Raw genomic sequence first — 57671 nt, 5'->3', positions numbered from 1 at the left:
CCGAGATACGACGCTCGCCAAGTTCGTACGCGAATACCGCTTGCTGTGATATGCCTATAGCGCGTGCCAGCTCCGCTTGAGTCATGCCGCGCGCCTTTCGCATCTCCGTGACGTGGGCGCCGAGTGCTTTGAAGTAGGCGCGGCTTTCCTGCTTGATCATGGCCGCACCTCCGCCTCGACCTCAGACGCGATGAAACTCACCGCGTCCGCCACGTCCTCGACCATCTCCACGACGACGCTGACCGCGTCGGCCAAACTAAATTTGAAATCCTCCTCGTACTCTGCGACGTACTGAATACACGCCAGGACAGCGGCAGCCTTCTGCAGACGCCGAACCTGACCGTTGAGACGCTCTCTTACCGAATCCTCTTGATCGCTCATGCCGACCCACCCCGCCGCCCGTCAATGAGCGGCAGATAGGCATCGGCCGGCAAACGGATAGAATCATCCGTAACCATGACTGCACCTCTGGATGCTGTTGTGGCCAGGTCGTCGTCGGTGTTTGCGCACCGGCGGCGGCCGCTCACGGCAGCAGGCAGTCAAAAGCGGGGGTATTTCCGGGGGGAACTTTCTTTGGTCTCAACCGCGAATCTTGCGCAATTCAGCGCAGATCCGCGCATTTTGGAGGGTCGCCGCCTCCACCATCACCTGTTCCGAGGACAGCCAAGAAGAGCTAGAAGTCCTCGGAATTACTCGGAAAGCCCGAGAATTCCAGCTTCGGATGACTGCTGTCGGCCGGTGGCATCGCGGACCTGTCGGGGTCAATCGGCCACTCAATCCTTTCCTCAAAACAATCTTCGACCTCAGCTCGCGAAGCCGCCGATTTACATCAACTCACGCGCACTTCGAACTGAGCAGACATTCGCGTCACCATGCCTTGGGCATCGTGCGGCTGTTTTGGGTCGTCTTGCCGCTTCAGCAGACGATCGAACAGGTTCTTCAAACTGGCAGCCTGTTGCAATGGCGCGGTACCGGCCGGGTAGCGGCCGTTGAGTTTGATTTCCAGCACGCGGCCGGCCCAGCGGCCGCGCGGCGGCGACAAATTGTCTTTCAGCACGGTCGCTACAGAGCCATCCAGCCACAGCGCGTGAGACGGCAATAGAATTTCCAGCGCGCGCCCGCCATCTGCGACCAGAGGACCGATCAGCAACACATAGACATACTGCTGCACAACCTCGGCATGTGGATCGCGACCGGTGGCGGCGTCGAATGGGCGCAGGTGCATTGCCAGATTCAACTTTCGCAGCGCGAATTTGCCTGCGCCGTCGGGAGCCAGTTCGAGCGTGCCAGGCTCGCCGGACACGTCCGGCTTGAGCGTGTAAGCCAACGTCGAGGAATCGGGCAGCGTATAGAGTGGATGCGTATCGGACCAGGGCCCGGCGTGTTCATCGAACAAAGGTCCGCCGGCCACCGCGGGCGTGCGCAGCCCCCGCAACAGGCGACGGAACTGAACGAACACACTCCAATACGGCCCGACGTCCTTTGGAACATAGACCACGAACGCCGTCGCCGTCGCGAGCGCTTCGTTGCCGGAACGATCGAAGGAGAATCCGAAAGGTCCGTAGCAGTCGAGCAGATAGCTGGGCTTTTGCTTTTCGATCTCGTCGGTAGATTTCTTGCCGCCGTAATACGGCAGCTCGCCACTGTTGGCCGGCGACACCCAGTGATCTGGAATCGGCCCGGCGCGGAACGGACGATCCTTCTTGTCGCCGGCCTCGCCTTCGCCGATCTCCCGCGTCTCGAGCACGATGCGTGCCTGCAAACATTCGCCCTGGCCGTATTCGCGATACCAACTTTCATCGAGCACGACCAGGAAAGGCGTTGCCTTCGACGCGTCCGGTGCAGTCGGTTTACCGGTGCGCGGATCGAGTCGGGGCTGCTTGGTGAGCGGCAGCACCGACAGCACCTTGAGAGCCTTGATGTCATTTGGATCGCCCCGGAAGTCGGCAACGATGCGACGCCATCGCTTACCAGTCCGCGCTTCGTAATCGGGGTCTCCATCGGAGATGGCATCTCGCGAAGCTTCGCTCACGGGTAGCACACCCGCATATCGTGAGTGCACGGTCAATCCGAACCGCAAATAATCGGCGGCGGTTACGGCGTCGCGTGTGTCCGTATGAATCAACACGGCTCCGCCGGCGGCCAGCGTTTCCACTCGCGGCGCGGAGCCGCTCACCTGTCCACGATCCACGAAGCCACGATCGATGGATGCCAGCGCATCGAAACGGAGTACCCAGATATCCGAGTCGCGAATTGCGGGATCCGCCAGTGCCGCTGGCAACTGCGGAGCCAATGGCTCGCCCGCGCCGGGCAACGGCGCGTCAGGATCCCGCAGTGGCAGATTGCGCCATACCCAGCGATCGCGCATCAACGTATAGCGATCGACAAACTTCCAGTCGGCAAGCTTGCTCGCGTCCATTTTCACTTGCACGGCGCCCTGCGGATCCAGTGTCAGCCCGATCGCGTCGTACAAGGATTTCGCGTCGGGCAATCGGGCGGTAGCGTGTTCGAGAGCAATGCGTGTCGCACCGAACAGCACCAGCGACTTTCCCGCGATCACGGCGGGTTCATACAAACCTTTCAGGGCATCCGCATCCATGCGCTCGTCGAACGTACTCTTGTCGACAGCGGGCCGCAGCTCGATGCATGCGAACCAGCCTTCGGGGATCGCGACATCCAGATCCTTGGGCGGTAAAGGGCCGTGATCGCTCGCGTAGCACTGAATTTGCAACGGCTGGCATATGAAAGAGCCCGCGCTCTCGGGAGTCAGCCCCAGCAGGCGCCACGGGCTGCTGGTCTGTGCATCTTTATCATCGACGTAGATCACGCGCGCGGCAATGCCAGCGACCGCTGGATCATGAGGTAACAAACCGGCTGCAAGCTCGATGGCCTGCAATTGACCCGCGTCGCTGTCGAGATCCGCTTCCGCAGCCGACAGCAACGCATCGCGATCCTTGAAGATGCGCGCCAGCTCCTTCCTCAGTCGCTCAGCCTCGTTTTGTTCGTCCGCGCTGCCTCGCTTCGGCATAACCCAACGCAGCAGCGTATGCTCATCCAATCGTGGCGGCTCGACACTGAACGAATACGCACGCTGCACACCGTGCATCTTGGTCGTGCCAAACAGCACTGTCGCTGTGCCTTCCGCTCCATCGTTGCGTACCAGCCAGTCACGCACCCGCAACGAGACCGACGACGGCATCGCTGGCCAACTCGCCTTGCGTCCGTTGTCTACGCCGCGCTTGCCGGGCATCACATTGATCTCGCCAACTGGAACCCGGCGCTTGAATTCGATCTTCTGGGCTCCAGGGGCGGACAGTGTCGCTGCCAACTTGGCGCGATCGAATTGCCACGGCGCATTCGCAACCGACAACTCGGTCGGTAAACCGCCAACCCTGTCGATGACGAATGCGGCAAACTCGTAGAGATCGCCGTAGCGCAGCGGCGGCGCGAGTGTGTATGCGATATCCACCGGCGGTGAAGCGTCGCGTAAGACAATGGTTGATTGAAACGACAAAGGTGCGAGCCGCGAAGCATTCGCGTCCAGGAGTTGCTCCTCCGCCGCCGACTGACGATGCACGAAGTTGAGCGCACTACCCGCGATGAGGGCCGTGCCGCCGTACTCATAATCCTGCCGTAGCAAGCCTTCCACGAATGCGGCGGTCAACCCGCAGGGAATTGCCAGATCCGGATGAGGCAATGTCGGCTCGCCCTTCTCCGCGCCCCACGGCCGTCGCGAAAGCACTCCGAGTTTGTCGAGCACCGGCACGCCAGCCGTGAGCAGCTGCCATGGAATGTCCTTCAGCGCCTTATCGACACGCGAGCGACGCACGAGCACGCCGACCTCAGCCACCAAGGCAGCGTCGCCGGAAATCACATCGTCATGATCTTCATGAACCAGGCGCTGCGCTTTGTTTCCTACACTGAAGTCGATCTTCTCACCCGGCAGCAGTGGCTTGGGCGGCTGCTCCTCTGCGGGCAACATCTGCGCGATGAACTCATGTAACAGCGGCATGAGCACCGTGTCATCGAACTCCAGCGTCTCGTCATGCGCCAGATGCCCCGAAACCCGCAGAGCTACTGTGCCGATCCCGCACATCGCCACCATCCAGGCCCGCCCGCGCTCGAGCAATGACTCTCGCAACTTCTGCAGCGGATCGGCGCCAGCGGGTAGATCCATTAGAGCGTCGAGGATCAGCTTTACGCGCTCGCGACGCAGATATTCGTTCTGCGTTGGATCCGGGTCGAGGACGTTGTCGAGCTGCGCACGCTCGACCGCGAACGCACGCAGCTGTTGCGCCAGTACTGGCATGCGATGGACAACTTCAGTCGGCGGATGCGGACTGACCAGCTTCAGCGCGCTCTGCAATTCCGCAACATCGATCGACTCGATGCGCAACTCCGGATCGAGCGAACGGTCGACTTTTCGATCGACGTCGGCGATGGAGTTGCCGCGTACATCCGTCACCGCGAGCCAGTAATCGTCCAGGCCATAGGTGCTCGACACAGCGAGCCGTGCTAGTTCGACGCCAGGAGTGCGCAGAGTCGCTAACACCGCGCCGCCTGACTCATAGGACAGCTCCAGAGGAGCTCCGATTTCCCAATCATTCGGTACAACCGGGGACACGAGCGTCAGGTCCTGGCCAAGCTGCTGATCGTGAATCGTCTCCGGCACGATCAAGACCACCGCTTTGTGCAACTTCCCACTGGCATCGTAGAGATCGCTGCCCGCGATCTGCGCGTACCACCCCGCCCGGCATATGCCATTCAGCGGTGGAGACAATGCCGCCAGACTTTGCATGATCGGCGCCCACCGGGGTTCGTCGGTGGTCGACTCGCTGTCCCCACCCTGCCAAGAGAACAGGAGCTTCGGCAGCTTGAGGAGCTCGAGTGCGCCGTTGTGAATCGCGTCTAATAACTCCGTATCGAAGACGCCGGCGCTCGGCGCGGCCGGTGTCGTCTTGACCGCGACGGTCTGCGGGTTTGGTACCTTGGGAAAGATCAGAAAAGCGCGCAGCACCGGCGGATTGGAGCGGATAATGTTCCAAGGCAAGCAGGCCTTGGCCGCCGCTTCGACCGTGCCCGCCGCCGGCTCCTGGTCGAGTCCGGCGGCGATTTGCATGGCAAACCAAACATCAGCGTCCGGCTTGACCGCGGCCCGCGGACCCACGAGCTGATTGCTGATCGCAATAGACAGACTCATGACGCCATCTCCACATCCAAGGCTGCGAAGTACAAATCGACCGCCATCTCGATCGGCGGCGCTGCAAAGTCCGCATATTGTTTGAGCACCGCCGCCGGGGGAATCGCCAGCGCGCCCAGCGCCGCGATCGCCGGCGCGGGAGCTGGCCTCACGCTGCCGCTACCCGCTTTCTTGAAGTCCTTGGTGATTGCCTTGTTGACGCGCAACTTGAAGCACCAGCAGATCTTGATACAGAGCTGGATGCGACCGTAGCCCTTCATACCGCCGTTGACATATTCGATACGCAAGGTCAGGCGCAGATAGGCACTGGCAATTCCCATGATTCCGAACTGGCCCCATACCAGCAGGCCCAGCGACACCGCCGTCGTGCCGTTGCGGCGACTCCAGTCACGGTAGAAATCGACGCCTGCGGTGAACAGGATGCCGGCGCTGCCGCTCGCGACACCGAAGTTGAGCGCGACGAATGCGCCGGCCGACACGCCGATGCTGACACGCGTGACGAATTGTTTCGGCGGAGTGTAAGAAACATCCGCGCCGAACCAGCCGCCGCCGCCGAGGAACAGCACCGCCAATCCGAAGGGTCGATCCGGCCGACTCAGCCACAACCCCGTCCGCACCTGGAAGCCGCCCTGGATCAGCAGATCGAAGTGCGTATAGAGCGTCACACCGGTGAGCGTGAATGCACCGGTGCCGATATCCGGCAATGGCAGCGACAGCTCCGCGCTGATGCCCGCTGGCAGCAAAGGCGTGATGGTCAAACCTTCGTCCTGCGGCAGCAGGCTCTTCATCGCATTGGTAATGAAGTTGAGCTCTTCGGCGAGCACCAGGTTCTCGCTGTCGAAACGAAAATCGAAGCCGCCCTCGCTGTCGTAGTACAGCTCGCCCTCACGAATCGTGACGATGGGCTTGCCACTCAACGTCAAGGTCCAATCCGCTTTGAGCGACGCGCGTCCGGTCTGACGTTTGCCACCTTTGGCATCCAGTTCGAGGCGACTGCGCGCGCTGAAAACCGGCGTGCCGATCTTGAGCGCCAGCGGCGGCAGCACGAACAGATCGGGCGTCTCGTCGAATTCGCGATCGATTTGCACGTCGGCCCAGGCTGTCAAGCGATCCTTGTCGAAGCCGTGCTTGAGCTTGACCCAGTCATATTCATGATTCTGCTCCTCGAGAATGCGCAGCTCGGGCAGCAGATGCTCCAGCTTGAGCCCGCCGAAATCCGGCAGCAGGTCGCGCACATTCACACCCGCCAACTGCGGCAGCAGCCGATCGCGAATCCGATCGAACGGCAATTGCATACTCAGCGCATTCAGTACTGCCGTACCGAGATCGTTGAACAGTGCGCTGGAGCGAGTAACGTCGAGCAGTTCTTTGGCCGACTCGTAGTAGTAGCCCACCGCATCGCGCGAGCAGCGCAAGGCGTCGGTTACCGGCCCTTCGGCGAGGGCGCGCGTCAGTTCCAGCGCGGCTGCTTCGATCTCGTCCTGCGGTACCTTGAATGCATCCCGCAACTCTTCCGTCACTGCATGCTCGATGTGACGCGCGGCGGCCCCTAGCTGGTCGAGCAGCTCGGCGCCCTTGCCGGCCACCTCATTCGCAACGTCATGCAGCGCGTCCTCAACGCCGCTGAAAACATCCGCCAGTTCCTGCAATTGCCGTTCAGCATTGGCGACAAAGTTCTGTGCCTGAGCAAATTGGCCGGCAAGCTCCTTCCAGCCGACGTTGTTCTGCAAATTCTTCAGTGCCTGGTCGATCGCACCGGACAATGGTGCGAACTGGTTTTCTATCAGCTGCTTGAATCCGTCTACATGACCGGGCAACTGTGCGATGAGGTCATCGACAGTGCCGATGTCCTCGATCGCCTTGCGGACGGCATCGCAACTGTCGCGAATCTGCTGCTGCGCCTGCAGGATCGGATTGCGCCAATAGTCGGCCACCCCTTCCTTGAGCTGATCCGTATTCCAAAGACGCGGCAACTCGATTTCAAGCAGTTCCTTGGACCATTCAGTGGAACTGCTCAAGACCGTCAGAATGTTCTCCAGCTGGGACCAGTCCGGCTCGCCCAGTTCGAAGGGCGGAGTCTCCTCTACCGTCTGCTGTAACCAATCCGCTAGCGGCACCACATAGTCCTGCAGCGCTCCGCGGATCGCAGCAAACATTCGTTTGTCGCCACCGAGGCGCGTGAACAACGGCCCCAGCAACTCTTCGATCCACTGCTCGGCTTCCCGCGCCAGGCTTGCTAAACGCTCGGCCAGCCCGCGCAGCTGCGTTCGCCATTGCCGGTCGAGATCGCCCGCGGCCGACGCCGATTCGAAATAACGCTGCTTGGTCCAGCTCAGCGCAGCCAGACCTTCATCGATCATGTTCTTGAACAATTGATCCAGACGACGCTGGAGCGAGCGAATCGCGGCATCGGCCGCCTCGAGCGCCTGTTCGGGCACGAACGCGACTTCATCCATGCGTCGACAGGCTTGCTCGCAAACCGACTCGACGCTCGCCTGAGTCTGGCGCTTCAGTTCGGCCAGCGGGGCGCTCCTATCGATCTTGAAAGCGAGCTGCTGTCCCCAGTCCTGCCGAGCGCGCGACGCATTGGCATCGAAGTCTTTCAACAACCGCGCCTGGGCTGCCTGCCAGCCAGGAACGAGCTGGGGCAATTCCTTCCCGTCCTTGACGGCGGCCACCATCGGCTTGACGCAGTTCTCCTGCAACTCGCCGAGCAGTGCGCTTGCATCGCTGATCAGTTGCGCTTGGTCGGCCAGAGGGGTGCTTGGAGCAGTGGCAGCGACGGCTTTCACTGCAGCCAGCAGTTCCTTGATCCCATCGGCGAGCACCGTCGCGCCGCTACCAAACTCACGCCCGACCGTTTCATGTAACGAATCCGGCAGCGGCTTGATGCGCGGCCGTCCGCGAGCCAATGAAACGTTGAACATGCGTGCATCGACACCGCTCACCGAACGGCCGTGCATCAGATTCACGGCCTCTTCGGCAGGCAACAAATCAACCGTGAAGCGTTCGTGTCCGAAATCGGCACGCGCCGCATCTGGCTGTTTGGTCGTATGCGCGAAGCTCGAGCGGAACGGCATCCGAGGCGGGCTCGCCGGTCGGGCAATGGTTGGATAGTCGATATCCGGCCATGCGGGCCACGCGTCGGTATCGCCGCTGTCTTGCGGGCGCGTTGAGGTGAAGAACAACAGCTGCGCCGGACTCTTCACCTGCTGGGCGACGCGCCCCTCTCCTTTATCCGCCGCACGAGCGAACTCGAGGAAGATTCTCGGCAGCGGGAAGAACTTCGTTTCCTCAGGCGCCGTCGGGCCGTGCAAAGGCATGATCCAGCCGTCCGCGATGTCGCGGCCCCACGATGCCTTGACAGGAATGACGACGGACTCGAACGTCGATTGCACGAACGGCCCGCTGATGGGCCGATCCGTCGCCACGTCGGGATAGGTGCGCCGGGGCTGTGTGATTTCGACGTATTCGCGCACCTTGCGAAGCGCCATGTAACCGTCGAAAGCCCCGGTCTGACAATCCCAGTCGTCCTGGCCGTCCGGCAGGTCGGATTGTTTGGCGTAGCGTGGCGCGGTCCGGCTCGTTCTCTCGTAGACGATGACATGGCGCGCGTGATTCCACAGCATCGCGATACGCCCAACGCGAATCAGAGTCAGCGAGTTCAACCGCCCATGCGTCGTACTGCTGATGACGATCGTCTTGCCATTGCAAAATGCCGCGGTCTGCTCTCCGGTACCGCCGAGCGTGCCGAACACGAGGCCCTCAACGGAGCCCGGCACCCACACCGGAGCTGGCTTGAGCTGCTCGGTTCGCAGTTCGCGATAGATCTCCCGAGATTGAAACGGCCAGTCGACACCGCCACGCAGCGGCAATCGCTCGGTGTCGGCCTTGTCCAGCTCCGAGTAACCCCGCGCCTCCGAGTCCGATCTGAGCGGATGCTCGATGGCGAAGCGGTCGATGTCGAACGGGTCGGCGTTCTGTCGCGTGGGACGCAATGTGAATTGCACACCGTCGGAGAGCGCCAGTCGCTGTCGATGAGTGAAATCACGAAACACCGGCCACGCGCTGGGATAATAAAGAAGGTCGCGTATCCACTCGGCAGTGCGCCTGGCAAACCGCTGCTGTAACGCCGGGACCTTTTGCGAGCTTGCAATCGCAAGCTGCGCGGAGTGCTGCTCGGCGCGAAACAAATTCAACAGCTCGTCGGCAAACGGCACGCGGCCGATCAATGCTTCCAGCGTCGCGATCCGCAGCCCCTGAGATTCGACGCGGGTGCGCAGGCCGTACAGCAATTCGAACTCGGCTGAGTCGAGCTTGACGCCCACGACACCGCGTCGCTGGCTGAGCAAACGCCTTAGCGTCCAGGGCGCCAATGTTCGCGCCGTGTCGATATCGGTCCGATCCAGCTTCAAATGCGTCGGCGCAGCCAGTCTGAAATCGAACGGCTTGCCAACGCGGGGCACCGGCTCGGGCGCCTCGCCCTTGCGCGAATACAACCTGCCCTTGATCATTTCTTCGCCGATGGCTTGCGGCGGCGCTACGAGCTGCATCCATCCGCCATCCGAAGCGAACACCCACTCCGCAGGCTGTTCGTTGTCATCGGTGTATTCTGCGATAGTCGTGTCCGCTGGCGCCTTTATCTCGCTGACCACGCGCGCCACGGTCAACGGACTTGGATCGAGCACGACGACGTCGGTCTCTCGATTTTCGATCTGCACCGGTGAGCTCAAGCCCAATCGCATGAGCCGGCTCTGCCGGGCGTTCGCGAGCTCCTTGATATGCAAGCGCAGGCCCGTGAGCCCATCGCTGATGGAAAGCGCGATCGGACGCTCTCGCTCCAACCAGCCTGACAACACCTCGAACTCCGCCTCAGGATCCTGACTTGCCGGCGCGAGCGTGCAACCGGAGAAACGTAAGTCGATGTCAATGCCCACCGGCGCCTGACCGTATAGATCGGCGTCGGGCTCCAGGGTTACAGTGAGCTGACCGCCCTCGAACTGCTTGGCATCGAGCGCGACCGCACCGATAACCCAGTTTCCCGAGCCCTTGCCCGATGTGAGATCGGCGACGAGCAACCGTTCCGGGCGGGCCTGGTACACCGCAGCCACCAATGGGGCGAAGGCGCGCGCAGAGTCGGCCGACGGGGTCACAGAAACCGAGGAGAGCGCGAGGGGGCGCCGGCTTGAATCGATCGCGCCACCAAAACGTATCGACAGCTCATTCTTGCGCAGGTCGATCCGCCGCAATCGCAAGACGTGGCTTGTATCGGCGCGCCCGACGTGCTCCTCATAGTCGAAGCGCAGCGTAACGGCTTTCGCCGCACTAAATCCGGTGGGCGCGAACGTCAGGCGGTTGCGCGAGCGCGCCGCTGCCATTCCCAACGGATAGTGACGCGTCAATACTGGCCACAGCCCTTCAAATGTGAGCCGTTTCTGTTGCATTCCGCCTTGAAACTCACCTGGCACGTCGTGCCAATCGATCAGCCACGAGGGCTGAGGCATGCCGTCGGCGGCGTAACGACGTGCGCACTGCAACTGCAACTGACGTGTAACCAGAGTTCCCGCCTGCAAACGCGAAGGCTCGACATCAAGAACCGCGCTGCCCACAGCGATGGTCGTTTCCTTTTCCAATTGGAAACGCGCGACCAGAGGTATTTCCTCGCGCTCCACATCGAGCGGCGCGGGCGCAAAGCCGAAGTCCACGTCGCGGCGCTCGCCTCCGACATCTGCGAGCCAAGCGTCGTTGTCGCTCTGCCCCGCGCGATCTCTCAGCAAGCGACCGAAACATTCCTTCTCGAGTGTGTCCCTGGTGTAACGCACCGTGGCACGACCGAGCGAAGAGAAGTAGATGAGCGACAAATTCTCCTCTGGTTTCGGATTCAGCTCGATCGCTTTGAACGGGCGCTCGGTCCAATGCTGGATGAGCGGCGACTCCTTCAAAGCGTAGAACAGGCTGGAAGGCAGCGGTCTATCGCCGGTCGGCTTGACGTACAGACCGAGTCGGGGCTCGTTCTGGAAGGCGCCGATCGTCAGCACCAGCCACAATCCCTCGCCCGCCGGCGTCAGCGGATTGCGCCAATGAAACTTCAGCCAGAGGGCGCCGTCGGTCAGCCGGCACAGATCGTTCGACAGTCGTGTGAGATATCTTCTGTCGACTTCCAGCTTCGACTCGCGCGGCAACTGGTTGCCGTGCCACTTGGGCGGCGCCGTGCTGGACCGCGGCTCAGCGTCGATACGCAACCATTGTTTCTCGGAAATCTTCAGGCGGACCCAGGCATATCCCGTCAGCTCTCCGCTCGTCAGCACTCTGTCCCAAGTGATTCCGTCGCCGCCGATCTCGAGCTCGGCATCGGTCTGCGCTGTAAGCCGAAGCACGTTCAACGCAGTCATGGCAGATCTCCCACATGGATCAGCGGCTGCTCGGCGCCGCCCCCCCTATATTTGTGATTGGCGTGGTAGATGGAGCCATCGGGCAACACAGCGCCGCAACCGCTGCCGAACTGCCCTTTTTTCACCGGCGGCACGCCCTGCCACTTCAAGCCCCATAGCTTGGAACGTTTCTTACTGGCGTTGAACGCGTGATAGCAGGCATCTCCCCAGGCCTGCGCCACTCGCAGCGGGTATTGTTCGCAAAGTACTTTGAGCGCGTCCGCGCCGAGATTGAGCTCGCGTTTCAGATCGGCCATGCTGCTCCAGAACTTCGGCGCGGCGTGCAGGTTCTCCGTGTTGAGCGGCATCGACTGGGTGCTGAACCATCCGATGATCAACGGCTTGGCGCCGGTCGGCCGCAGCCATTCCCGCCAACGCTGCGCCATGGGCTTGTCCCAATGCTCGCCAAACCTCGCGACGGGCACCGCATTGCAGCCCAAGACGAGCATCAGACGGACCGATCGAAGCTTGGCACGCGCATCGCGCATCGGCAGGCGTTCGAGGCGATCCTCGCCTGCTTTCGCCGTGCGGCTGCCGAACCAGCACAACTCGTCCTGCTCGTTGATGTGAAAACCGACCAGATCGGCCACCTCATCGTCGCCCCAGCAGACCGGCCGGTCATAACGAATGTCGTGATGGCCGCCGATCACCCAGCAATCGACCGGCTCCTCGTACAACGATGCGAGCCACCGTTTCAGCACCGGCAGGTGTTTCGGCTCGATCAGGCGCTTCCAGCCCTTGCCCGCGTGCAAGGACAGTGACAGAAATGAAAACAATCTGGCGCCATGCCGTTCGATGGCGCGGATACCCGGCGCAGCAGCAGTGTGCCCAAGCTCTTGCGGAAACGAACTCCACAATTCGCTCATACGATCCGTGTCGAGCAACTTGGAATCGAGCGCCGCCTTCTTGAAATGAAAGGCCTCGTCCATGTTGTAGTCGGGCGAATTGAACGTAGTGACCAGTAAGCGCATGCGGCCCTCCCGGCATTCTTATTAGTGCGCTTTCGTCCGTCGACCTGGTTAGCTTCGCTGCGTTTTATTTCATTTCGTCGCGAGCCGGCCTTTTCTGCCGGATCGTTCTGCTAAGCTCGTCGCTGGCCTTTCAGAAAATCACCAAACCAACATCGGCCAGATTGCAAACACCCGGCACGTAACACCGGGCCATAAGAAAGGAGATCTCCATGAGTCCGCGGCAGCTGTTTGGCGGCATCCTGTCCATCATCCTTCTCGGCTTATTCGTATTCTTGCTGTGGAAGGGCTTCGCTGTTCTCGATGCTGTGGTCGCCTGTAACGACGACGATTGCATCCTCAAAGCGAGAGCGCAGTTCAATGAGAACATGAAAATGGCATTAAATACAATCGCCGGATTGATCGCGGCCATCGTCGTCGCGGAACTGGCGATCACCAGGCCCACCGAGGTGCCGTCGTTTCAAGTCTTCGCCGTGGACAATCCAACGCCGGCGCCGCCCTCGACCGTCGCAAAGATCGCCGCCCTGCTCTACCTTGCCGCCTGGGTCATCACCGGGCTGGCCGCATATATCAAAGGAAGCTTGCACCATCCGGACGCATTCGAGCCGATCACGTCCTACGGCAATGCCTGGTTCGGCCTCGCGGTCGGCGCCGTTTACGCCTATTTCGGCCTGAAACGACCTTAGCGTCGAACCGCTTTACAAACATCCTGGCGGCGCTGCCAGAAAAATAAAATATTTCCTGCACGTCGCCCGATCGTATGGACAGTCAACGGCGGCCTATCTCATTATCGACGCGGGGCGCATTTCTAATAAGGAAAACAGATGACCACCGCGGCGGGCGCAGTTAAGCAATACGACGTGGCATTGATCGTCGCGCTGCAGGAAGAAAGCAAGATTCTCAAGTCCGTTTTCCGTGCGGGCGTCAAGGACGGGCTGTTTTCCTTCGCCGACAAGAGTAATGCCGTCAGGCAGGGAATGATCTATTGCATCGGAGATCAGGGTCCGGTGGCCGCGGCGCTGGCCACGGATCGGCTGCTGCAAAATGTGACAGCGAAACTGATCATCAATATGGGCATCTCCGGCATGTTGCGCTCCGAGTGCCAGGTGCCGAGCGTCGTGGTGGCCCGCAGTTGCGACGAATATGACTATCGGTCGCGCGCGGTGCCGCGAGCCGGCGACCAGGTCGGCTACGATTTCCAGTGGGCCGGCGAGACGCAGGTAACTTCGCCTTGGATCATGGCGGAGCTGCAGAGCTATCTGAGCAGCAGTTCGCGTATTCAAGGACTGCGCAAATACTGGTCTGCCTCACTGAAGGAGCTGCTGAGATCGGAGCTTCTGGCAACCCTGTGCGCCGATGGACTTTGCACCGCCACGCCGGACATCCACGCCGATGTCCCGATTGCCGCCGGCCAGTCGTTGGTAGCGTCCAAGGCATATCGAGACGCCTTGCTGAAACGCAACCGACTGTTTGCGGCCGTCGATATGGAATCCGCGGCGATTCTCAAGGCGGCGCTGGGCAGGAAGGACCCGCCGGAAGTGATGGTGATTCGAGGACTATCCGACGGCGCGGATGAAACCAAGAGCAAGGTCGAGGGGCAGACCCAGGGCGGTTTGCGCCGTCTGGCGATGACCAATGCCGCTCAGTTCGCCCAAGAGGTATTGAATTCCGTGCTGGATTTCAACATGTTGGGAAAGTCGCCCATGAATGGGGACGTTCCGCCGGCAACGCCCCCACCCGCGCGCAACGGCAACAGCGGGATACTTGAGCGAATGATCGAGAAATCGCCGGAAGCGATCATCGATTCGCTGAGCGCTGCGGTGAAATCACTGGATCCGGGCGCGTCCCTGTACGAACGGCTCGTCAAAGCTCTCACTGCGAAGCGTCGCTGGCTGCTGGAAGTCCGAGGCACCTCCGGCACCGGCAAGACAACACTGCTGCGCGCACTGGTCTCACATGCGGCAAAGATGCACGGGAAGGATCCTGCTGCGCATCCCCTGCCGATCTATGTGGATGCCGGGCTGTTGGCCCACGCCAGCGGCGACCTGGATGTGAAGGCAGTGTTGCCGGAAGTACATTCGGCGCTGGCCATGGCCACTGGCGAGGTGCTGCTGGTAGTCGACGGCATCGTCGATGGCGGCACACAAAAGAATGCGATCACCAAGCTGTTGGCACAGGTCGACCGCTCTGCCAAGGCCCGGCTGATCATCGGACGGCAGATACCAACCGACCATGCCGAGAGCAAGACGGGGATCTATTTCGAGGCGAACCGCGCGAATGAGGTCTTGCACCTGCAACGCGTGCTGACCTCGTCCGAACAAGGAATTCGCCTGATCACCGACTACGCGACGGTCATGTTCGACAGTCGCGCCTCCGAGATCGCCGCGGAGCTTACCGAGCTCGTGCGCGCCGCGCGCTTACCGCTGGTCGATATGCTGACCGTTACCGTGCTGAGCCTGGGCCTGGGCGACGGTACCGAGCGCGGCTCTGAAACCCTCCATTCGTCGGTCGAGCAGTTCGTTCTCAAGGCGCTGGACGACTCGCACGATGAGCTGAAAACAGCTGCGAAGGCCGTGTTCGAACGATGCATTCACGGACGCAGCTCGATGAGCGCAGGGGACGAAGCGCCCGGCTTGTATGCCGGACATTCCCTTATCCGCGACTTCCTGGTGGCGTTTCAAGTATCGACCGCGCTCCGGGACGCCGCCGATGGCAATCCACCCGCGGATCCCGATGTTCTGAAACGCGTCTATCCGTTCGGGATCAATCGGTTCTGCAAGACGACGCTCTCCTCCCTGAGCGCTCATCAGAAACAACAGGTCATCGACCGGCTGAAAACCAGTTACGACTCGAGCGACGATAGCCGGCATCGCGCGCACCTTTGTTATCTCATCGGCCGGACCAAAGATCCGGTGGGTCGCGTGACTCAGAGCGCGATCGCCGCGCTCCAGGAGCGACGCGAGGCCGCCAACCGTGCCTTGGACAAAGAGCACTCCAATGGCAAAGCGAAGAAAGACCCCGAGAAGCTGAAACAGCAACTGCGTCGGGGCAAGCTGCTCATCCGGACCATCTACATCAGCCTGATACAGCTGGGCGATAGCGACGCGTCGCGGGGCTACATCCACCAGCTGATGCGGGACCCGGAGGCGGATCGCATCAACCGGGGATTTCATCTGGAGTACTACGGAGACATCGAGTACGACCCCAAGCTCGACATGTCCCATGAGGATACGCTGTGCGACTTCAGCCAGACCTTCGAGACCCTGCAGCAGAAAATCGCGGAGTCCCTGGATCGCAAACGCCAATACGACTTGCGAGAGGTGGACATCTACACGCTCCTCTCACTGGCGCAGCACCGGCACGCCGCACGTCGGCTGTCCAGCCAGATTCGCCCCAAGCTCCTCGACCTGCTTACGCGAATCCTCGAGAACAAGATGATCAAGGACCGCAAGCTGCTCGCCTACTGCCAGATGGTACAAATGCACCTGGGCGACGACCGGTTCTCGCCGGCAACCATCTATCGCGAAATGTTCAATCTGAAGACCACGGTGCGTAGCGGCTGGATCAAGCGCGGGCGCCACGTACCCGATCCCGAATCAGTGGCGGAACACACATGGTCGGCGATGACGATGGCGCAGATGTTCCTGCCCCGGCGCATCGATCATCCGACCCGCGATCAGGAAGGCTACGCCAAGGAGCGAGTGATGAACATGCTGCTGATTCACGATCTCGCCGAGGCACGCACCGGCGACTATCTGCCCGGCGAGGAGTCCGACAAGATCGCGCAGGAAGAGGCGTACTTTCTGTATCTGAACGCCGCACAGACGTACGATGAATTCGATCGCAGCACCGACTATCTCGAGCTGTGGACGGAGTTCTGCAGGGGCACCAGCTACAGCGCGAGAGTGGCGCGAGAAATAGACAAACTGGAGAACTACGTCCAACTGCTCGTGTACCGCGGCGGCAAACATCAAATACCGGACTTCGATACCTGGAAGTCTTCTCTCGAAGACGAGATCAAGACGCCGCACGCGCAACGGATCGTCCGCATGATGGCGCGGTTGACAACTAACGACTGACGCGCCTTCATTCTGACGACTTCCCGAGCCAGCCTGATCAGGGCTCCTGCGCCAAAATATCGTCGTACTCCGCCCCTCAAGCGACGGCGACGTTCGATGCAACCTGCACGCCCTGTTTGATCGCGAGCGTCACCGGCGTGCGCTCGATGATGTCGGCGAGCCGTGCGCGCTGCTCCTCACTGATCGGAGCGGAGACCGAAACGTCGCGTCTGATGCTGGGGGCGGCGTCCTTCGTACGTCGATAGTCGAGCGTCACGGTGACACTGCCCAGGTCCCAACCCTTGCGATCGGCATACATGCGCAGCGTGATCGATGTGCATGATCCGAGCGCCGCGAGCAGATAATCGAACGGGGCCGGGCCCGCGTCACCGCCGTCGCGGTCTTTGGGCTCATCGGCTTTCAGCTGGTGCGAGCCGCACGTGACTTGCTGAACGTAGTTCGGATCGCCGGCTTTGCCGACGACAGTGACTTGAGAAATGATCATGCTCGCCCTTTGAGTTACGCGATGGCCGCGTTCGAGGTCCCCATCTTCGGTCGCTTCTTTACGGGCGGCAACCTTTTCATGCAGCCGTGGCGTCGCAACCGCTACGGTCATCGCATACCATTGAGGGATGCTGCAGGCCTCGACCTCCCCCGCCGACGACACGCCGCCCGTGTCGGCACTGTCGCCGTTCCGGTTTCCGGTGTTCCGGTCGATCTGGTTCGCGAGCGTCGCTTCCAACCTGGGTGGGTTGATTCAGACGGTCGGGGCGGCATGGATGATGACGTCCATCGCGAAATCGGCCGACATGGTCGCACTGGTGCAAACCTCGGTGGCGCTGCCTATCGTGCTGCTGTCGCTGTTCGCCGGTGCGATGGCGGATAGCCTTGATCGCCGCAAGGTGATGCTGGGCGCGCAGGTTTTCATGCTCGTCGTGTCCACGGCCCTCACCGTGTGCGCATGGATGGGGCTCATCACGCCCTGGCTGCTGCTGATGTTCACGTTCCTGATCGGCTGCGGAGCTGCGTTCAACGGTCCGGCATGGCAGGCATCGGTGGGCGACATGGTGCCGCGAGCGCATCTCGCGGGCGCGGTTGCCATCAACAGCATGGGCTTCAACATCGCCCGCAGCGTCGGCCCGGCCATCGGCGGTGCGATTGTGGCTGCGGCGGGCGCGGCTGCGGCGTTTGCAGTGAACGCTGCAAGTTACATCGCGCTGATTGCGGTCCTCTCACGCTGGCGTCCTGTCCGTCCTCCTCAACTGCTGCCGCGAGAAACGCTGGGAATCGCCGTTGCGGCGGGCATTCGTTACGTCTCCATGTCACCGTCGATCCGACGCGTGCTGCTCCGAGGTGCGGTCTTCGGCATGGGCGCCAGCTCCATCATGGCGCTGCTGCCGCTCGTAGCGAAAGATTTACTTACTGGCGGCCCGCTGATGTACGGCCTGCTGCTCGGCGCCTTCGGCGTCGGCGCGGTAGGCGGAGCACTTAGCAGTGCTCGCTTACGTCAGCGACTTTCTTCGGAAGGACTTACTCGCGCCGCATGCGTTGCATTCGCGATTGCCGCTGCCGTTACGGGCGTGAGCAACTGGTCGCCACTGACGGTAACGATGATGATGATCGCCGGCGCGTCGTGGGTGCTGGCCCTGTCGACATTCAACGTCTCGGTCCAGCTCTCGACACCGCGATGGGTCGTCGCGCGCGCGTTGTCGTTGTATCAAGTGACCACGTTCGGTGGCATGGCGGCCGGCAGCTGGCTGTGGGGCGTGATCTCAGAGAGCGACGGCGTGCGTCTCGCATTGTTTGCCGCTGCGTTGGTGATGGCGATCTGCGCCGCACTGGGCCTGCGCCTGCCGCTGTCGGAATCGGCCGATCTGAACCTGGATCCATTGCGTCGCTGGCAAGCGCCGGAAACCGCGGTGCCCGTCGAGGCGCGCACCGGCCCGGTCGTCATCACGATCGAATATCGAATTCGCGAAGAAGACGTGCTGGAGTTTCTCGCCGTAATGGCCGAGCGCCGGCGGATTCGTAAACGAGACGGCGCGATGAATTGGATGTTATTGCGCGATCTCGCCGATCCTGCGGTCTGGGTGGAGCGCTACGCGGCGCCGACGTGGCTCGAGTATATCCGGCACAACAATCGTATGACGCAGGAAGATGCAGACATCCCGCAACGTCTGCATGAGTTGCATCAAGGCCCAGGCTATCCCACGGTCAAGCGCATGATCGAGCGTCAGACCGGAGCACTGCCGGCCGGCCATGTCTCGACATCTCACGACCTCGCCGAGCCTCTGACCGACCCATCGCGCTCATCCTGAAGCTCACGATGGCCGCGCATGACAAGCGCTCCGCACGCTTGTTTGTTAGCATCGAGTCGCACATCAAAAAGGGGGACTCATCGTGCCGACTCTGTATCACTGCGCCGACGCTCGTTCGCTCCGTGTGCTCTGGGCGCTCGAAGAGCTCGATCTGCAGTACGAACTGAAAGTCCTGCCGTATCCGCCGCGACAGAAGTCGCCGGAATTTCTGCAGGTCAATCCAGTGGGCACAGTGCCGTATCTCGTCGATGGCCACACCACGATGAACGAGTCCACCGCCATCCTGCAGTACATCGCCGTCAAACACGGCGACGGCAAGCTCGCCGTCGCGCCGAGCGATCCGGCTTATGGCGCCTGGCTCAACTGGCTCGCGTTCGGCGAAGCGGCGTTGACCGTTCCGCTCGCGGCGGCGTTGCGCTTCAGCTTCCTCGAGCCGGAAGACAAACGTCAGCCGGCGCTCGCCGAAGGTTTTCGCGGCACGTTCTTCGACAGACTCGGCGTCGCTGAAGCTGCGCTGGCGAACTCGAAATTCCTGTGCGCCGATCGCTTCACCGTCGCCGACATCTCGGTCGGCTACAACCTGCATCTGGCCGCGCGCATGCGACTGCTCGAGCGCATGTCGCCGCGAATTCAATCCTATTTCGCGGAGCTGCAGGCCCGCCCCGCCTATCAACGCGCGAAGGAGAAGCAGAAGGCCGCCTAGGCCAAACCCTTAAATCGGCGCGAGGTCGGCGGCAGCGCCTTGTATGTCGCCGCCCGACCCGCTATCTTCCCGCCCGTCATTGGGGAGTAGCCGCCTTACGCAACGTAAGGAGCCGACGTCAACAGACTTGGTCGAAGACCATGGCGTCGGCGGCATCAGCTTGGCGAGACCTTTGACTTTGCGACCACAGCCGGGGCCGGCGGTGGGCGTGGAGTCATGGGTATTTGCGCCGCTGGCCCCGGGAGTCTCGATTCGTGGAAGCTTTGCTCAGCTCGCTCGGCATGGTCGCGTTCGCCGAGATGGGCGATAAGACGCAGCTGTTGTCTTTCGTTCTCGCCGCCCGGTTTCGTGGCCAGCAGTGGCCCATCATCGCCGGCATCTTCATCGCCACCATCGTCAATCACGCCCTCGCCGCGCTAGCGGGCGATTGGGTAGCAATGAAGGTCAGTCCCGACGTGATGCGCTGGGTGCTCGGTCTCGCCTTCCTCGCCTTCGCCGCGTGGGCATTGGTTCCGGATACGCTCGATGAGACCGACGAGAAGAACAACAAGCACGGCGCCTTCCTCACGACGCTCGTAATGTTCTTTCTCGCCGAGATGGGCGACAAGACGCAGCTTGCGACCGTCGCGCTCGGCGCTCAGTTCGGCAATCTTCTCGCAGTCACGATGGGCACCACGCTCGGCATGATGGTCGCGAACGTTCCCGCCGTCCTGCTCGGCGAGACCCTGGCGAAGCGCTTCCCACTCAGCAAGATGCGATTCATCGCGGCCGCCATCTTCGCGATCTTCGGCGTGCTGATTCTGCTCAAGGTGAACCTGGGCCTGGGATTCGGCGGCATGTAATCCATGGCGCGCTATCCTCGGATATCGCCATCGACGTAGAGCCAGCGATCACCCTCTTTCACAAAGCGGCTGCGCTCATGCAGCCGCGCCGCGGAACCGCCGCCGATTCGAAAGCGGGCGATGAATTCAACTTCCGCGCTGTCAGAGCCAGTGACGCGCGCGTCAACGATTTTCAGCCCGAGCCACTTCTGATTGCGATCGAACTCGATCGACTTGGGCCGTTGCGCGCCATGCCACGTCGCGAGCAGATACGGCTCGTTGCACATCACGAACGCCGAATAGCGCGAGCGCATCAGCGACTCTGCATCGGGCGCGGGCTCGCCGGCATGCCAGCGTCCGCAGCAGCGCGCGTAAGCCAAGGAGGAGCCGCACGGACACATTGTTTCTGTTGGACGCTTCATCGCGGAGTCGCGCTCTTCAACGCAGCGGTTCCGGTGCGCTCTTGAAAGCGACGGACCGCGGCATCGATGGTGAAAAAGAAATGATCGCCGCCCAACGCACTATACAAGCCCGAGCGTCGCATGACCTCTCGCACCGGCGCCTTTACACCCGCAATATAGAACGTGATGCCCTTCTGCTTGAACTCATCGGACAGCTGATGTAACGCCGTGTCCGCGGACGAGTCGAGATCGTTCACCGCGCTGGCATCCAGGATCAACGCCTGTAGCTCGCCCTCATAACGATCGCAGATTTCGTGCAGGCGCTCTTTCAAGAACACCACGTTGGCGAAGTACAGCGACGCGTCGATGCGCAGAATCACGAGGCCGGGAATGGTTTCCGCCTCCGGGAAGTGCTCGACGTTGCGGAAAATGTTGGTATTGGGCAGCCGGCCGAGGATGGCCGTGTAGGGCCGGGTGTTCAACGTGATGAACAACAGGATGGAGGCGACAATCCCCAGCAGCAGCCCTGGCATCACACCGAATACAAGGGTCGCGACGAACGTGAAAACCAGCAGCAGTCCTTCGGTGATCTTCACGTTGAACAGATATCGGATCTCGCGCGTATCGATCAGCCGCAGCGACGATACGACGAGAATGGCCGCCAACGCGACGTTGGGCAGATAAGTAAACAGCGGCGTGAGGAACAAGGCGATCGACAGGATGCACAGCGCCGTGACGATAGCGGCGATTGGCGTCTTCGCACCCGCTGTCGCATTGAGCGCCGACCGCCCCAAGCTGCCGGACACGGTGTAACCCTGCGAGACGCTCGCGCTGATATTGGCCAGACCCAAAGCCGTGAGCTCACGATTCGCGTCGATGTCGTAACCATACTTGTTGCCGAGCGACTTGCCGACGGACACAGTTTGCGCGAATCCCACGAGCGCCATCGTCAACGCCAGCGGCAGCAATTGTTTGATCTGCACCCAGTCGAAATCGGGGACGCCGAACTGCGGCAAGCCTCGCGACACCTGACCGAGCACATCGACGCCATGCAGATCGAGGCGGAAGGCGAACGACAACGCCGTGCAGACCACCACCATGGTCAACGGCCCCGGCGCCTTGGGAGAGAGTTTCGTGAAGCCCAATAACAGCAGAATGCAGCTCAGGCCGATGGCTAGCGTGGCCAGGTTTGCTTGATCTGCTCGCGACACCACGTCGATGACCGCCTCATACAAAAAGGGAAACTGATGCTGGGGAATGCCCAGGAGGTGATGCAGCTGGCCCAACACCGTGATGATGGCAATGCCCGACGTGAACCCCGCCAGCACCGGATAAGAAAGAAAGTTCACCAGAAACCCGAGCCGTAGCCCACCCATCAGGAGTTGCGAGACGCCGATCACCGCCGTCAGCAGGATGGCGAGCGCGATGTAAGTTGCCGTACCGGCCGTCGCTATCGTGCTCAACCCGAGCACCAGCATCAGCGAGTCGACGGTCACCGGGCCCGTCGATGTTTGCCTGCCGCTTCCGGTAAGTGCGTACATGATCATGGGCAGGATGGATGCATACAACCCCATGACAGGCGGCAATCCCGCGAGCAATGCGTATGCAATGCCCTGGGGCACCAACAACGCCGCGACGGTAATGCCCGCAAGCACTTCCGTGCGCAGCTGAAATTTTCCGTACACCGCCTCCCCGCCTGCGATCGGGAACAAACGTTTCAACAGCGCTCGCCAATCGCGTACTTCGACGGTTTCTTTGACTGTGGCGCCCGCCTTTTCGACAGCGCGTTGCACGCTCGCGTCTTGTTCTTTTTCGTGGTGCTGGACGTAATGATCGGCGGCCGCAAACAGCGTCCGCTCGCTGGCCGAATTCGGCGATGGCACCTGCACGGCCTGCAACATCAATTCGTAAGGACCGATCTTGATGCGCTCGCCCGGATGCACCACGTGTCGTTGAATACGATGCGAGCCGACGAAGGTGCCGTTGGAGCTGCCGAGATCTTCGATGATGCAGCCGCTCGCGTCGCTGATGAGCACCGCGTGCTTCCAGCTGACCTGCGAGTCTTTCAGATGAATGCCGCTGGCGGGGTCGCGACCGATGGCGATGGAGCCGGCGGTCAATCCATAGTCGCGGTGGGAGCCATCGACGCCTCGCACGGTGACTTTGTTCACGCCCGCTCTCGTTATTCTCGCCCAGCACGGAATGATACGCCGGGCTGCGGCAATGTGACTACGGACCTTTTATATACAACTAGGCGTCTTCGCGCCGGAACGGATACCGGTCGCGGATGTGCTCGTTGAAGTACTCGCCCTTGGAGAATGAGCGGCGCATGTCGGCATAGGTGTCGTCCGCAACGCCTTCGTAAACGTAGCGCCGGCCAGAGCGGAATATGACACGCAGCTCCCGCTTGTCCGCGTCGTACTCGAACGACTGTATCACCGTTGAAGGCATGGGGTCGAAACGTGCTTTGTTCGGGTGGGTTCCGCCCGCCGGTGGCGCGCGCCGCGCACCGGCCACGAAGCTCCGAGCGCGCCTTGCGGATTCGCCGTATTGATCGTCACACAGACGACTTGCGTAATGCTGCGAAAGGCCCCATGGTGCACTCGTGGGGCGCCGCTGTGGAGCTTTCCCCGACGGGAACAACTCGACAGCCGCCCGAGTACTTTCAATAGGCCATTTAAAGGCTTATGGGTCGAAGGAAGCTCGCATGCAGGTACAAGTGAATCACGACAATCGCGTCCGCCTCGCCGAGGACACTGCCGAACGGCTGTCCAAAACCGTCGAGGACTACTTGGCGAAGTTTGCCGAACGCATCACCCGGGTGGAAATGCACCTTGGCGATCTCAACGGAGGCAAGGGAGGCCCAGACAAGCGCTGCATGCTGGAAGCGCGCATGTCGAATCTGCAACCCATCGCGGTGACTCATCATGCCGAGACCGTCCAGCTCGCCATCGACGGCGCGCTGGAACGGCTCGATCACGCCATCAGCCACGCTATCGGCAAGCGCGAAACGCACTGACCGACAGCTTGGCGCGTCAGTAGACGCGCCTCTGATAAACCCGCTGCTTCGACGTCGCAAGGATGCGATCGTCGACGCGCGCTACAGCCAGGTCGACCCGAGCAGCCTGCGGAAGTTGCCGCCCAACACAGCGAGGACGTTCTGCTCGGAATAGCCGCGACGGAACAAGGCTTCGGTCAAATCGAACACCTTTTTCGGATGATCGAAGCCTTCGATGTCGATCTTGTCGCGGAAGCCGTAGCTGGCCTTGTATGAGCCGCGCAGCATCTTCAGCTGATCGGGCGGCATGTCGTCGTAGCCGTTGAGATCGGCGTCCGAGCCGATGCCGACGTGCTCGATGCCGACCAGCTTCACGACATGGTCGATGTGATCGACGAAGTGCTCGAGGGTCGTCGGCTCCTTGTCCCGCACGAACATGCGCACGGCGGTGATCCCCATCACCCCGCCCTTCGCGGCGAGCTTCCGAATCGCCTCGTCGCTCTTCAGGCGCGGATGATCGAGGAGCGCGCGGCAGTTGGAATGCGTGATGGCGATCGGCTTGGGCGAGATTTCGATGGCGTCGAGCGTCGTTTTGTCGCCGCAGTGGGACACGTCCACGAGCATGCCTACTTCGTTCATAGCCTGAATGATTTCCACGCCGAAGTCGGTGACGCCACCATCGACTCTCTCGGTGCTGCCGCTGCCCAGCAGGTTCTGCGCGTTGTAAGTGAGCTGCGAGCAGCGCTGGCCAAGTTGATAGAACGCCTTTACATCCTCTTTCTTGCGGAAATGCTCGGAGTTCTGCAGGCCCGTGATCACGGCGACTTTGCGCTCGGCTTTGGCGCGATCGATGTCGGCCGCGGTGTTCACGAGCGTGAATACATGCGAGTTGCGCCCGACGTAGCCTTGCCAGGCCGCGATAAAGGACAGCGTGTCTTCCACCGCCGACGGTCCACCGGTGCCGATGGAATTGTGGAATGCGGTGATGCCGGAAGTTCGAAACATCTCGGCTTCGGCATCGGTCATGCGGCCGGCATAAGCTTCAGGCGCGAAGTTGATCTTCAGCGGCCCGAGCATGTCGATCACGAGGGCCCGTTCCACCGCCCTCATCGTCTTCGCCGAGTATTTTACCGGCGAGTCCGCGAACGCCTGGTACTGGCCCGTGTTGATGAGCACGGTCGCGGCAGCTGCGGACTTCAATACGGAGCGGCGAGTGATCACGTCGATTCCCCAAGGCTTTTATGATGGTTCCGCAGCGTATCGCACGCCGGATCGCCAAAGTCGCGAAATCGCGATCTATGCGACTGGTGCTAGACTACCCGCATGAGCTCAACCGACGTAACCATCTACCACAACCCCGCCTGTGGGAATTCTCGCAACACGCTGGCCTTGATCCGTGAGCGCGGCATCGAGCCGCAGGTCATCGAATACCTGAAGACGCCGCCGGACCGGAAGACGCTGCTGGATCTGCTGAAGAAAACGAAGCTCACGGCGCGCGAACTGCTGCGAGAGAAGGAAGTCGAGAAGCTGGGGTTGGGCGACTCGTCCCAGTGGAGCGACGCCCAGATCGTCGAGCAGATGCTCGAACATCCCATCCTGATGAACCGCCCGATCGTGATCACGCCGCTCGGCGCCGTGCTCAGCCGTCCGCCGGAAACCGTGCTGAAGATCCTGCCGCCCAAAGCGTGAACGGCAGGATCTTCGCTCGACTCGTTACCAGACGTACTCTAGCTGCGCCCAGAACTTGGTCGTGTCCTGGTAGGCGGCGGGTGTCTGCCCTTCGTGTGCTTCGTACAGCGCAACTTTGAGCAACCCAACGAAGCGCCGATACTTGGCTTGCAACTGCAGATCGACCTCGTCACCCAGATCCTGCGACAGCCGCTCGGATTCGAAATCGCGATAGACGACGGTTGCCGACAGCGTATCCAACATCGCCACACCCTTGGCGAGATAGCCGACGCTCACATATTTATCGTCGATGCCATTGGCCGGCGTGGTCAGGAACTTGTCGGCCCAGCCATGAAACTTGTGCATCGTCGCCAGTGGCGTCGAGAAGCCCACCGTGCCATTGCCCTCCATGACCTCCTGCCCCAAGGTCAGGCTGTATTGGCGATACGTGCCGGTCAATTCGACCGAGTAATAGTCGAGATCGAAGCTGAGCGGGTTGCTGCCATAGTCGCTCTGCCTCGCGAACGTCGCCGCGTACGCCATCTTCAACTTGCTGAGCGGCCGCTCCCCCGCGAGCCTCGTGCCAAACGTCTCGCTGGATACTCGCATCGGATCCAGCGCCGCGGGCACGCCGTTCAAATGATCGAAGTCGAGCCAGTATCCAAATGCGCTGAGCTTGCCGAATCCAAACTGATACGCGGCGTTGGCGAGCACGCCGTCGCCGTGATAACGACCTTGTGGCGACTCACGGCCGAAGATGCGATTGACCTGATTCAAGTAGGTCGCGTCCAAGGTGAGCGCGCTTGTCGGCTTGTTGACGATGCGCACGGCGTCGAACGTTTGTTCATTCTGGCGCCACGCGACGGCGCCGACAAAACGCTGGTCGTCGAGATTGATGCGTTGACGACCCAGCGTCATCGTCGTTCCAGGCAGCGATGTATTCACCAGCTGCAGCCGGTTGATCTCCTCGCTCTCCGGGTCAGGGACAACGGGATAGCTGAGGTCGCGCGCACGCGCGGCGTCGTCACGGTAATGACCCGCTAATTCGGTGATCACCTCGCCTTCGGCCAGGAAGGTCGTGTTCCATGCTTTGCCCGTCTCGAACCCGAGGCGCAAACGCAATGTTTCTGCGTCCGCCTCCTCTGCCAAGGGCGTTTGATCGACATCCTCGTAACGGAGCCGCGCATCGAAAATCGGCTTCGACTCGCTCAGCGCGCCACCCAGAACACCAAGATCCCCGGCGTGGGTTAAGCCTGGAGCGGCCATCGCCAGCGCCATACCCACACCCAAGCCGCTTCGTTGACCCCATGAACGCATTGTTTTCGCCCTCCGAGAGCGCTTGTTTGCCTGATTATGCGGCGTGCGTCTGCTGGCGCCCGCAAGATTCTAGAAATGCCAGAAGATCGTTCCGATAGTGGTAATACATCGGGTGCTCCAGTAACTGTTTGCGCGTCCGCGGTCGCGGCAGATCGATCTGCATGATCCGACCGATACGTGCATGCGGGCCGTTGGTCATCATCACGACTCGATCGGCCAGCAGGATGGCCTCGTCCACGTCGTGCGTAACGCAGATGGCAGTCACTTGATTGCGCTTCCAGACTTCCATGAGCACTTCCTGCAGCTCCCAGCGTGTCAGCGCATCGAGCATGCCGAACGGCTCATCCAGCAGCAGTAACTTTGGCGAGAGCGCAAACGCTCGAGCCAGACCGACGCGTTGTTTCATCCCGTTCGACAGCTCGCTCGCCTTCTTCTCGAGCACGTCGCCCAAGCCAACGCGGGCCAGGTAGTACTCGACGATATCGCTTCGCTCCTGCTCGCTCGCGTGTGGATACACGCGATTCACGCCCAGCTCGACATTCTCGCGCGCAGTCAGCCACGGCAAGAGGCTCGGCGCTTGAAAGACGACGCCCCGATCTGGACCGGCCGAGGTGACTTCGCGTGCATCCAAGGTGATGCCGCCGCCGGACACCTCGCTCAGCCCCGCAACCATGGACAGCACCGTCGACTTGCCGCAGCCCGAATGTCCGATCAGCGAAATAAACTCGCCCTTGCGAATATCGAGCTGGAATCGATCGACGACGGTCAGCGGCCCCTTCGGCGTCGGATAGACCTTGGTGACGTCGTAGAACTCGACGAACTTATCGACATTCTCCGCGGGCTTCGGACGCGTTGCCTTGCGCATGGCCTTCGGCACGGGCGGCTCGATGGGAACAACGGAGGGCAGCGCGCGTGGAGCACTGGCAACACCGCTCCGCTGCCCGCTCAAGCTCATCAAGTATTGAGAGATCTGCGCGCGGAGCTTTCGATAGGAACCGTCGTCGTTGACGGCCATACGATCGCGCGGACGCGGCAGATCGACCTTGAACTCACGACCCAATGTCGCTCGCGGCCCTGGCTCGAGTGCGATGATGCGATCTGCCAGCAACAGCGCCTCATCCACATCATTGGTCACGAGGATGACGGTCTTGCGCTGGCGCTCCCAAATGGCCTCGATCTCGTCCTGCAGGCGCGAGCGCGTGAGCGCATCCAGTGCCGACAATGGCTCATCGAGCAGCAGAACTTTTGGATCCATGGCCAAAGCTCTGGCCACCGCCACACGCTGACGCATGCCGCCCGACAACTCCGCCGGCCGACGCTCGACCGCGTGAGTCAGGCCGACCATCTCGATGTACTTGCGAACGTGCGCGTGTCGCTGCTCAGTCGACCACTTGGGAAACACGCTGTCGACGGCCAGAGCGACGTTACTCTGGACCGTCAACCATGGCAGCAATGAATAGTTCTGAAATACCACGCCGCGATCCGGCGCCGGCCCGGTGACGGGCCGCCCCTGGAACAGCACCTCGCCTGCGTCCGGCTGGATCAAGCCGGCGATGGTCGAGATCAACGTGGTTTTGCCGCTGCCTGAAAAGCCGACGATGGCGACGAACTCGCCCTCGTCGATGCTCAAGTTAACGTCGCTGAGCACCTCGGCCTGTTGCTCCCCCGAGCCGTAGTTCTTACTCACACCTTTGAGCTGCAGAAATGACATGCGGCCTCCTTAGCGACGTACGCCGAAGTCGAGCAAGCCCTGCAGCGTCTGCATGATCCGATCGAGCAGGAAGCCGATGATGCCGATGGTGAGCACGGCGACCATCAATCGCGCCAGCGAATCGGAGCTGCCATTCTGGAACTCGTCCCACACGAATTTTCCGAGGCCCGGGTTCTGCGCAAGCATCTCGGCTGCGATCAGAACCATCCAGCCGACGCCCAGCGACAGCCGCATGCCCGTGAAGATCAACGGCAGCGACGAAGGCAGCACCAGCTTGAACAGCTTGGTGCTCCACTTCAGCTGCAACACCCGTGCGACGTTGAGCAGATCGCGATCGATCGAGTTCACGCCGACGCCGGTATTGATCAGTGTCGGCCACAGCGAGCACAGCGTCACCGTGATCGATGAGATCAGGAACGACTTCTCGAACATCGGGTCCGCGGTCACGTACACCGCACTGACTATGATCGTCACCAACGGCAGCCAGGCGAGCGGCGAGACGGGCTTGAAGATCTGGATCAACAGATTCAACGACGCATTGATCGTCGTGCTCAGCCCGCAAAGGATGCCAAGCGGCACCGCCACCAGTGTCGCGAGCAAGAATCCCGTGAACACGGTCTTCAGGCTGGTGAGGATCTGATCGATGTACGTCGGCTTACCCGTGTACTTCACCCGCTTGATCTCGGCGTTCGGATCCTTCGCCAGCCTGGCGGCATTGCGTTTCTCCTGCCGCTCGTAGAACGCCGCCGCCTTGTCACGCTCCGCTTTGTGATCCATCCATAAGCTGTGTGCCTGCTTCGCGACCGCGATCGGGCCTGGGATTTGTCCGAGGCTGGTTTGGATGCGACTGGCCGCCTGGCTCCAGGCGAACAGGAACACAGCCATCGCGAGCATCGGAATGCCCAATTGTCGCCAGAGGTGTTCGAGCCACAGCGATTGCTTTGCTTTCACCTTCACGGGCGGGGGCGGCTCGGCCGCTTCCGGCTCGCTCGCAGAAGATGGTTCCTCCCGCGGGATGACCATGGGTGAGGCAGACATCAGTTGGCTCCCTGCTTGCTCACGACATTGCCGCTCTCGACGGCCTGCCCTTGCTTCAGCCCGATGGTGAGCTTCTGCAGGTACTCATTGGGCTTGCGGCCGTCATACTCGACGCCGTCGATGAATTCCCTGGTCGGCGGGCGATAACCGTCGCTGTTCCAGGGAAAGTCTTCCTGCTTCGCCTTCTTTTCTTCGATCAGCAGGCGCGCCGCGCGCAGATAGGGCTCGGTGAGGTACACCTTCTTCGCCGTCTCGTGATACCACTGATCCGTCTGGCTCAGCGGGATCTGGCCCCAGCGGCGCATCTGCGTCAGAAACCACACCGCATCGCTGTAGTACGGATACGTCGCGTAGTATCGGAAGAACACGTTGAAGTCAGGCACGCTGCGCTTGTCGCCGCGGCCAAATTCGAACGTGCCCGTCATGCTGTTCGCGATCACGCGGTAGTCGGCACCCACGTACTCGGGCCGCGACAGGATCTGCGCCGCTTCCTTGCGATTCGCACCGTTGTTTGCATCGAGCCACTGGCCGGCGCGGATCAGCGCCTTGAGCATCGCCAGATGGGTATTCGGATGTTTCTGTGCCCAAGCACGCGTGACGCCGAATACCTTCTCCGGATTGTTCTTCCAGATCTCCAGGTCGGTCACGATCGGAACGCCGACGCCTTTGAAGATGGCCTGCTGATTCCACGGCTCGCCGACGCAATAGCCATTGACGGTGCCCGCCTCCAGCGCCGCCGGCATTTGCGGCGGCGGCGTCACGGAAAGAAACACGTCGGCCTTGATCTGGCCCGACACATCGGTCGGCGAATAGAACCCCGGATGCAGTCCGCCGGCCGCGAGCCAGTAGCGCAGCTCGTAGTTGTGCGTGGACACAGGAAACACCATCGCCATCTTGAATGGTTTGCCCGACGCTTTGAATGCATCGACCGCGGGCTTGAGCGCATCCGCCTTGATGGGATGCATCGGCTTGCCCTGCGCGTCGGTCGGCAAACGCGCCTTCATCAGGTTCCAGACTTCGTTCGACACCGTGGTCGCGTTGCCATTCAGATCCATGCTGAACGACGTGACGATGTCGGCCTTCGTGCCGAAGCCTACCGCCGCGCCAAGCGGCTGCCCTGCAAGCATGTGCGCACCATCGAGCTCGCCGGTGATGACTCGGTCCAGAATGACTTTCCAGTTCGCCTGCGGCTCGAGCGTTACGTACAGCCCCTCATCCTCGAAGAATCCTTTCTCATAAGCGATGGCGAGCGGCGCCATGTCGGTGAGCTTGATGAAGCCGATCTTCAGCTGCTCCTTCTCCAGCTCGAGCTCCGCTGCCGACGCGTGAGCCGCGCTCAACGCAGCGGCGGCCATCACGCAAGCTCGAAGTATCTTTTTCAGCATGGGCTCGGTCACTCCGAAAGATTCAGGCCAAAAAAAACGCCGCCGACTTCAGTGCACGCGCATGGCATGCATTGGAGTCGGCGGCGTTGCCTGGCAAGCCCGCTGTTGGGCCGGCCGATGATAAAGACGACAAGTCGTCCTGTTGTTGCTCAGAGTTGCAACGACCGTGCCAGCGTCACAGCCGCGGCTATGTCCGCGAAAAGTCAGCGACTTGCGAAGGCAGAGCAAACAAACATGCGGCGCGATTGGGCCGCGGCGGAGCAAACAATCACTGCAGCTGCACGATGGCCGTGCAGCCGATCAAGGAAGGGCGAGCAGTTTTAGATAGGCAGGCAGATCGTCCGAATCGAAGCGCACCGCATCGAAGAGCGCGTCGATCTTGGTATCCGCCGAGGGAATATTTGTTGTTTCGCCCAAGGCCAGGCGATACAGATCGGGCCGATACGTCGCCCGCACTTGCGCGACATGCTCGGGGTCGAAAACAACCTGTCCCCAACGCACCATCTGCGAGTAGAACCACAGCGCGTGACTCACCCAGGGGAACGTCGCCGCCTGCGACGCAGGCAAGTAGAACGCCGATAAGTGCTCCGCCTCGCTGCCCCGCTGCAAGTACAGCCGATTCGACAAGCCACGCAACAGAATCTCCGCGGGTGCACCGACGAAGCGCGGCTCGGCCAGCAAACGCGCCAGCTCCAGATGATTCTCGGGGCGCTCACACCAGAGCGCGGCCTTATATAAGGAGCGCACCAGCGCCTGCAGACGATCCGGATGTCGCTGTGTCCACTCGAGCCGGCAGCCCAGCACCTTCTCCGGACTCAGTGGCCAGATCGCGGTTGTCGGCAAAGCGATACAACCGACGCCGACAGAGACGGCGAGACTGTTCCAGGGCTCACCGACGCAGAAGCCATCGATCTGCCCTTCGCGCATGGCGTCGACGAGCAACGGCGGCGGTATCACCACCAGCCGCACATCGCGATCCGGATCGATGCCCGACGCGGCGAGCCAGTAACGCAGCTCATAATTGTGTGCGGAGAACGGATAGACCATCGCGAACGTGAACGGCGCCTTGTTCGCCCGCTCCCGCGCACGCACGACATTGCGGAGTGCTTCACCGAGCACCCGCGGACCGGCCGACAACGTTACGCCTTCCGAAACCATCAGGTCCCATACGCGCAGAGACACGGTAATCGCATTACCGCCAAGACCCAGCGACAGGGGCGCGGCCATCGGCACCTTGAGATGCCCGACCCCGAGTGTCGACGCGATGGCCATCGGCCCAAGCATGTGTGCGGCGTCGAAATGACCGACGACGACCCGGTCGCGAATATTCGCCCACGACGTTTCGCGCACCAGACGCAGGTCCAGGCCTTCTTCGGCGGCAAAGCCCTTCTCGACCGCGACCGCTAGCGGCGCGCAATCCATCAAAGGAATGAAACCGACGACGGTGGTCACATCACTCATTTCAACAGACTCGACGCAGTCACGACGCTTTGCGCCACCTCGCTGATCCGGCGGTTCTCGTTCATCGCCGCTTTACGCAGCAGCGCATAAGCCGCCTCCTCGCTCATGCCTCGCTGCTTCATCAGAATGCCTTTGGCCCGATCCACGATCTTGCGCTCATCCAGCGCCTGGCGTGCGCTATCGAGCTCTTCGCGCAGCTTGTTGAAGGCATGGAAACGACTGATCGCCATGTCGAGCACCGCCTTCACGCGCTCCTTCTTCAAACCGTCGACGACATAAGAGCCGACGCCGGCATCGACGGCCGCCTCGATCATGTCCGTGTCGGAGCGGTCGACGAACATGGCGATGGGCCGTCGCACCACGCGCGAGACCTGGAACATCTGTTCCAGCACGTCGCGGTTGGGATTCTCGAGATCGATGACGATGACTTCCGGATCGATGTCGACGATCCGGCGCAGGAGGTTGTGCATCTCACGCAGCACCGTCACGTTGAGATAGCCCGCCTCCCGCAAGCCTTCTTCGAGAATGCTGGCACGCATGACGTTCTGATCGACGATCAGCACGCGCAGAGAGGGCTCGGTTTTGGGCCTGGCTTCGGGCATCGAATCATTGGGAGTGCAATGCCTGTGCCACTCGGGCGGCCCTTGCACTACGAGGAGGCGCGGCGCAATTCGCACCACTTTAAGTGCGACCTGCGCGGCGCACGCACCACATCTGCGCAAACCCGTGTCCACCGAGGCACGAAACGCAGTCCATTGCGGCCGCAGCCTCGTGGCATAGCGTTTGCAACATCCAGCCCATCTTGGCTGCTCCAATGATGGGCGCAGCACCAGTGACTGCCGGTAATCAACCTCCGCTTTGTGCGGCCTGTCGCAGTTCGCTGTCCCAACCACCCTTCTTCGAACGAGCTGTGCCTGTCCGCGGGCCTCACTCATGGGTGCAAGATGTCTGTTAAAAAGCTGGTCGTCATTGGCAATGGCATGGTCGGGCAACGTCTGCTCGAGCGGCTCGCGGCCGAAACCCCGTCGCATGAAATCACCGTGCTCTGCGAGGAGCCGCGTGCTGCCTACGATCGTGTGCAACTCACGAGCTTCTTCAGCGGCAAGACCGCCGCCGACCTGTCGCTAGTCGGCGAAGACTTCTTCGAGCGCAACGACATCGCGTTGCATCTGAATGACAAGGCCCTCGGCATCGATCGCGAAGCTCGATGCGTGCGCACGTCGCAAGGCCGGACCCTTCCTTACGATCAGCTGGTGCTGGCGACAGGCTCGTATCCTTTCGTACCGCCCATTCCTGGCCGCGAGCGGCCGAACTGCTTCGTCTATCGCACGATCGAAGATCTCGAAGCGATCCGCTCGGCGGCGACGCAGAGCAAAGTCGGCGTGGTCATCGGCGGCGGTCTGCTCGGCCTCGAAGCGGCCAAGGCGCTGCGCGATCTTGGCTTGAAGACCCATGTCGTGGAATTCGCGCCGCGCTTGATGGCCGTTCAGGTCGACGATGTCGGCGGTCGCGTGTTGCGACAGAAGATCACCGAGATGGATGTCGGCATTCACACCGGCAAGAGCACGACTGAAATCGTCGACGGCGAGCAATGCAAGCATCGCTTGAACTTCGCCGATGGCAGCTCGCTCGAAGCGGATGTCGTGGTGTTCTCCGCCGGCATCCGGCCGCGCGATGAGCTCGCCCGTGCCTGCGGCCTGAACATCGGCGCTCGCGGCGGTATCGTCATCGACCACGATTGCCGCACGTCCGATCCGGACATCTTCGCGATCGGCGAGTGCGCCCTCTGGAACGGCCAGTTGTTCGGCCTGGTCGCTCCTGGTTACCAGATGGCCAACGTCTGCGCGTCCCGCTTGCAGGAGACTGCCGAGCCCGCGTTCACCGGCGCGGATATGAGCACGAAGCTCAAGCTCATGGGAGTCGACGTAGCCTCACTCGGCGATCCGCACTGCTCAAGCCCCGGCGCGCGCGCATACGCTTTCGTCGACGAGCGCAAGCAGGTTTATAAGAAGCTGGTCGTGAACGAGGACGGCACGCGGCTGCTCGGCGGCATCCTCATCGGCGACGCGGACGATTACGGCGTTCTGCTGAACATGATGCTCGAAGGCACAGCGCTGCCGGCGAGTCCTGAAGAATTGATCGTGCCCAACTTCGGCGGCTCCGAGCAGCCGAAGAAGGCCGGCGTCGCCGGGCTGCCCGCGACCGCGCAGATCTGTTCATGCAACAACGTCAGCAAGGGCGCGATCTGCTCCGCCATCGAGGCCGGCGCTACAACCATTGGCGCGTTGAAGTCGTGCACCAAGGCCGCGACCTCCTGCGGTGGCTGCGCGGCGCTGGTCACGCAGGTTCTGAAAGCGGAGCTCGCGAGCCGCGGCGTCGCGGTCAACAACAACCTTTGCGAACACTTCCGATACTCGCGTCAGCAGCTGTTCCACCTGGTGCGCGTCGGCCAGCTCACATCGTTCGATGAAGTGCTGAAGAAGCACGGCCGCGGCATGGGCTGCGACATCTGCAAGCCCACCGTCGCGTCCATCCTGGCATCGTGCTGGAACGAGTTCGTGCTGAAGCGCGACAAGGCCACGCTCCAGGACACGAACGACTACTACCTCGCCAACATGCAGAAGGACGGCACCTACTCCGTCGTCCCGCGCATCGCCGGCGGTGAGATCACACCGGAGAAGCTCATCGTCATCGGCGAGGTGGCGAAGAAGTATGGTTTGTACACCAAGATCACGGGCGGCCAGCGCATCGATCTGTTCGGTGCGCAGGTCCACGAGCTGCCGTTGATCTGGCGCGAACTGATCGACGCGGGCTTCGAGTCCGGTCACGCTTACGGCAAGTCGGTGCGTACCGTGAAATCGTGCGTTGGTTCGACCTGGTGCCGCTACGGCGTGCAGGACAGCGTCGGCTACGCCATCGACATCGAGAATCGCTACAAGGGCCTGCGCTCCCCTCACAAGCTCAAGTTCGCAGTCTCCGGCTGCACGCGTGAATGCGCCGAGGCGCAGAGCAAAGACGTCGGCATCATCGCGACCGAAAAGGGTTGGAATCTGTATGTGTGCGGCAACGGCGGCATGAAGCCCCGTCATGCCGACCTGCTCGCCGGCGATCTCGATCGCGAAACGCTGATCCGGTACATCGATCGCTTCCTGATGTTCTACATCCGCACCGCCGACCGCCTGCAGCGCACGTCGGTGTGGCTGGACAACCTCGAAGGCGGTCTCGACTATCTCAAGCAGGTCGTCATCGAAGACAAGCTCGGCATCGCCGCCGAGCTGGAAGCCGACATGGCGCGCATCGTCAACACTTATGAATGTGAATGGAAGAAGGCCGTGGAGGATCCGCAGACCTTGAAACGATTCCGTCATTTCGTGAACAGCGACCGCAGCGACGACAACGTCGTGTTCGTGCAGGAGCGCGGACAGATCCGCCCTGCTACCAACGAAGAGCGCGCCCAGCGCCAGCGTGAGGCTGTATGAAGCACACTCACACCTGGAGCAGCGCCTGCTCGTTCGACGACCTGCTGCCGGACAGCGGCGTCGCCGCCCTGATCGACGGACGGCAGATCGCCATCTTCCGGGTCGGCGACGCGATCTACGCGCTCGACAACTACGATCCGCACAGTGAAGCCAACGTACTCTCGCGCGGCCTGGTCGGCGATCTGAACGGCGAGCCCGTCGTCGCCTCCCCGGTTTACAAACATCATTTCAACCTGGCGACCGGCCGCTGCGTCGAAGACGCGGATTACTCGGTGCGCGCGTGGCCGACGCGAGTCACCGACGGCAAGATCTGGATCAAGAGCCAGCCTCTGCGCAAGACCAGTCGTCGCAAGCTGGTCGTCGTCGGCAACGGCATGGCCGGCATGAAGGTGGTCGAAGAGCTGCTCGGCATTTCAGGTCAGCCTTACGACATCACCGTGTTCGGCGCCGAGCCCGTGCCAAACTACAACCGCATCCTGCTCTCGCCCATGCTGGCGGGCGAGAAGCAGTTCGACGACATCGTGCTGAACCCGATCGAGTGGTATCGGGACAATGGCGTCACCTTGCACCTGGGCGATCCGGCCGTCGCGATCGATCGGATTCGCCGTCGTGTCCGCTCACAGAACGGCACCGAAGCCGAGTACGATCGGCTGCTGATCGCGACCGGCTCCAATCCCATCATCCTGCCTGTCCCGGGCAAGGACCTGCCAGGCGTCGTGACGTTCCGCGATCTGCAGGACGTAAACACGATGCTCGAAGCCGCACGCACGCATAAGAAGGCAGTTGTCATTGGCGGCGGATTGTTGGGCTTAGAGGCAGCCAATGCTCTTTTGAAACAAGGCATGCAAGTCACCGTCGTGCACTTGCTGGAAACATTGATGGAACGGCAGCTCGATCCTGTCGCCGCGCAGCTCTTGAAACAATCGCTCGAGAAGCGCGGGTTGCAGTTCCACATGCCGGCGAAGACCACGGCCATCCTGGGCACCGATCGAGTCCGCGGCGTTCAGTTCGCGGACGAGACCATCATCGAGGCGGATCTGGTCGTCATGGCCGCCGGCATTCGACCCAATACGGACCTCGCTCGCGCCGCCGGCCTGCGATGCGACCGCGGCGTGCTGGTCAACGATACGATGCAAACGTTCGATCCGTGCGTGTACGCCGTCGGCGAGTGCGTCCAGCACAGAAACAACACGTATGGCCTGGTCGCTCCGCTCTATGAGCAGGCGAGCGTCTGTGCGACCCATCTGTCCGAGCATGGCGTCGGCCGCTACCGTGGATCGATGCTGTCCACGCATCTCAAAGTCACGGGCATCGATCTGTTCTCCGCCGGCGATTTCCTCGGCGGTCCGGGCAGCGAGGCACTGGTGCTGCGGGACGCGAAGCGCGGCATCTATAAGCGCATCGTGCTCGAGGACAACAAGGTGCGCGGCGCGGTGTTGTACGGCGACACTCGCGATGGCGCCTGGTATTGCGAGCTGATGAATGAAGGCCGCGATGTGGGCGCCTTGCGCGACAAATTGATATTCGGCGAAGCGGTAGCCAGACGACAGTGAACATCAGGACGACGTGCCCCTATTGCGGTGTCGGCTGTGGCGTGATTGCGCAAGCCGACACCGACCGCGGCACGATCAAGATCAGCGGCGATACGGCGCATCCCTCCAACTACGGAAGACTCTGTTCCAAAGGATCGGCACTAGGCCAAACGCTGGGAACCGACGGCCGCCTGCTCCATCCGGAAATCAACGGCCAGCGCGTGAGCATGGACGCCGCGCTGAGCCACGTGGCTGCCGGATTCAAGCGCATCATCGCCGAGCATGGGCCTGATGCCGTCGCGCTGTACGTCTCGGGTCAGTTGCTGACCGAGGACTACTACGTCGCCAACAAGCTGATGAAAGGCTTCATCGGCACGGCGAATATCGATACCAACTCCCGGTTGTGCATGTCCTCGGCGGTCGCCGGCCACAAGCGCGCCTTTGGCGAGGACGTCGTGCCGGTGTGCTACGAGGATCTGGAACTCGCGGATCTGATCGTGCTCGTCGGCTCGAACACAGCCTGGTGTCATCCGGTGCTGTTCCAGCGCATCGCTCAAGCCAAACAGCAGCGGCCGGAAATGAAAATCGTGGTCGTCGATCCGCGGCGGACCATGACCTGCGAGATCGCCGATTTGCATCTCCCGGTGCGCAGCGGCAGCGATGTCTGGTTGTTCAACGGACTGCTCGCGTATCTGCACGAGCACGGCCACATCGCGAACGACTTCGTCGCGAGCCATACGGAAGGATTCGATGAAGCGCTGCGCATCGCCCGGGATTCCGCTGGCGACTTGAAACAGGTTGCCTCGGCCTGCGGCATCGACACTGAGCGGCTGCTTCGGTTCTATCGGATGTTCGCCGACCACCCGCGCGTGATCACGGCGTTCTCAATGGGCGTGAACCAGTCGTCCGCGGGCACGGACAAGGTCAACAGCATCATCAATTGTCATTTGCTCACAGGCCGGATCGGCCAGCCCGGCGCCGGCCCCTTCTCCATCACCGGCCAGCCCAACGCCATGGGCGGTCGTGAAGTCGGCGGCCTCGCCAACATGCTGGCCGCCCATATGGATATCGAAGACGCAAGCCATCGCGAGCTGGTGCAGACGTTCTGGCGCAGCCCGCGCATCGCTGAGCGCGGTGGACTCAAAGCGGTCGATCTCTTCGACGCCATTCACGCAGGCAAGGTAAAGGCCGTGTGGATCATGGCGACCAATCCGGTCGTGAGCCTGCCCGACGCGGATAAGGTCAAAGAGGCGCTGCGACGCTGCGAGCTCGTCGTGGTTTCCGATTGTTTCTCGGGCACCGACACCAATGCTCTCGCGCACGTGTTGCTGCCGGCCGCTGGCTGGGGCGAAAAGGATGGCACCGTCACCAATTCGGAACGCCGCATCTCACGGCAGCGAGCGTTCCAGCCGCTGAGCGGCGAAGCGCGGCCGGACTGGTGGTTGATGTGCGAAGTCGCGCGACGCATGGGCTTTGACGACGGTTTCAACTACGACAACGCGCACGAGATCTTCCTCGAGCACGCCGCGCTATCCACGTTCGGAAACGACGGCGGGCGCGCCTTCGACATCGGCGGTCTGGCGAAGATCACTTCAACTGAGTACGACGACCTCGCGCCCATTCAATGGCCCGTGCCTGAACGCAATCATCCCGGCACGCCGCGTTTGCTGGAGTCGGGACGTTTCTATCGTCGCAATCATCGAGCTCGCTTTGTGCCGACCGCGCCCCGAGCGCCGGCGCATAAGGCCGATGCCGAGTTTCCGTGGATCTTGAACACCGGTCGCATCCGCGATCAGTGGCACACGATGAGTCGCACCGGTCGCGCGCCGCAACTGAGCTCACATCTGCCCGAGCCGTATATCGACATGCATGCGCAGGATGCATTGCTGTCAGCAGTGAGCGATGGCCAGCTCGCTCGCGTCGAAACGCAATGGGGCGCGCTGGTGGCACGAGTAAAGACCAGCGGTGAAATGCCGCGTGGCTCGATCTTCGTGCCCATCCATTGGAATGGCGCCTTCGCTTCGGACGCCCGCGTGGGCGCATTGGTCAATCCGGTCGTCGATCCCGTCTCCGGCGAGCCGGAGTTCAAGCACACGCCGGCGCGCGTCATGCCCTTCCCGGTCAACTGGCATGGATTCATCCTGACGCGCACGCCACTCGCAACGTTGGATGCGACGTGGTGGACGGCCATCCAAGGCGTGCAGTTCATGCGATATGAGATTGCTGGACGCGGCCGCCCGCCCAGCGTCGAGTGGGCGCACCAGGCATTGCAAGTGAATCATGCGGACGCGGACTGGGTGGAGTTCTCGGATCCCGCGTGCGGCCTGTATCGAGGCGCGCTGTTAGTCGACGAGCGCATCGAAGGCTGTGTATTCATTTCGCCGCGCACCGACCTGCCCTCGCGCACCTGGCTATCCAATCTGTTTGCGAAGAAACGCATCGGCAATGCGGATCGGGCGTCGCTGCTCAACGGCGGCCCGACGGGGGCGTCGGAAGACCCGGGCCCGATGGTGTGCTCATGTTTTGGCGTGGGGCGGAACACGCTATGCAAGGCCATCGCCCAGAATCAATGGAAGACGCCGCAGGACGTGGGCGTGAAATTGAAAGCAGGCACGAACTGCGGCTCGTGCCTGCCGGAGATCAAGACGCTATTGAAACAATCCCTTGGATGATTTGCCGCCCTGGCGCAGCACGCCGACCACGATGCCTTCGATGATCAGCGACTGCTCTTTCAGGTCGACGCGGATCGGCTCGAACTCTTCGTTCTCGGGCAGCAGCCAGACGATCTTGCCGTCCTGCTTGTAGCGCTTCACCGTCACTTCATTGTCCAGGCGCGCCACCACGACCTGGCGATTGCGCACTTCCGGCGTGCGATGCACGGCGACCAGGTCGCCGTCCATGATGCCGATGTCTTTCATACTCTGGCCGCGCACCTTGAGCAGGTAGTGCGCGCGCGGCTGAAAGATCTTCGGATCGATCTGGTAACGGCCTTCGATATGCTCCTCCGCGAGCATGGGCCTGCCGGCTGCAACTCGACCAATCAGCGGCAGACCCATTTGCTCACGAAGAGAGTCTTTCAATTGAATCCCGCGCGAGGCGCCCGGGATGATGTCCAGCACGCCCTTCTTCTGAAGTGCGCGCAGATGTTCCTCGGCGGCGTTGGCCGACTTGAAACCCATCGCGCTCGCGATCTCGGCCCGTGTCGGCGGCATGCCGTTATCCCGCAGGGATTCCTGGATCAGTTTGACGATCTCGCGTTGCCGGGGCGTCAGTTCGGACACACGTCACCTGTATGGATAACCACCATTTGAGTATTTATACAGGAGTCCCTCGTAAGTCCGCAAGCCCACAGCAGGTATCTCGACCGAGTCGGCGACCGCTGGGAATTTGACACACGTATTTGACGATATCCCGCCGCGCCCGCCGCTAGTCCGCCGCCGCCAGCCGCTGATCGGCATGCCCGGCAGAGCGCCACGCGGCCTCTTATATTCCCGCCGCATCAGGATGGGACCTAAATGACACGATCTCCCAAACAGTCGGCGGGCTTCACACTGCTCGAGCTCATGACCGCCCTTTCGGTGACGGCCGTCTTGCTCGTCATCGGCGTACCGGCATTCACCGACGTCACCCGCAACAACCGCCTCACAACGGCGGCCAACGACCTGCTGCGCTCGACCCAGGTGGCGCGCAGCGAAGCCGTCACACGCCGGCTGCCGGTAGTCGTCTGCGCAACCAACGATTCCTCCGCCGACGAGCCCACCTGCAGCAATGGCTCGTTCACGCAGTGGATCGTGTTCGTGGACGCCGATAGAGACTGGGGCGTGGATGAGGGCGAGCCCGTGCTCGAAAGGCATGCGCCCGTGCATGAGACACTCACCATTCGCAACGACGACGACGGCATCATCAGCTACTCCCCCACCGGCTTTGCCACTCCGCCACTGGCCGGCGAGGGCGCCATAGCACCCACCAACCGCATCGTGCTCTGCGACGCGCGTGGCAATGCCCTGGTCGGGGCAGACAGCTCCGCCGCCCGAGCCCTCGTCATCGAGGAGACCGGCAGAGCCCGCATTACAAAGAATCGCGAGGATGTCACCGACGCGCTCGCGATCACCGGTGGAGCCTGCCCGTAATGAACGCGCACCGTTTTCAGACCGGTTTCACCATCGTCGAAGTGCTCGTAGCACTCGTGGTCCTCGCCGTCGGCATGCTGGGCATGGCGAGCTTGTACGTGACCACGTTGCGCTCCAGCGGTACCGCGCTTTCCCGCATGCAGGCCGTGACTCTCGCCGCCGACATGGCGGACCGTATCCGCGCCAATCGCTTTGCCCGCGCCCTCTACGAAACCGAAGAACCCGTGGAGCAGGACTGCATCGCCGACGGCGACTGCACCCGAGAGCAGATGGTGGCAAACGATCTCTTTGTGTGGCAGGAGCAGATCGACGAGGTGCTGCCGGGCGAGGACCCTGAGGGCACGATCGAATACACCGCGCCCACGGCCACCACGCCCGACAGTTACACCATCACAGTGACCTGGAAGGAGGCGCAAAGCGAAGGCAACGACGCCGAAGAGCTCCGCTATGTCCTGACGATGGAGGTCGCCCCATGAGCAAACTCCAGCGCCACAGCCGCAGCGTCCCCCCTTCGCGCACACGCCAGCGCGGTCTGAGCCTGATCGAGCTCATGGTCGCCCTGGTCATCAGCCTCGTGCTGATCGGCGGCGCGATCCAGGTGTATGTCTTCAGCCGCCAGAACTACGAGGTCAACGAAAGCGTCGTGCGATTGCAGGAGACCGCGCGGTATGCGCTGTCGATCCTCGAGCCCGACATCCGCATGGCGAACTCGTGGGGGCTTTCCAAAGGCGCCGGCTTCGTCGTCACGGCGTCCGGCTTGCCCGCCACCAATTGCGGGGCTGATTTCGCCAGCGCCGTGATGACGCCAGTGGACGGAGCCAATAACCAATATTCCTTCGAATGCCCCGCGGACGGCGCCGGCGCAGTCACCACCGCGGACACGCTGGTGATACGGCGCGCCTCGGCTGTTCCGTCCACGGAAACCGACGGGCGATTGCTGGTGTGCTCCACCCGCACATCGCTCTCGCTGGTCATCGATAGCTCCACTTGTGTCGAAGAACCCATCGGCCAGGTGAACGATCTGCTCGTGAATGCCTACTACATCGGTCGCGACTCCGCGCATCAGGCCGGCTTGCCTACCTTGCACCGCTGGAGCCTGGTGGCCCCGGATAACTTGGACGATGTGGGCATCGTGCCGGGCGTGGAGGACATGCAGATTCAGTTCGGCATCGACTCCACCGGCGTTTCGGGAACCGCCACCGGCTACGTCAACCCGGGAGAAGTGCCCGCGGGCGCGCAGGTCGTCTCGGTGCGTCTGTGGCTGTTGGTGCGCTCCGAAACCGAAGAAACAGGTTTCACCGATACCCAGACCTATGAATACGGCGATCGCTCGGACGATAACGGCGGCACCACCGACGATCTGGACTCCGCGGGCGCCGCCAGGCTCGCCTATAAACCGAACGATGGTTTCAGACGCCTGCTGGTCTCCAGAACCATCGTCATTCGCAATGCCATGGGAACCTGACAATGCCGCGCATCTGCTTCAGACCACGAACTTCCCATCGCCAGGCGGGCGCCGCGCTAGTCGTTGCGCTGCTGCTGCTGGTGGTGCTCACGTTGCTGGCCATCTCGGGCGTGAACTCGAGCACCCTGAACCTGGTCATGGCGGGTAACACGCAGTTGGCCCAGAACGCGTTCCAGGCGGCCGAAACCGGCATCGAATATTCGGTCGCCCTGAACGAGTTCAATCCCGATCCGGGCCTCGATCCGGAAACGCAGAAGGACGACGCACGCGGCTTCGAAGCCATCAGCAAGGGGCAGCTCTGCGGCATGCCGCAGCCGGCGCTGCCCGGCTCGAGCCTGGACAGTTACTCCACGTTTCACTTCCAGATCGATAGCACGGGCAAGTCCAAGCGCCAGGCGAACTCGGTGAATATCCAGGCCATCGCCATCATTGCACCGGCCGATGCCTCGGTCGCGCCCGCACCGGATCTCGGCGCCGAAGTGGTCTGCCCTCCCCCCGCCGGCGGCGGCGCCAACAACAAGTTCGAATAGCAAACATCGAGAACACCATCATGCGTAGCCCATCCACTCGACTCGCCGCCGGCATCCGGGGCGTCGCTGCCATGGTCCTGCTGGCGCTGGCATGCGCCGTCCCGCAGGCTGGAGCGCAATCGTTCCAGCCCGCGCCGACCCGAGCGCTGGAAGACGCGATCGAAACCAACACCGACGCCGTCCTGCTGCCCGCCAGCCAGCCCGGCACGCTCACGTTCCGCAATTGTGCCGAGCCCTGCAAGCTGCGCTCTCTGAATGTGACCGCCGAGTCGACGTTCTACGTCGGCGGCAGCCGCGTCACGCTCGCCGAATTCGATGCGTACGTTCGCAGCACCGGACCGCAGTTCCTCATGGTGTTCCGTCAGGTCAACGGGCCGAAGGTCACCCGGCTCGTGGTTTACGGGCAAATGCAGTAGCGATCGTTCGGACCCGCACAGCTATCAACCTCAAGCTTGCCGAAATACATCCTATGAACCGTCCCATCCAATGGACTTCGAGTCATCTGCGCTCCTGGGTGCGCCTGCTGACTTGTGGCTGCGTCACGGCCGGCGCGTTGCTCGGCACGGCTCGAGCCGACGACTCCGAGATCTATATCGCGCAGTCCACGGCGGCGCCGAACATCATGCTCATCCTCGATACGTCGGGAAGCATGCAAGGCGAGGTCACGACCCAGGCGGCTTACGATCCCAATACCGACTACATCGCGAAAGCGACGGGGGATTGCGCCAACATCAGCAACCGGGTGTTCTTCACGACGGAGAACGACGATGACGATGGCGACGGCGAGGCGGATCTGGACGTCCCGCCCACCTGCGACACCAACCGTTACGTCGCCAAGGCGGTGATGAACTGCGCATCGGCCACCGACCCCCTTAAATCGGAAGCCGGCTCGTACACGGGCGACCGATTCGTGCAATGGCGGACCGGCAGCAGGGGCAGCGACCGCCAGTGGCGCAACCTTAGAGACGGCTACCACACGACGCTCGATTGTAAGAACGACGGGGCCGACTATCCCGATCGCAACGGCAGCGGCTCGACCGATACGGCGGCCTACACCAGCGTCGTCAACAATTCATTCTGGTACAACGAACCCGGCAAGGGCGTCGCGGCCACGCTCTTCTCGGCCAACTACGTCGCCTACTATCATCAGTTCCGCACCTCCGTGCTCGGCACCCGGCTGTCGGTGATGCAACAGGCCGCGCGCAAGCTGCTCAACTCGGTGACGAACGTCAACGTGGGCTTGATGCGCTATAGCATCAACGTCCAATGGCGCCCTAACAGAGATACGCCGTACGTGACCAACGGCGGCGGCATGGTGCTCGAGCCCGTAGCGCCCATCGCGCAGAATCGCGACCGGCTGATCACAGCGGTCAATGGACTCATTCCCTACGGCAGCACGCCGTTGTCTGAAACGCTGTTCGAGGCGCATCAGTACTTCGCCGGCGGCGCGGTCACATTCGGTAAGAAGTCGCAAATCTGTTCGGCTTCGACACCCACCGGCGACGGCACCACGACCAACTGCAGCGGCACCATTTCAACGCTGCCCAGCGTGGCAACTTCCATCAGCGGGGATAACTACATCAGCCCGGCCACCCAGGAGTGCCAGAAGAATTACATCGTCTATCTGACCGACGGCCAGCCGACCAGCGACACCAAGGCCAATGACGCGATCAAAGCGCTGCCGGGATTCACGACCGAGGTGCCCGGATCGTGCGGCACCGGTGACGGCGTGTGCCTCGGCGCCCTGTCGGAATACATGTTCGACAAAGATCTGCGCGGCGTCGTGGGCAAACAGAACGTCACGACCTTCTACATCGGCTTCGGCGAGGCCTTCGGTAGCGACACCAGCAACGAGTATTTCCAATATCTGGCCGACGCGGCGGCGCGTGGCGGCGGCAGTGCTTACCAGGCGGGCGATCTCGCCGAGCTGTCGAAAGTCTTCACGAACATATTCAGCGAGATTTCCACCAGCAGCGCCACGATGACCGCGCCGACGGTCGCCGTGAACGCGTTCAACCGCACGCAAACGCTGAACGATCTGTATATCTCGGTGTTCAAGCCGTCGCCGGGCATCCATTGGCCGGGCAACATCAAGAAGTACACGATCGATCCGAGCGATGACCGGACGCTGAAAGCACTGGGTTCGGCGGGCACCGCCGTGAACGCCCTGGCTTCGGATGGCACGTTCGCCCCGAACACCAAGGACTACTGGCAGACCGATCCGATGACATCGGCGACCTCGGACAGCGCGGAAGTGGAGCTCGGCGGCGCCGCTCACAAGATTCCCACGCCCGCCAGCCGCAAGCTCTATACCTACCTCGGCGACAATCCGAGCGGCAGCACGGCCGGCGTCGCCCTCACAGGCACCGCCCAGGCAGTGGCTGTCGGCAACGATGCCATCACGCGAGAGCTGCTGGGCGTCGCGGCCGACACTGCGACCACTTCGCCGCGCGCCGACTTGATCAATTGGGCTCGCGGCGCGGACATCGACGATGAGGACGAGGATAACGACAAGACCGAGCAGCGCTACGACATCGGCGATCCGATGCACTCGCAGCCCGCCGTGGTCATCTATGGCGGCACGAAGACCGCCAAGAACCAGAACGATGCGGTCGTGTTCACTGCGACCAACGACGGTTACCTGCACGCATTCTCCACCGCGACCGGCGAGGAGCGATGGGCATTCATCCCGAAGGAAATGCTGGGTGGACTCAAGAGGCTTTATCTGAACGAGAGTCTTGCCAGCAAGAACTACTCGATCGACGGCGACCTGCGCGTGTTGAAGTACGACGTGAACAGCGATGGCATCGTCACTCCCGCGGACAACGATCGCGTCCTGCTGTTCTTCAGCACTGGCCGCAATCCGACCGTGAGCCGCTACTACGCGCTCGATGTGACGGACAAGGACGCGCCCCGTTTCTTATGGTCGATCGGTGCGGACGTTCTGCAAGGGTTGGGACAGGCCTGGTCGCGTCCGACGATCACGCGCGTCAATATCGACGGCCCCACTCAGAATTCGCAGAAGCTGGTGCTGATCTTCGGCGGCGGTTACGACGCGACCGAAGAGGGCGGCGCATACGTTGCCGAGGCCGAGGCGGGCAATCGCGTGTTCATGGTCGACGCCCTGCGAGGCACGCTGCTGTGGTCGGCCGGCGATGCCGGAACGGATCTGGATCTGCCCCGCATGAAGCATGCGATCCCTGCGCCGGTGAACGTAGTGGATCTGGATGGCGACAGCTTCGCCGACCGCATGTACGTCGGCGACATGGCCGCGCAGCTGTGGCGCTTCGATATCTATAACGGCAAGGCGCCGGCAGATCTGGTCACCGGCGGCGTCCTCGCCTCGCTCGGCGCCAAGGACGCAAGCACCAAGAATGCGGCCAACACCCGTCGCTTCTACAACTCGCCGGACGCCTCGCTGATGCAGGGAAAGAGCGGCCGACCGTTCATCAACGTCGCGATCGGCTCGGGCTATCGCGGCCACCCGCTGTCGACCAGCAACGAGGACCGGTTCTATTCGGTGCGCGACTATCAGCCGTTCACGAAGCTGACCAAGGAGCAGTATGCGGAGGTCGACATCGTGCTCGATTCCGAGCTCGAGGACATCACGACCAACTTCGCGCCGCAGCTCAACTCCAGCTCGCCCGGCTGGAAGCTGAGAATGAATACCCCCTCCGCTACGGGCAAGACGGTGCAGGGCGAGAAGGTGCTCTCCTCCTCGAGCACGCTGCAGAATACGATTTTCTTTACCACCTACCTTCCGGAAGCGAGCGCCACGAGCAACACCTGCTCACCCGCGAAAGGCTCGAACCGGGCGTACGCCGTCAGTGCCTTGGATGGCACACCCCTGCCCCGGCGCGACGGCTCGACCGGTGGTGGTGATGGTGGTACCGGGGGCGGTTCGGATACGCCGAGCACCGACGACCGTTTCACCGAACTGGACCAGACCGGCATCGCTCCTGAAGTCACGGTCCTGTTCCCCGAAAAGGACAAGATCACCTGTCTGTCGGGCGTCGAAGTGCTCGATGTCTGCAAGGACTTCGACAGCCGCATCAAGACCTACTGGCTCGAAACCAATGCGAACTAAATCCTATCGACCCGCGCAGCGGGGCATGAGCCTGATCGAACTGATCACGGTGGTGGCGATCGTCGCGATTCTCGGCTCGATCGCCCTTTCCACCTACCGCAACAGCGTCATTCGCTCCAACCGGGCCGAGGCAGCGGCGGCCTTGCTGAGAATCCAGGTTGCTCAGGAGAAGTACTTTTTGAGCGCGAACGAGTATGCGGAGACGCTGGACGAGCTCAACATGGAAGATTCCACGGAGCGCGACCTCTACACGCTCGAGCTGGCCGACATCGACGATCCAACCCGATTTACGGCGAGAGCGACCGCGATCAACGGGCAAGCGGACGATACCGCGTGTCCGGTGCTCAGCATCGATGAAACCGGCCGCCGCACGCCGAGCCCGGTGGACACCCCGTGCTGGCGATAGTCGGGTCCGTCGATTCCGGCCGATGCATACAAGCCGCGACGGGTGAAACTGTCGCGTCTTCACGACGAAAGCACGGATGTGCTTTATCGAGTTGGCCCAATCTTGTATCCTCCGCGCTCGGCCAAGCTGGCAGCTTTTACAACAAAAGAAGCTAGATAGCCTGATGCACGGGAACCAGCCATTACTCTCGTGTATTAGAAGGCCGTGAAAATTTGTCGCTCTGGTCCTTTTTTATCCGACCCGAAGGGGAAAGAACTCATGAAGAACACCATCTCCACCTCGCTGAAGGCAGGTATTGCTGCGTTGGCGCTCGTTGCTGCCAGCGGTTGCGTCTCGCAGAAAGCCGTTGATGAAATCAAGGCCACTGCCGACAAGGCCGTGCAGGACGCCGCTGCTGCCAAGGCTGCCGCCGACTCGGCTGCCAGCGCCGCTCAGTCCGCTCGTTCCGCTGCTGACAGCGCGCAGAGCGCTGCCAACCAGGCGCTGCAGGCCGCTCAGGCCAGCCAGGCCTGCTGTGACGCTACGAACGAGAAGATCGATCGCATGTTCAAGAAGTCGCAGTCGAAGTAATTCGACTCAGCTTCGAGATCGCAAGATCGGAAGAAGCCGCGGAGAAATCCGCGGCTTCTTCTTTTTTGACGGTAAGAACTGGCGCCGCGGAGAAATCCGCGGCGTTTTTCTTTGCGCGCAAAGAAACCGCGACGCTTCCGTTTAGGCACATGGATGTGCCCGCCGCCACCGGCGGCGAGCGAGGAGCAAAAGTCACGCCTTTTGCGAGTCGCATTCGGGGCGCGGCAGGATGCCGCGATCCCGAATCAGAGAATATGTGGCGGACCCCACAGCCTTGGCCTGGACTAACTCGGTGGTTTAGGTGACCTCGGCCGCGGGATCCGCGTGCGCAGTTTAGCAGTGCGCCCCGCTACGCGTGGGAGCGGCGCTAGTTGCCGCCGTCGATGACCTGAACGGTCGATGCGGGATGAAGCATCACCGGCTCGGGGATGCCGCTGGCGCTTTCGAACGTGCGCTCGGCCTTCGCCCAATCGATGACCACGGCGCGGTCCTGAGTCGCGCCCACCAGCAGCTTGGTGATGTTGGTGAGGCTGTGCGCCTCGGCGCTGTCCGTGCCTTCCAACGGCGTATGCACTTCCATGAACAGCTCATCGCCGCGCCAGCCCATCTTGTATGGCTGATCGACCAGACGCACCGGCGTGTTCACCGGCACCATCGGATAGAGCTCTTTGATGTCTTCAGGGAACATGCGCACGCAGCCATGTGTGACTTGCATGCCCACGCCCGAGGGACGGTTCGTGCCGTGGATCAGATAGGCGCCGCCCGGAATGCCCAAGCGCATCGCGTACTCGCCGAGCGGATTGTCCGGCCCCGGCGGCACCGCTTTGGGAAGCGGACGCCCGTCCGCTGCATGTTCCTTGCGCACCGACTCCGGCGGATACCAGATCGGCTTCTCGCGCTTGTTCACGATGCGCGTGAGGCCCAGCGGCGTGTGCCAATCCATGCGTCCGACGCTGATCGGATAAGTGCGGACCACCGCAGCCTCGCCCGCCTTGTGAGGCGGAAAATAAAACAAGCGATGTTCGGAGAGACTGACGACGATGCCTTCGCGCGGCCCCTCGGGAAGGATGTAACGCGACGGGATCACCACTTCGGTGCCCGCCCCCGGCACCCAGGCATTGACGCCCGGATTGGCCGCCACGATCTCCTCGTAGCCCACGCCATAGCGCCGGCCGATGTCGAGCAGCGTGTCTTCGTGCATGGCGACCACCTTCTGCACTTCGCCGATCACGGTGTCCGTGCCGACTGGCAAGGTATAGGTGGCGGCGAATGCGTTCGTGGTCGCTGCCATCAGCAGCGCGGCGCGGATCAGAGAGCGGATCTTCATGATGAGCAAAAAGTCTAGCAGTTGCGCACGGTCAAGAGTGTGAGCTGGGCGACGTCCCTGCCAAAGTCGAACAGGCCTGTCAACTTCTTAATTATGGGGCTGCGACCGATTTCAAGCCACTGCCGGCGCCTGCTCCTTCAGCAGGTTGCTGATCTGGGTCGGCACGCCCTTGCGCGCTTCGACCAGGCCGACCCGGATGGCGTTCGCAAACGACACGGTGTCGGCGCTGCCGTGGCTCTTGATCACCACCCCGGTCAGACCGACCATGCTCGCGCCGTTGTACGTACGCGGGTCGAATTCTTTACGCAGCGATCTCAGCACCGGCCACGAGGCCAGCGCCCCCACATAGCGCAGCGGGTTGCGCGTGTATTCGGTCTTCAACGCGCCGACCAGCATGTTGGCCAGCCCTTCCATGGTCTTGAGCGCGACGTTGCCGGTGAAGCCGTCGGTGACCACGACGTCCGCCTCGCCGGAGAAAATATCGTCGCCTTCCACGAAGCCGATGTAATTCAGCTTGCTCGCGGCCAGCAAACGGGCCGCGTCCTGCACGACGCTATCGCCCTTGGTTTCTTCTTCGCCGATATTGAGAATGCCGATTCGCGGACGCGCGATGCCGTGCATATCGGCAGCGACCACCGAGCCCATCACCGCGAATTGAAACAAATGCTCGGCGCTGCATTGTGAGTTCGCACCGAGATCGAGCATGTGCGTGTGACCATGCCGGGCGCGGATGCGCGAGATGATCGCGGGCCGATCGATCCCTTCGATGGTCTTGAGGACGAAGCGCGCCGTGGCCATGAGCGCACCGGTATTGCCGGCGCTCACGCAAGCATCCGCCTCGCCTGATTTCACCAGGTCGATGGCGACGCGCATGGACGAGTCTTTTTTCTTCCGCAGGGCTTCCTGCGGTTTCTCGTCCATGGTCACGACCTGCGAAGCTTCGCGCAGCTGAATACGCGAAAGTATGCCCGGTTCTGCGCCGTGCAATAGGGCTTGAACGGGTTCTTTCAGGCCGACCAGCGTGATTCGCAGGTCGGCATCCTTCTGCAGAGCCGAGAGCGCCGCAGGCACGGTGACCGAGGGGCCGTGATCGCCCCCCATGGCGTCGACCGCGATGGTGACCGGTCGGTTGCTCAGATACCGTACTCGGAGCTAACGACGGCGGTTATTCGTCGCTATCGGACTTTTCTTTGGTCGCGATGACTTTCTTGCCGCGATAGAAACCATCCGGCGAGATGCGATGACGGGAATGAGTTTCACCGGAGGTCGGATCGACCGACAGCGCCGGGCGCTCGAGGCCGTCGTGCGAGCGGTGCATGCCGCGCTTGGACGGGGTCTTTCGGCTTTTCTGAACAGGCATGACTGATCTCCAAACAATCCAATACCGACTTCGTGACGCTCACTGCTTGCGCAGCAGGTCCCGCAAATTCTGGAACGGCTGATGAGTGGTCGCTCCGGCCGCATCTTCCGCGTCCTCGGCGTCGTCCTCACGTTCCTCTGTCGATGCAATCTCTCCGGCCGCCATCTCGGCGCCGCAGTCCCCGCTCTCGTGCATCGGCACCAGCGGCAGCGCAAGCAGCGCCTGCTCTTCCGCCAACCAGGCCAGGTCGAGCCGCGAGGCTTTGACGACCACCGGCTCGTAGCCGCCCGGCTCGTCGCTGCGCTCGGCATCGACGAGTATCACCTGGAAGGTGTCGTCGAGCGCGATGTCCACCGGACGCATGCAGCGCTGGCAGGTCAGCACGACCGTGCCCTGCAGCTCGCCGGCCACGGCGGGCTTGCCGTCGAACTCACTGAACTGGAATTCTGCCTCGATCCACGAACCATCCTGCCCGCCAGCCTCGCGCAGGCGCGGCAGCTCGGCAGCAGAAAAACGTCGTGCAATCGTGCTTCCCGCCCGCGCGCAGACCTCTGCATCGACGATTTTGTCTGCGGGGACGGCCGGGGGTCGCGGCATGGGGCGCGTATACTAGCGGCGACCCCCCATGGTGTCAAAAAAAGAAAGGCGTAAATGTTTGTTTTCTCACAGCTTGTAATCCAGCCTGCGGCTGGGTTCACAGATGCCGCCCTGCTGCGGCCCCAGGAGCGGCCATGAGCCCCGCAGCAGCCCCCCTGCGGCTGGTGCTCGCATCCACCTCCACCTATCGACGGCAACTCCTGGAACGGCTGGGAATTCCGTTCACGGTCGCCGCCTCCAATGTCGATGAGGATCCGCTCCCCGGCGAGTCGGCCGTGGACCTGGTGCAGCGGCTGGCCCGGGCCAAGGCCGAGGCGGTCGCCCGCCGGCATACCAACAGCCTGATCATCGGCTCGGACCAGCTGGCGCTGTGTGGTCGGGACATCCTGGGTAAACCGGGGTCGGGGGAGCGCGCCATCGCCCAACTCAAATCGCTGAGTAGCCAGCGCGTCGTCTTCCACACCGCCGTGCATGTCATCAACACGAATGGCCCCAGCAACGAGGGCCACGTCGACCTGACCACGGTGCATTTCCGCCAGCTCAACGAGGATGAGATCAAACGCTATGTCATGCGGGACAAGCCGTACGACTGCGCCGGCGGTTTCAAGGTGGAGTCCCTGGGCGTCGCCCTGTTCAACCGCATCGAGTCGCAGGATCCGACGGCGCTGATCGGCCTGCCACTGATCTGGCTGGCCGGCGCGCTGCGTCGAAACGGCTTCGACCTGCCCTGATTAATATTCGGGATCGGGCATCCTGCCACGACCCTCATGACGAGGCGGCAAAAGGCGTGACTTTTGCCGCTCGTCCGCCGCCTGTGGCGGCGGGGTACATCCATGTACCCGGGTTGTCTATTTCAGTCCTTGTTTCAATTTGTCGATCACCGCCTGCCAGTCGGGCGGTGGCGGCGCGCTCACGGTGAACGGCTTCGCGCCCTTGCGCTCGAAGGTCAGCGACTGCGCGTGCAGGAACATGCGCTGCAATCCAAAGGGTTTCAGCTTCGCGTCCCGCTCGCGATCGCCGTATTTCTCGTCGCCCGCGATCGGATGACCGGCATGCGCCGCGTGCACCCGTATTTGATGAGTGCGGCCGGTGCCCAGCGAAATATCGAGCAATGTGGCTAGCTTGCCGAAATGCTGAATCGGCTTGAACGTCGTGATCGCCTGCTGACCGTCCGCATGCACGCGCACCACGCGCTCGCCGCCCTGCTTCAGATTGGTCTTCAACGGCAGATCGATGGTCTTGGCGCCGAACGGCCAGCGTCCGACGACCAGCGCGAGATAGCGCTTTTCCATGTCGCGCTCTCTTAATAAGGCGTGCAGCTCGCGAAGCACCGCCCGGCGCTTGGCGATCATCAGCACGCCGCTGGTGTCGCGATCCAGCCGATGCACCAGTTCGAGCTCCTTCAGCTCCGGATGCGTGGCACGCAGCGCCTCGATAACGCCGGCGCTCAACCCGCTCCCCCCATGAACGGCGACGCCCGCCGGCTTATTGACGACGATCAGATCCCGGTCTTCATGAATGATGGCGCTGTCGACAAACTCGCGAAGCGATCGCGAGGGAGCGGCTCGTTCCGCCGCCCGCTGCTCCTCGGTCTTTCGCTGCAGGGGTGGCAGTCGAATCCGATCGCCCTCGGCGAGGCGCGTTTCGGGCTTCGCACGCTTGCCATTCACCCGCACCTCGCCGGTCCGCAGGATCCGGTAAATCAAGCTGCGCGGCACGTCCTTGAGAATGCGGCTGAGGAAATTGTCGATGCGTTGTCCGGCATCGCCTTCCCCGGCCTCCACATAGCTGACGCCCTGGCCTTGGCCGGTCTTGGCAGGAGAATCTGTGTCGGGGGAATTCGGGGGCTCAGATCGGGGCATGTAGGGCTGACTTGAGAAGCGCTCGTAACTTATTGATTGACCATTGATTGAACGATACGCCTGTGATATGTTCCGCGACGATTTCAGGTTCGTGCGCGTCCTGACACAGATCATAGACACCGATCAGTCGAGCGACGCACGCGCACCGATACGCGGCACTCTCGTGGCTTCGCTCCGAAGGCGCCGCATCTTAGTTGGTTCTGCTCAGACCTGCCTGCTCAAGACCGGACAGGGTCGCAGACCATCGCTCGGCCGCGCGAACGGCGATGCCGGAATGACGCACCTCGTATTCCGGGTCGACGCAGCGCCTACGAGCGGGACGCCAAAGCGACAGGATAAAAAACGCGCCGGATCTTCCCGGTATTACACCAGGGGTCCGCGCAGGCAACATCGGATGAAGACATTCCCCGATCGCTCCTCCCTGCCTTTATGGCTCGCGCCCGCCGTGCGTGCTCGCCCGGCCCTTGAATCCTTAGAAGGGCCTCATGAAGAGAATGTTAGTCAACGCGACTCAGGAAGAGGAGTTGCGCGTAGCACTGGTTGATGGACAACGAATATACGACCTGGATGTAGAAGTCCCGTCACGGGAACAGAAAAAAGCCAACGTTTATAAAGGGCGCATCACCCGCGTCGAGCCCAGCCTGGAAGCTTGCTTTGTCGACTACGGCGCGGAGCGCCATGGCTTTCTGCCGCTGAAGGAAGTCTCGAAGGAATATTTCAAGGACGGCCAGCCCGGCAGTCGCGGCAACATCCGCGACCTGTTGAACGAAGGCCAGGAAGTCATCGTCCAGGTCGAAAAGGAAGAACGCGGCAACAAGGGCGCCGCGCTCACCACTTTCATCAGCCTCGCCGGCCGCTTCCTGGTGCTGATGCCGAACAACGCCCGCGCCGGCGGCGTGTCGCGTCGAATCGAAGGCGAAGATCGCGAGCAACTGCGCGAAGCCCTCGACCAGGTGCAAATTCCCGATGGCATGGGCGCGATCGTGCGCACCGCCGGCGTCGGCCGCTCCGCCGAAGAGCTGCAATGGGATTTGGATAACCTGAAGGAAGTCTGGAATGCCGTGGCCGGGGCGGCCGAAGGCAAAGCCGCGCCGTTCCTGATCTACCAGGAATCCAAAGCCATCATTCGCGCGCTGCGCGACTATCTCTCCGATGACATCGGCGAGATCCTGATCGACAACCAGGAGATCTATACCGAGGCGCAGCAGTACATGCAGCGCTTCATGCCCGCCGGACTGCGCAAACTGAAGTTCTACGAAGACAGCGTGCCGCTGTTCACGCGCTTCCAGATCGAGAACCAGATCGAGTCGGCGCACTCCCACAAGGTCAACCTGCCCTCGGGCGGCTCGATCGTCATCGATCCGACCGAAGCGCTGGTGTCCATCGACATCAACTCCGCACGCGCGACCCGCGGCGGCGATATCGAAACCACCGCGCTCAACACCAACCTCGAAGCAGCCGATGAAATTGCACGTCAGCTGCGCCTGCGCGACCTGGGCGGCCTGATCGTCATCGACTTCATCGACATGGAGTCGCAGAAGAACCAGCGCGCCGTCGAAGATCGCCTGCGCGATGCGGTGAAGCAGGATCGCGCCCGCATCCAGATCGGCCGGATCTCGCGTTTCGGCTTGCTGGAGCTGTCGCGTCAGCGTCTGCGTCCGTCGATCGGCGAGTCCGCCAGCATCAACTGCCCCCGTTGCAACGGCATGGGCTCGATTCGCAGTGTCGACTCGCTGGCCCTCGCCCTGCTCCGCCTGATTGGCGAAGAAGCGCGTAAAGACCGCACCGTCAAAGTCATCGCACAGCTGCCGGTGGAAGTCGCCACGTATCTCATGAATGAGAAGCGCGAGTGGCTCAACAACATCGAGCACAAGAGCGCCGTGCAAGTGGTCATGGTGCCGAACAAGTACATGGAGACGCCCGCGTACGAAATCCGTCGCGTGCGCGATGACGAGGCGGGTCTGCCCGAGAATTCGGCGATCAGCCATCAGATTCCGGTCGCTCCGCAGCCGTCGGCCGACGAGATCGCCAAGCGCGAAGAGCGCGCTGCCGCGGCTCAGCCGGCAGTCGTGACTTCGACGGTGCCGTCGATTCCGCCCCCGCCGACGATCGCGATGGAAACCACCATTGCCCCGCCGCCGAAGCCCGAGCCGGTCGAGCAGATCGGCATCTTCGTCAAGCTGTGGCGCTTCTTCTTCGGCACGGGCTCGCCGCCCGCGCCGGTCGCTGCCGAACCGGCTCGTCGCGATGGCCAACGCTCGCGCTCTGACAGCGGGCAGCGTCGTGATCGCGATCGTCATGGCCGTGACCGTGGCGGCGATCGTGATCGTCAGGGCCGTGGCTCGCGCGATCGTGACCGTGATCGCGGCGGCAAACAGGAACAGCGTTCGGACAAGCCGGCGCAAGAGGCTCGCCGCGACGGCCATCAGCAGCGTCAGGATCGGAAGCCGCATGGCGCCGAAGGTGGTCGCAGCGAAGGTCGCCAGCAGCAGCAACAACAGCGTCAGCAGCAGCCTCAGCGCGCGCCCGCTCCTCCGGCAGCCGCTGCTTCGGCTGAAGGCGCCGCTCCGGCAGCAGCCGGCGCCGCTCCGGGTGGTGATGCTCAACGCTCCGGCGAGCGTGGAGATAGAGGTGAACGCGGCGAGCGCGGCGGACGCGGTCGTCGTGGCCGTCGTCGTCGCGGCCGTGGTCGCGGTGGCGATGATGCCGGTGGCGGCCAGGGTGGCGGCGAAGGCCAAGCCTCAGGGGGCGGCTCGGACGACCATGCTCCGTCCGCGCCTCGTGAATCGAGCTCGGGTGGCGGTGACTTCGGCGGCGGCGCTCCGAGCCGGCCGGAATCGCAGCCTCGCTCCGAAGCACCTCGTGCTGAAGCTCCGCGTTCCGAAGCACCGCACGAGCACGCGCCTCGTTCGGACGCTCCTCGCGAGCAAGCGCCTCGTTCTGAAGCGCCTCGTTCCGAAGCCCCTCGCGAACACGCGCCTCGTGAACATTCGAGCGAGTCATCCCCTGCTCCCGCGCCGAAGCCTCGTGAGTCCGAGTCTCACGCGCCGGCAGCGGCATCCAGCAACAGTGAGAAATACACTGTGTGGAGCTCGTCGCCCTCGAGCAGCAGCAGCTCGTGGGGCGGCTCGGGTACGCGTCGCGACGAATAATCGAGCGTCGTTCGTTTGAAAGGAAGGCCGGCGGGTAAGTGCCGGCCTTTTTTAATGGCCGGCGTTTTTATTTGTATGCATCAGCGCATCGTGCGCAGCTCGGCCAACAGGCCCTGCGCCGCTTCTTCCAGCAGATCCAACACTTCCTCGAAGCCCTGCGCGCCACCGTAGTACGGATCGGGTACGAAGCGGGATGACGCGTGCGGCGCGTATTCCATCATCAAACGGATGCGCTCGTGATGAATCGCCGGCGCGCGACGGCGCAGCTCCTGCAGATTCTCCTCGTCCATCGCCAGAATCAGATCGTAGCGATCGAAATCTTCCGCTGCGACCCGGCGCGCGCGCAGCGCCGATAGATCGATGCCCCGGCGCCTGGCCGCTTCGATCGAGCGCCGGTCCGGCGGAGCGCCGACGTGATAATCGTGCGTGCCGGCGGAATCGATTTCGATCTGCAAGTCCGGGGCGCTCGCCGCCAGGACATGACGAAACACGCCCTCCGCCGATGGCGAGCGGCAAATGTTTCCCATGCAGACAAAGAGGATGCGCTTGACGCTGCGTGTTCCCATGATCATGCGGCCCGCTGCGGCCCTCGACGGTGGCGTTAAGTTGCGAGCCATTGTAATCGCGTCCATGTGTCGGTACGAATGTCGCCATTCAGCGCTTTGCTGACGGCAAGCAGCGCGGCCGCCCTAGTCG

At 62.1% G+C, this 57671-nt stretch carries 43 protein-coding genes and 1 riboswitch (1 of these 44 cut by a window edge); of the genes, 20 read left to right on the top strand and 23 right to left on the bottom strand.

Translation table 11 applies throughout. The annotated features are described in order from the left end of the window. The 5 genes from GYH35_RS14660 to GYH35_RS14640 all read right to left on the bottom strand — a co-directional run. A protein-coding gene (locus GYH35_RS14660; protein WP_161828825.1) for a helix-turn-helix transcriptional regulator crosses the window boundary here: on the bottom strand, positions 1 to 160 show its 5' end (the start). The gene continues 218 nt to the left of window position 1, outside the view; 160 of the gene's 378 nt are visible here — the first part of the coding sequence; the start codon lies at positions 158 to 160; the stop codon falls past the left edge of the window. Next, positions 157 to 381 (bottom strand): hypothetical protein, encoded by a 225-nt coding sequence (locus GYH35_RS14655; protein ID WP_161828824.1) that lies wholly within the window; start codon positions 379 to 381, stop codon positions 157 to 159. The genes GYH35_RS14660 and GYH35_RS14655 overlap by 4 nt, the downstream gene beginning before the upstream one ends. Positions 382 to 829: 448 nt before the next feature. Beyond that, positions 830 to 5200 (bottom strand): hypothetical protein, encoded by a 4371-nt coding sequence (locus GYH35_RS14650; protein ID WP_161828823.1) that lies wholly within the window; start codon positions 5198 to 5200, stop codon positions 830 to 832. Beyond that, the gene (locus GYH35_RS14645; protein WP_161828822.1) at positions 5197 to 11592 is read right to left on the bottom strand and encodes an AAA family ATPase; all 6396 of its coding nucleotides are present in this window, start codon (positions 11590 to 11592) and stop codon (positions 5197 to 5199) included. Before GYH35_RS14645 ends, GYH35_RS14650 begins: the two co-directional genes overlap by 4 nt. Next, positions 11589 to 12602 (bottom strand): hypothetical protein, encoded by a 1014-nt coding sequence (locus tag GYH35_RS14640; RefSeq protein ID WP_161828821.1) that lies wholly within the window; start codon positions 12600 to 12602, stop codon positions 11589 to 11591. Before GYH35_RS14640 ends, GYH35_RS14645 begins: the two co-directional genes overlap by 4 nt. 209 nt (positions 12603 to 12811) lie before the next feature. Between GYH35_RS14640 and GYH35_RS14635 the strand changes: the two genes are divergently transcribed. Next, entirely contained in the window at positions 12812 to 13285 is a 474-nt protein-coding gene (locus GYH35_RS14635) for a hypothetical protein (protein ID WP_161828820.1), read from the top strand. 138 nt (positions 13286 to 13423) lie between these two features. Continuing rightward, positions 13424 to 16678: an HD domain-containing protein gene (locus GYH35_RS14630; RefSeq protein ID WP_161828819.1), complete on the top strand. Its 3255-nt coding sequence runs from the start codon at positions 13424 to 13426 to the stop codon at positions 16676 to 16678. A gap of 76 nt (positions 16679 to 16754) precedes the next feature. Here GYH35_RS14630 and GYH35_RS14625 read toward each other — a convergent pair whose 3' ends face one another. After that, positions 16755 to 17162, bottom strand: a complete 408-nt coding sequence (locus GYH35_RS14625) for an OsmC family protein (protein WP_161812483.1) — start codon at positions 17160 to 17162, stop codon at positions 16755 to 16757. Positions 17163 to 17289: 127 nt separating this feature from the next. On the opposite strand from GYH35_RS14625, the gene GYH35_RS14620 reads away from it, so the two are divergent. The 3 genes from GYH35_RS14620 to GYH35_RS14610 all read left to right on the top strand — a co-directional run bounded on the left by GYH35_RS14620 (position 17290) and on the right by GYH35_RS14610 (position 20520). Next, the gene (locus GYH35_RS14620; protein ID WP_161812482.1) at positions 17290 to 18975 is read left to right on the top strand and encodes an MFS transporter; all 1686 of its coding nucleotides are present in this window, start codon (positions 17290 to 17292) and stop codon (positions 18973 to 18975) included. A gap of 82 nt (positions 18976 to 19057) precedes the next feature. Further along, the gene (locus GYH35_RS14615) at positions 19058 to 19678 is read left to right on the top strand and encodes a glutathione S-transferase family protein (RefSeq protein ID WP_161812481.1); all 621 of its coding nucleotides are present in this window, start codon (positions 19058 to 19060) and stop codon (positions 19676 to 19678) included. A gap of 69 nt (positions 19679 to 19747) precedes the next feature. Next, positions 19748 to 19926: riboswitch (yybP-ykoY riboswitch) on the top strand. A gap of 6 nt (positions 19927 to 19932) precedes the next feature. After that, on the top strand, positions 19933 to 20520 hold the full coding sequence (locus GYH35_RS14610; protein WP_161812480.1) for a TMEM165/GDT1 family protein: 588 nt from the start codon (positions 19933 to 19935) through the stop codon (positions 20518 to 20520). 11 nt (positions 20521 to 20531) lie between these two features. Here GYH35_RS14610 and GYH35_RS14605 read toward each other — a convergent pair whose 3' ends face one another. From GYH35_RS14605 to GYH35_RS14595, 3 genes are all read right to left on the bottom strand, one after another. After that, positions 20532 to 20921 (bottom strand): YchJ family protein, encoded by a 390-nt coding sequence (locus GYH35_RS14605; protein ID WP_161828818.1) that lies wholly within the window; start codon positions 20919 to 20921, stop codon positions 20532 to 20534. After that, positions 20918 to 23071, bottom strand: a complete 2154-nt coding sequence (sulP, locus tag GYH35_RS14600) for a sulfate permease (protein ID WP_161828817.1) — start codon at positions 23069 to 23071, stop codon at positions 20918 to 20920. Before sulP ends, GYH35_RS14605 begins: the two co-directional genes overlap by 4 nt. Before the next feature lie 79 nt (positions 23072 to 23150). After that, on the bottom strand, positions 23151 to 23351 hold the full coding sequence (locus GYH35_RS14595; RefSeq protein ID WP_161812477.1) for a KTSC domain-containing protein: 201 nt from the start codon (positions 23349 to 23351) through the stop codon (positions 23151 to 23153). A gap of 256 nt (positions 23352 to 23607) precedes the next feature. Between GYH35_RS14595 and GYH35_RS14590 the strand changes: the two genes are divergently transcribed. Continuing rightward, a complete protein-coding gene (locus GYH35_RS14590; protein ID WP_161812476.1) occupies positions 23608 to 23919 on the top strand; it encodes an HPF/RaiA family ribosome-associated protein in 312 nt (103 codons plus the stop codon). Positions 23920 to 24000: 81 nt separating this feature from the next. Here the strand turns inward: GYH35_RS14590 and GYH35_RS14585 are convergent, their stop codons facing one another. Continuing rightward, positions 24001 to 25119 carry a dipeptidase gene (locus GYH35_RS14585; RefSeq protein WP_202624321.1) on the bottom strand — a complete coding sequence of 373 codons (1119 nt, stop codon included), beginning with the start codon at positions 25117 to 25119 and terminating at the stop codon, positions 24001 to 24003. Between the two features lie 102 nt (positions 25120 to 25221). Here GYH35_RS14585 and arsC point away from each other — a divergent pair, with 102 nt between their 5' ends. Continuing rightward, positions 25222 to 25587: an arsenate reductase (glutaredoxin) gene (gene arsC, locus GYH35_RS14580; RefSeq protein ID WP_161812475.1), complete on the top strand. Its 366-nt coding sequence runs from the start codon at positions 25222 to 25224 to the stop codon at positions 25585 to 25587. Between the two features lie 24 nt (positions 25588 to 25611). Here the strand turns inward: arsC and GYH35_RS14575 are convergent, their stop codons facing one another. From GYH35_RS14575 to GYH35_RS14550, 6 genes are all read right to left on the bottom strand, one after another. After that, positions 25612 to 26883 carry an alginate export family protein gene (locus tag GYH35_RS14575; RefSeq protein ID WP_161828816.1) on the bottom strand — a complete coding sequence of 424 codons (1272 nt, stop codon included), beginning with the start codon at positions 26881 to 26883 and terminating at the stop codon, positions 25612 to 25614. 34 nt (positions 26884 to 26917) lie between these two features. Then, on the bottom strand, positions 26918 to 28594 hold the full coding sequence (locus GYH35_RS14570; RefSeq protein ID WP_161828815.1) for an ABC transporter ATP-binding protein: 1677 nt from the start codon (positions 28592 to 28594) through the stop codon (positions 26918 to 26920). Positions 28595 to 28603: 9 nt separating this feature from the next. Then, positions 28604 to 29632: an ABC transporter permease gene (locus GYH35_RS14565; protein WP_202624320.1), complete on the bottom strand. Its 1029-nt coding sequence runs from the start codon at positions 29630 to 29632 to the stop codon at positions 28604 to 28606. Further along, entirely contained in the window at positions 29632 to 30987 is a 1356-nt protein-coding gene (locus GYH35_RS14560; RefSeq protein WP_407700214.1) for a CmpA/NrtA family ABC transporter substrate-binding protein, read from the bottom strand. The genes GYH35_RS14565 and GYH35_RS14560 overlap by 1 nt, the downstream gene beginning before the upstream one ends. Positions 30988 to 31317: 330 nt before the next feature. Beyond that, positions 31318 to 32478: a CmpA/NrtA family ABC transporter substrate-binding protein gene (locus tag GYH35_RS14555; protein WP_161812471.1), complete on the bottom strand. Its 1161-nt coding sequence runs from the start codon at positions 32476 to 32478 to the stop codon at positions 31318 to 31320. Further along, a complete protein-coding gene (locus tag GYH35_RS14550; protein WP_161812470.1) occupies positions 32475 to 33080 on the bottom strand; it encodes an ANTAR domain-containing response regulator in 606 nt (201 codons plus the stop codon). The genes GYH35_RS14555 and GYH35_RS14550 overlap by 4 nt, the downstream gene beginning before the upstream one ends. 342 nt (positions 33081 to 33422) lie before the next feature. On the opposite strand from GYH35_RS14550, the gene nirB reads away from it, so the two are divergent. Genes nirB through GYH35_RS14535 form a run of 3 tightly spaced genes read left to right on the top strand, consistent with a single transcriptional unit; the run spans position 33423 to position 40161 of the window. Next, positions 33423 to 35957, top strand: coding sequence for a nitrite reductase large subunit NirB (gene nirB / locus GYH35_RS14545; protein WP_161828813.1), 2535 nt, complete (start codon positions 33423 to 33425; stop codon positions 35955 to 35957). After that, a complete protein-coding gene (gene nirD / locus GYH35_RS14540; protein ID WP_161828812.1) occupies positions 35954 to 37510 on the top strand; it encodes a nitrite reductase small subunit NirD in 1557 nt (518 codons plus the stop codon). Before nirB ends, nirD begins: the two co-directional genes overlap by 4 nt. Beyond that, the gene (locus GYH35_RS14535; RefSeq protein ID WP_235936781.1) at positions 37507 to 40161 is read left to right on the top strand and encodes a nitrate reductase; all 2655 of its coding nucleotides are present in this window, start codon (positions 37507 to 37509) and stop codon (positions 40159 to 40161) included. The genes nirD and GYH35_RS14535 overlap by 4 nt, the downstream gene beginning before the upstream one ends. Here GYH35_RS14535 and lexA read toward each other — a convergent pair. After that, positions 40138 to 40770, bottom strand: coding sequence for a transcriptional repressor LexA (lexA, locus tag GYH35_RS14530; protein WP_129647270.1), 633 nt, complete (start codon positions 40768 to 40770; stop codon positions 40138 to 40140). The genes GYH35_RS14535 and lexA overlap by 24 nt on opposite strands. Before the next feature lie 234 nt (positions 40771 to 41004). Between lexA and GYH35_RS14525 the strand changes: the two genes are divergently transcribed. The 8 genes from GYH35_RS14525 (at position 41005) to GYH35_RS14490 (ending at position 48677) form a co-directional block, all read left to right on the top strand. Then, a complete protein-coding gene (locus GYH35_RS14525) occupies positions 41005 to 41619 on the top strand; it encodes a GspH/FimT family pseudopilin (RefSeq protein WP_161828859.1) in 615 nt (204 codons plus the stop codon). Further along, the gene (pilV, locus tag GYH35_RS14520) at positions 41619 to 42095 is read left to right on the top strand and encodes a type IV pilus modification protein PilV (RefSeq protein WP_161812467.1); all 477 of its coding nucleotides are present in this window, start codon (positions 41619 to 41621) and stop codon (positions 42093 to 42095) included. The genes GYH35_RS14525 and pilV overlap by 1 nt, the downstream gene beginning before the upstream one ends. After that, positions 42092 to 43084, top strand: a complete 993-nt coding sequence (locus tag GYH35_RS14515; RefSeq protein ID WP_161812466.1) for a PilW family protein — start codon at positions 42092 to 42094, stop codon at positions 43082 to 43084. Before pilV ends, GYH35_RS14515 begins: the two co-directional genes overlap by 4 nt. A 2-nt stretch (positions 43085 to 43086) precedes the next feature. Continuing rightward, positions 43087 to 43614 (top strand): PilX N-terminal domain-containing pilus assembly protein, encoded by a 528-nt coding sequence (locus tag GYH35_RS14510; protein ID WP_161812465.1) that lies wholly within the window; start codon positions 43087 to 43089, stop codon positions 43612 to 43614. Positions 43615 to 43634: 20 nt separating this feature from the next. After that, positions 43635 to 44030, top strand: coding sequence for a hypothetical protein (locus GYH35_RS14505; RefSeq protein ID WP_161828811.1), 396 nt, complete (start codon positions 43635 to 43637; stop codon positions 44028 to 44030). Between the two features lie 53 nt (positions 44031 to 44083). Further along, the gene (locus tag GYH35_RS14500; RefSeq protein ID WP_161828810.1) at positions 44084 to 47701 is read left to right on the top strand and encodes a pilus assembly protein; all 3618 of its coding nucleotides are present in this window, start codon (positions 44084 to 44086) and stop codon (positions 47699 to 47701) included. Next, a complete protein-coding gene (locus GYH35_RS14495) occupies positions 47640 to 48107 on the top strand; it encodes a type IV pilin protein (protein WP_308683794.1) in 468 nt (155 codons plus the stop codon). The genes GYH35_RS14500 and GYH35_RS14495 overlap by 62 nt, the downstream gene beginning before the upstream one ends. A 258-nt stretch (positions 48108 to 48365) precedes the next feature. Beyond that, complete coding sequence (locus GYH35_RS14490) at positions 48366 to 48677, top strand: alanine-zipper protein (RefSeq protein WP_129647253.1); 312 nt, start codon at positions 48366 to 48368, stop codon at positions 48675 to 48677. A gap of 367 nt (positions 48678 to 49044) precedes the next feature. On the opposite strand, the gene GYH35_RS14485 is transcribed toward GYH35_RS14490, so the two are convergent. From GYH35_RS14485 to GYH35_RS14470, 4 genes are all read right to left on the bottom strand, one after another. After that, complete coding sequence (locus tag GYH35_RS14485) at positions 49045 to 50004, bottom strand: L,D-transpeptidase family protein (protein WP_161812461.1); 960 nt, start codon at positions 50002 to 50004, stop codon at positions 49045 to 49047. A gap of 111 nt (positions 50005 to 50115) precedes the next feature. Further along, positions 50116 to 51141, bottom strand: a complete 1026-nt coding sequence (plsX, locus tag GYH35_RS14480; RefSeq protein ID WP_407700213.1) for a phosphate acyltransferase PlsX — start codon at positions 51139 to 51141, stop codon at positions 50116 to 50118. 28 nt (positions 51142 to 51169) lie between these two features. Beyond that, positions 51170 to 51364 (bottom strand): 50S ribosomal protein L32, encoded by a 195-nt coding sequence (rpmF, locus tag GYH35_RS14475; protein ID WP_129647247.1) that lies wholly within the window; start codon positions 51362 to 51364, stop codon positions 51170 to 51172. Between the two features lie 39 nt (positions 51365 to 51403). Beyond that, positions 51404 to 51961: a YceD family protein gene (locus GYH35_RS14470; RefSeq protein ID WP_161828808.1), complete on the bottom strand. Its 558-nt coding sequence runs from the start codon at positions 51959 to 51961 to the stop codon at positions 51404 to 51406. A 134-nt stretch (positions 51962 to 52095) separates the two neighbouring features. Between GYH35_RS14470 and GYH35_RS14465 the strand changes: the two genes are divergently transcribed. Beyond that, positions 52096 to 52692 carry a Maf family protein gene (locus tag GYH35_RS14465; RefSeq protein WP_161828807.1) on the top strand — a complete coding sequence of 199 codons (597 nt, stop codon included), beginning with the start codon at positions 52096 to 52098 and terminating at the stop codon, positions 52690 to 52692. Between the two features lie 117 nt (positions 52693 to 52809). Here the strand turns inward: GYH35_RS14465 and GYH35_RS14460 are convergent, their stop codons facing one another. After that, positions 52810 to 53823, bottom strand: coding sequence for an RluA family pseudouridine synthase (locus GYH35_RS14460; RefSeq protein WP_161812457.1), 1014 nt, complete (start codon positions 53821 to 53823; stop codon positions 52810 to 52812). Positions 53824 to 54308: 485 nt separating this feature from the next. Between GYH35_RS14460 and GYH35_RS14455 the strand changes: the two genes are divergently transcribed. After that, complete coding sequence (locus tag GYH35_RS14455; protein ID WP_161828806.1) at positions 54309 to 56975, top strand: Rne/Rng family ribonuclease; 2667 nt, start codon at positions 54309 to 54311, stop codon at positions 56973 to 56975. Between the two features lie 80 nt (positions 56976 to 57055). Here GYH35_RS14455 and GYH35_RS14450 read toward each other — a convergent pair whose 3' ends face one another. Next, the gene (locus GYH35_RS14450; RefSeq protein ID WP_202624319.1) at positions 57056 to 57547 is read right to left on the bottom strand and encodes a low molecular weight protein-tyrosine-phosphatase; all 492 of its coding nucleotides are present in this window, start codon (positions 57545 to 57547) and stop codon (positions 57056 to 57058) included. Positions 57548 to 57671 lie beyond the last annotated feature (124 nt).

The organism is Steroidobacter agaridevorans (assembly GCF_009932555.1).
Taxonomy (GTDB): Bacteria; Pseudomonadota; Gammaproteobacteria; order Steroidobacterales; family Steroidobacteraceae; genus Steroidobacter; species Steroidobacter agaridevorans.
This window is presented reverse-complemented; position numbering and strand designations above follow the sequence as displayed.

Excerpts from the sequence above, each read along its gene's own strand:
- GYH35_RS14495 (WP_308683794.1), top strand. The coding sequence starts at position 47,640 with ATGTCTGCAAGGACTTCGACAGCCGCATCAAGACCTACTGGCTCGAAA.
- GYH35_RS14450 (WP_202624319.1), bottom strand. The coding sequence starts at position 57,547 with ATGATCATGGGAACACGCAGCGTCAAGCGCATCCTCTTTGTCTGCATG.
- GYH35_RS14645 (WP_161828822.1), bottom strand. The coding sequence starts at position 11,592 with ATGACTGCGTTGAACGTGCTTCGGCTTACAGCGCAGACCGATGCCGAG.
- GYH35_RS14500 (WP_161828810.1), top strand. The coding sequence starts at position 44,084 with ATGAACCGTCCCATCCAATGGACTTCGAGTCATCTGCGCTCCTGGGTG.
- GYH35_RS14655 (WP_161828824.1), bottom strand. The coding sequence starts at position 381 with ATGAGCGATCAAGAGGATTCGGTAAGAGAGCGTCTCAACGGTCAGGTT.
- GYH35_RS14595 (WP_161812477.1), bottom strand. The coding sequence starts at position 23,351 with ATGCCTTCAACGGTGATACAGTCGTTCGAGTACGACGCGGACAAGCGG.
- GYH35_RS14555 (WP_161812471.1), bottom strand. The coding sequence starts at position 32,478 with ATGAGTGATGTGACCACCGTCGTCGGTTTCATTCCTTTGATGGATTGC.
- GYH35_RS14505 (WP_161828811.1), top strand. The coding sequence starts at position 43,635 with ATGCGTAGCCCATCCACTCGACTCGCCGCCGGCATCCGGGGCGTCGCT.
- GYH35_RS14465 (WP_161828807.1), top strand. The coding sequence starts at position 52,096 with ATGAGCCCCGCAGCAGCCCCCCTGCGGCTGGTGCTCGCATCCACCTCC.
- GYH35_RS14650 (WP_161828823.1), bottom strand. The coding sequence starts at position 5,200 with ATGAGTCTGTCTATTGCGATCAGCAATCAGCTCGTGGGTCCGCGGGCC.
- GYH35_RS14455 (WP_161828806.1), top strand. The coding sequence starts at position 54,309 with ATGAAGAGAATGTTAGTCAACGCGACTCAGGAAGAGGAGTTGCGCGTA.
- GYH35_RS14570 (WP_161828815.1), bottom strand. The coding sequence starts at position 28,594 with ATGTCATTTCTGCAGCTCAAAGGTGTGAGTAAGAACTACGGCTCGGGG.
- pilV (WP_161812467.1), top strand. The coding sequence starts at position 41,619 with ATGAACGCGCACCGTTTTCAGACCGGTTTCACCATCGTCGAAGTGCTC.
- GYH35_RS14550 (WP_161812470.1), bottom strand. The coding sequence starts at position 33,080 with ATGCCCGAAGCCAGGCCCAAAACCGAGCCCTCTCTGCGCGTGCTGATC.
- rpmF (WP_129647247.1), bottom strand. The coding sequence starts at position 51,364 with ATGCCTGTTCAGAAAAGCCGAAAGACCCCGTCCAAGCGCGGCATGCAC.
- nirD (WP_161828812.1), top strand. The coding sequence starts at position 35,954 with ATGAAGCACACTCACACCTGGAGCAGCGCCTGCTCGTTCGACGACCTG.
- GYH35_RS14560 (WP_407700214.1), bottom strand. The coding sequence starts at position 30,987 with ATGGCCGCCGCTGCGTTGAGCGCGGCTCACGCGTCGGCAGCGGAGCTC.
- GYH35_RS14510 (WP_161812465.1), top strand. The coding sequence starts at position 43,087 with ATGCCGCGCATCTGCTTCAGACCACGAACTTCCCATCGCCAGGCGGGC.
- GYH35_RS14630 (WP_161828819.1), top strand. The coding sequence starts at position 13,424 with ATGACCACCGCGGCGGGCGCAGTTAAGCAATACGACGTGGCATTGATC.
- GYH35_RS14640 (WP_161828821.1), bottom strand. The coding sequence starts at position 12,602 with ATGCGCTTACTGGTCACTACGTTCAATTCGCCCGACTACAACATGGAC.
- GYH35_RS14485 (WP_161812461.1), bottom strand. The coding sequence starts at position 50,004 with ATGAAGATCCGCTCTCTGATCCGCGCCGCGCTGCTGATGGCAGCGACC.
- GYH35_RS14490 (WP_129647253.1), top strand. The coding sequence starts at position 48,366 with ATGAAGAACACCATCTCCACCTCGCTGAAGGCAGGTATTGCTGCGTTG.
- GYH35_RS14575 (WP_161828816.1), bottom strand. The coding sequence starts at position 26,883 with ATGCGTTCATGGGGTCAACGAAGCGGCTTGGGTGTGGGTATGGCGCTG.
- GYH35_RS14515 (WP_161812466.1), top strand. The coding sequence starts at position 42,092 with ATGAGCAAACTCCAGCGCCACAGCCGCAGCGTCCCCCCTTCGCGCACA.
- GYH35_RS14565 (WP_202624320.1), bottom strand. The coding sequence starts at position 29,632 with ATGTCTGCCTCACCCATGGTCATCCCGCGGGAGGAACCATCTTCTGCG.
- GYH35_RS14605 (WP_161828818.1), bottom strand. The coding sequence starts at position 20,921 with ATGAAGCGTCCAACAGAAACAATGTGTCCGTGCGGCTCCTCCTTGGCT.
- nirB (WP_161828813.1), top strand. The coding sequence starts at position 33,423 with ATGTCTGTTAAAAAGCTGGTCGTCATTGGCAATGGCATGGTCGGGCAA.
- GYH35_RS14635 (WP_161828820.1), top strand. The coding sequence starts at position 12,812 with ATGAGTCCGCGGCAGCTGTTTGGCGGCATCCTGTCCATCATCCTTCTC.
- GYH35_RS14460 (WP_161812457.1), bottom strand. The coding sequence starts at position 53,823 with ATGCCCCGATCTGAGCCCCCGAATTCCCCCGACACAGATTCTCCTGCC.
- GYH35_RS14590 (WP_161812476.1), top strand. The coding sequence starts at position 23,608 with ATGCAGGTACAAGTGAATCACGACAATCGCGTCCGCCTCGCCGAGGAC.
- GYH35_RS14620 (WP_161812482.1), top strand. The coding sequence starts at position 17,290 with ATGCTGCAGGCCTCGACCTCCCCCGCCGACGACACGCCGCCCGTGTCG.
- GYH35_RS14525 (WP_161828859.1), top strand. The coding sequence starts at position 41,005 with ATGACACGATCTCCCAAACAGTCGGCGGGCTTCACACTGCTCGAGCTC.
- GYH35_RS14470 (WP_161828808.1), bottom strand. The coding sequence starts at position 51,961 with ATGCCGCGACCCCCGGCCGTCCCCGCAGACAAAATCGTCGATGCAGAG.
- GYH35_RS14625 (WP_161812483.1), bottom strand. The coding sequence starts at position 17,162 with ATGATCATTTCTCAAGTCACTGTCGTCGGCAAAGCCGGCGATCCGAAC.
- arsC (WP_161812475.1), top strand. The coding sequence starts at position 25,222 with ATGAGCTCAACCGACGTAACCATCTACCACAACCCCGCCTGTGGGAAT.